General features: G+C 62.2%; 50 protein-coding genes and 1 riboswitch (1 of these 51 only partly in view). Of the genes, 15 read left to right on the top strand and 35 right to left on the bottom strand.

All coding sequences use genetic code 11. The annotated features are described in order from the left end of the window. Both WH87_RS17715 and WH87_RS17710 read right to left on the bottom strand, forming a co-directional pair. The coding region (locus WH87_RS17715) for a nucleoside deaminase (RefSeq protein ID WP_046173287.1) at window positions 1–369 on the bottom strand (369 nt) is incomplete at its 3' end. 32 nt (window positions 370–401) lie between these two features. Continuing rightward, window positions 402–1292 (bottom strand): LysR family transcriptional regulator, encoded by an 891-nt coding sequence (locus tag WH87_RS17710; protein ID WP_046138845.1) that lies wholly within the window; start codon window positions 1290–1292, stop codon window positions 402–404. A 105-nt stretch (window positions 1293–1397) separates the two neighbouring features. On the opposite strand from WH87_RS17710, the gene WH87_RS17705 reads away from it, so the two are divergent. From WH87_RS17705 to WH87_RS17695, 3 genes are all read left to right on the top strand, one after another. After that, window positions 1398–2528, top strand: a complete 1131-nt coding sequence (locus tag WH87_RS17705) for a TDT family transporter (RefSeq protein WP_046139681.1) — start codon at window positions 1398–1400, stop codon at window positions 2526–2528. Between the two features lie 75 nt (window positions 2529–2603). Then, complete coding sequence (gene mutL, locus WH87_RS17700; protein ID WP_046138846.1) at window positions 2604–4451, top strand: DNA mismatch repair endonuclease MutL; 1848 nt, start codon at window positions 2604–2606, stop codon at window positions 4449–4451. Window position 4452: 1 nt separating this feature from the next. Beyond that, window positions 4453–5994 (top strand): VOC family protein, encoded by a 1542-nt coding sequence (locus WH87_RS17695; RefSeq protein ID WP_046138847.1) that lies wholly within the window; start codon window positions 4453–4455, stop codon window positions 5992–5994. Window positions 5995–6000: 6 nt separating this feature from the next. On the opposite strand, the gene WH87_RS17690 is transcribed toward WH87_RS17695, so the two are convergent. The 5 genes from WH87_RS17690 to WH87_RS17670 all read right to left on the bottom strand — a co-directional run bounded on the left by WH87_RS17690 (window position 6001) and on the right by WH87_RS17670 (window position 11656). Further along, entirely contained in the window at window positions 6001–6417 is a 417-nt protein-coding gene (locus tag WH87_RS17690; protein ID WP_156458282.1) for a hypothetical protein, read from the bottom strand. Between the two features lie 35 nt (window positions 6418–6452). Then, the gene (gene edd / locus WH87_RS17685; protein WP_046138849.1) at window positions 6453–8267 is read right to left on the bottom strand and encodes a phosphogluconate dehydratase; all 1815 of its coding nucleotides are present in this window, start codon (window positions 8265–8267) and stop codon (window positions 6453–6455) included. 64 nt (window positions 8268–8331) lie between these two features. Continuing rightward, window positions 8332–9027, bottom strand: coding sequence for a 6-phosphogluconolactonase (gene pgl, locus WH87_RS17680; RefSeq protein WP_046138850.1), 696 nt, complete (start codon window positions 9025–9027; stop codon window positions 8332–8334). Between the two features lie 194 nt (window positions 9028–9221). After that, window positions 9222–10703, bottom strand: a complete 1482-nt coding sequence (gene zwf / locus WH87_RS17675) for a glucose-6-phosphate dehydrogenase (RefSeq protein ID WP_046138851.1) — start codon at window positions 10701–10703, stop codon at window positions 9222–9224. 11 nt (window positions 10704–10714) lie between these two features. Then, window positions 10715–11656, bottom strand: a complete 942-nt coding sequence (locus WH87_RS17670; protein WP_197410848.1) for a BadF/BadG/BcrA/BcrD ATPase family protein — start codon at window positions 11654–11656, stop codon at window positions 10715–10717. A 209-nt stretch (window positions 11657–11865) separates the two neighbouring features. Between WH87_RS17670 and cobU the strand changes: the two genes are divergently transcribed. Then, a complete protein-coding gene (gene cobU / locus WH87_RS17665; RefSeq protein ID WP_046138853.1) occupies window positions 11866–12393 on the top strand; it encodes a bifunctional adenosylcobinamide kinase/adenosylcobinamide-phosphate guanylyltransferase in 528 nt (175 codons plus the stop codon). A 100-nt stretch (window positions 12394–12493) separates the two neighbouring features. Here the strand turns inward: cobU and cbiB are convergent, their stop codons facing one another. The 4 genes from cbiB to cobA are packed head-to-tail and all read right to left on the bottom strand — an operon-like array spanning window position 12494 to window position 17072. After that, a complete protein-coding gene (cbiB, locus tag WH87_RS17660; RefSeq protein WP_046138854.1) occupies window positions 12494–13456 on the bottom strand; it encodes an adenosylcobinamide-phosphate synthase CbiB in 963 nt (320 codons plus the stop codon). Between the two features lie 41 nt (window positions 13457–13497). Beyond that, window positions 13498–14946, bottom strand: coding sequence for a cobyric acid synthase (locus tag WH87_RS17655; RefSeq protein ID WP_210165696.1), 1449 nt, complete (start codon window positions 14944–14946; stop codon window positions 13498–13500). Between the two features lie 7 nt (window positions 14947–14953). Continuing rightward, the gene (locus tag WH87_RS17650; protein WP_245622479.1) at window positions 14954–16243 is read right to left on the bottom strand and encodes a cobyrinate a,c-diamide synthase; all 1290 of its coding nucleotides are present in this window, start codon (window positions 16241–16243) and stop codon (window positions 14954–14956) included. Then, window positions 16236–17072: a uroporphyrinogen-III C-methyltransferase gene (gene cobA, locus WH87_RS17645; RefSeq protein WP_082092774.1), complete on the bottom strand. Its 837-nt coding sequence runs from the start codon at window positions 17070–17072 to the stop codon at window positions 16236–16238. The genes WH87_RS17650 and cobA overlap by 8 nt, the downstream gene beginning before the upstream one ends. A 68-nt stretch (window positions 17073–17140) precedes the next feature. Between cobA and WH87_RS17640 the strand changes: the two genes are divergently transcribed. Then, window positions 17141–17869: a cobalt-precorrin-6A reductase gene (locus WH87_RS17640; protein WP_046138857.1), complete on the top strand. Its 729-nt coding sequence runs from the start codon at window positions 17141–17143 to the stop codon at window positions 17867–17869. Here the strand turns inward: WH87_RS17640 and WH87_RS17635 are convergent. After that, window positions 17803–18228 carry a cobalamin biosynthesis protein gene (locus WH87_RS17635; protein WP_046173286.1) on the bottom strand — a complete coding sequence of 142 codons (426 nt, stop codon included), beginning with the start codon at window positions 18226–18228 and terminating at the stop codon, window positions 17803–17805. The genes WH87_RS17640 and WH87_RS17635 overlap by 67 nt on opposite strands. 334 nt (window positions 18229–18562) lie before the next feature. Between WH87_RS17635 and WH87_RS17630 the strand changes: the two genes are divergently transcribed. Together WH87_RS17630 and WH87_RS17625 are read left to right on the top strand one after the other, a co-directional pair. Next, the gene (locus WH87_RS17630; RefSeq protein WP_046138858.1) at window positions 18563–19462 is read left to right on the top strand and encodes a cation diffusion facilitator family transporter; all 900 of its coding nucleotides are present in this window, start codon (window positions 18563–18565) and stop codon (window positions 19460–19462) included. Between the two features lie 50 nt (window positions 19463–19512). Beyond that, complete coding sequence (locus tag WH87_RS17625) at window positions 19513–19986, top strand: hypothetical protein (protein WP_052726372.1); 474 nt, start codon at window positions 19513–19515, stop codon at window positions 19984–19986. Between the two features lie 162 nt (window positions 19987–20148). On the opposite strand, the gene cobO is transcribed toward WH87_RS17625, so the two are convergent. The 8 genes from cobO to WH87_RS17585 all read right to left on the bottom strand — a co-directional run bounded on the left by cobO (window position 20149) and on the right by WH87_RS17585 (window position 28381). Beyond that, entirely contained in the window at window positions 20149–20757 is a 609-nt protein-coding gene (gene cobO / locus WH87_RS17620; RefSeq protein ID WP_156458286.1) for a cob(I)yrinic acid a,c-diamide adenosyltransferase, read from the bottom strand. A 29-nt stretch (window positions 20758–20786) separates the two neighbouring features. After that, window positions 20787–24752: a cobaltochelatase subunit CobN gene (gene cobN / locus WH87_RS17615; RefSeq protein WP_046138860.1), complete on the bottom strand. Its 3966-nt coding sequence runs from the start codon at window positions 24750–24752 to the stop codon at window positions 20787–20789. Further along, on the bottom strand, window positions 24752–25174 hold the full coding sequence (locus WH87_RS17610) for a hypothetical protein (RefSeq protein WP_046138861.1): 423 nt from the start codon (window positions 25172–25174) through the stop codon (window positions 24752–24754). The genes cobN and WH87_RS17610 overlap by 1 nt, the downstream gene beginning before the upstream one ends. Next, window positions 25174–25392, bottom strand: coding sequence for an alkylphosphonate utilization protein (locus WH87_RS17605; RefSeq protein WP_046138862.1), 219 nt, complete (start codon window positions 25390–25392; stop codon window positions 25174–25176). The genes WH87_RS17610 and WH87_RS17605 overlap by 1 nt, the downstream gene beginning before the upstream one ends. Before the next feature lie 68 nt (window positions 25393–25460). Next, window positions 25461–26519 carry a cobalamin biosynthesis protein CobW gene (cobW, locus tag WH87_RS17600; protein ID WP_046138863.1) on the bottom strand — a complete coding sequence of 353 codons (1059 nt, stop codon included), beginning with the start codon at window positions 26517–26519 and terminating at the stop codon, window positions 25461–25463. After that, window positions 26516–27283 (bottom strand): CbtA family protein, encoded by a 768-nt coding sequence (locus tag WH87_RS17595; protein WP_052726373.1) that lies wholly within the window; start codon window positions 27281–27283, stop codon window positions 26516–26518. Before WH87_RS17595 ends, cobW begins: the two co-directional genes overlap by 4 nt. A 29-nt stretch (window positions 27284–27312) precedes the next feature. Further along, window positions 27313–27498, bottom strand: a complete 186-nt coding sequence (locus WH87_RS17590) for a CbtB domain-containing protein (RefSeq protein ID WP_046138865.1) — start codon at window positions 27496–27498, stop codon at window positions 27313–27315. Between the two features lie 33 nt (window positions 27499–27531). Beyond that, window positions 27532–27741, bottom strand: a riboswitch (cobalamin riboswitch). Window positions 27742–27769: 28 nt separating this feature from the next. Continuing rightward, window positions 27770–28381: a hypothetical protein gene (locus tag WH87_RS17585; RefSeq protein WP_156458281.1), complete on the bottom strand. Its 612-nt coding sequence runs from the start codon at window positions 28379–28381 to the stop codon at window positions 27770–27772. 93 nt (window positions 28382–28474) lie between these two features. On the opposite strand from WH87_RS17585, the gene WH87_RS17580 reads away from it, so the two are divergent. Together WH87_RS17580 and WH87_RS17575 are read left to right on the top strand one after the other, a co-directional pair. Next, window positions 28475–28729 carry a DUF2164 domain-containing protein gene (locus WH87_RS17580; RefSeq protein WP_046138867.1) on the top strand — a complete coding sequence of 85 codons (255 nt, stop codon included), beginning with the start codon at window positions 28475–28477 and terminating at the stop codon, window positions 28727–28729. A 91-nt stretch (window positions 28730–28820) separates the two neighbouring features. Further along, window positions 28821–29177: a DMT family protein gene (locus WH87_RS17575; RefSeq protein WP_156458280.1), complete on the top strand. Its 357-nt coding sequence runs from the start codon at window positions 28821–28823 to the stop codon at window positions 29175–29177. Between the two features lie 49 nt (window positions 29178–29226). Here the strand turns inward: WH87_RS17575 and aztD are convergent, their stop codons facing one another. Both aztD and WH87_RS17560 read right to left on the bottom strand, forming a co-directional pair. After that, the gene (gene aztD / locus WH87_RS17570; protein ID WP_046138868.1) at window positions 29227–30411 is read right to left on the bottom strand and encodes a zinc metallochaperone AztD; all 1185 of its coding nucleotides are present in this window, start codon (window positions 30409–30411) and stop codon (window positions 29227–29229) included. A gap of 227 nt (window positions 30412–30638) precedes the next feature. Next, window positions 30639–31580 carry a zinc ABC transporter substrate-binding protein gene (locus tag WH87_RS17560; protein ID WP_046138870.1) on the bottom strand — a complete coding sequence of 314 codons (942 nt, stop codon included), beginning with the start codon at window positions 31578–31580 and terminating at the stop codon, window positions 30639–30641. A 171-nt stretch (window positions 31581–31751) separates the two neighbouring features. Here WH87_RS17560 and WH87_RS17555 point away from each other — a divergent pair, with 171 nt between their 5' ends. Genes WH87_RS17555 through WH87_RS17545 form a run of 3 tightly spaced genes read left to right on the top strand, consistent with a single transcriptional unit; the run spans window position 31752 to window position 33760 of the window. After that, complete coding sequence (locus tag WH87_RS17555) at window positions 31752–32549, top strand: ATP-binding cassette domain-containing protein (protein ID WP_082092772.1); 798 nt, start codon at window positions 31752–31754, stop codon at window positions 32547–32549. Further along, a complete protein-coding gene (locus WH87_RS17550) occupies window positions 32539–33357 on the top strand; it encodes a metal ABC transporter permease (protein WP_046138871.1) in 819 nt (272 codons plus the stop codon). The genes WH87_RS17555 and WH87_RS17550 overlap by 11 nt, the downstream gene beginning before the upstream one ends. Then, window positions 33347–33760, top strand: a complete 414-nt coding sequence (locus WH87_RS17545; protein WP_046138872.1) for a Fur family transcriptional regulator — start codon at window positions 33347–33349, stop codon at window positions 33758–33760. Before WH87_RS17550 ends, WH87_RS17545 begins: the two co-directional genes overlap by 11 nt. Window positions 33761–33867: 107 nt before the next feature. Here the strand turns inward: WH87_RS17545 and rsmD are convergent, their stop codons facing one another. The 9 genes from rsmD to WH87_RS17500 all read right to left on the bottom strand — a co-directional run bounded on the left by rsmD (window position 33868) and on the right by WH87_RS17500 (window position 44661). Beyond that, a complete protein-coding gene (gene rsmD / locus WH87_RS17540; protein WP_046138873.1) occupies window positions 33868–34425 on the bottom strand; it encodes a 16S rRNA (guanine(966)-N(2))-methyltransferase RsmD in 558 nt (185 codons plus the stop codon). A gap of 56 nt (window positions 34426–34481) precedes the next feature. Continuing rightward, entirely contained in the window at window positions 34482–36392 is a 1911-nt protein-coding gene (locus WH87_RS17535; protein WP_046138874.1) for a pseudouridine synthase, read from the bottom strand. A gap of 110 nt (window positions 36393–36502) precedes the next feature. Then, the gene (locus WH87_RS17530) at window positions 36503–37210 is read right to left on the bottom strand and encodes a hypothetical protein (RefSeq protein WP_156458279.1); all 708 of its coding nucleotides are present in this window, start codon (window positions 37208–37210) and stop codon (window positions 36503–36505) included. A gap of 75 nt (window positions 37211–37285) precedes the next feature. Next, window positions 37286–37858, bottom strand: coding sequence for a signal peptidase II (gene lspA, locus WH87_RS17525; RefSeq protein ID WP_052726374.1), 573 nt, complete (start codon window positions 37856–37858; stop codon window positions 37286–37288). Between the two features lie 68 nt (window positions 37859–37926). Then, window positions 37927–40866: an isoleucine--tRNA ligase gene (ileS, locus tag WH87_RS17520; protein ID WP_046138876.1), complete on the bottom strand. Its 2940-nt coding sequence runs from the start codon at window positions 40864–40866 to the stop codon at window positions 37927–37929. A gap of 130 nt (window positions 40867–40996) precedes the next feature. Further along, complete coding sequence (locus tag WH87_RS17515; protein WP_342667192.1) at window positions 40997–41980, bottom strand: bifunctional riboflavin kinase/FAD synthetase; 984 nt, start codon at window positions 41978–41980, stop codon at window positions 40997–40999. Then, on the bottom strand, window positions 41977–42843 hold the full coding sequence (locus WH87_RS17510; RefSeq protein WP_046138878.1) for a TIGR01459 family HAD-type hydrolase: 867 nt from the start codon (window positions 42841–42843) through the stop codon (window positions 41977–41979). The genes WH87_RS17515 and WH87_RS17510 overlap by 4 nt, the downstream gene beginning before the upstream one ends. Before the next feature lie 86 nt (window positions 42844–42929). Beyond that, a complete protein-coding gene (locus tag WH87_RS17505; RefSeq protein WP_156458278.1) occupies window positions 42930–43418 on the bottom strand; it encodes a nucleoside/nucleotide kinase family protein in 489 nt (162 codons plus the stop codon). 4 nt (window positions 43419–43422) lie between these two features. Continuing rightward, window positions 43423–44661: an EAL domain-containing protein gene (locus WH87_RS17500; protein ID WP_046138880.1), complete on the bottom strand. Its 1239-nt coding sequence runs from the start codon at window positions 44659–44661 to the stop codon at window positions 43423–43425. Window positions 44662–44945: 284 nt separating this feature from the next. Here WH87_RS17500 and WH87_RS17495 point away from each other — a divergent pair, with 284 nt between their 5' ends. After that, on the top strand, window positions 44946–46370 hold the full coding sequence (locus tag WH87_RS17495; protein ID WP_245622476.1) for a sigma-54-dependent transcriptional regulator: 1425 nt from the start codon (window positions 44946–44948) through the stop codon (window positions 46368–46370). On the opposite strand, the gene WH87_RS17490 is transcribed toward WH87_RS17495, so the two are convergent. The 4 genes from WH87_RS17490 to WH87_RS17475 form a co-directional block, all read right to left on the bottom strand. Continuing rightward, the gene (locus WH87_RS17490) at window positions 46367–46741 is read right to left on the bottom strand and encodes a hypothetical protein (RefSeq protein WP_197410847.1); all 375 of its coding nucleotides are present in this window, start codon (window positions 46739–46741) and stop codon (window positions 46367–46369) included. The two genes, WH87_RS17495 and WH87_RS17490, sit on opposite strands and share 4 nt — an antisense overlap. Window positions 46742–46774: 33 nt before the next feature. Further along, window positions 46775–47740 carry a DMT family transporter gene (locus tag WH87_RS17485; protein ID WP_046138882.1) on the bottom strand — a complete coding sequence of 322 codons (966 nt, stop codon included), beginning with the start codon at window positions 47738–47740 and terminating at the stop codon, window positions 46775–46777. A gap of 24 nt (window positions 47741–47764) precedes the next feature. Further along, on the bottom strand, window positions 47765–47959 hold the full coding sequence (locus tag WH87_RS17480; RefSeq protein WP_046138883.1) for a hypothetical protein: 195 nt from the start codon (window positions 47957–47959) through the stop codon (window positions 47765–47767). Window positions 47960–48021: 62 nt separating this feature from the next. After that, entirely contained in the window at window positions 48022–48384 is a 363-nt protein-coding gene (locus tag WH87_RS17475; protein WP_046138884.1) for a DUF427 domain-containing protein, read from the bottom strand. A 181-nt stretch (window positions 48385–48565) separates the two neighbouring features. Between WH87_RS17475 and WH87_RS17470 the strand changes: the two genes are divergently transcribed. Both WH87_RS17470 and groL read left to right on the top strand, forming a co-directional pair. Further along, entirely contained in the window at window positions 48566–48856 is a 291-nt protein-coding gene (locus WH87_RS17470; protein WP_046138885.1) for a co-chaperone GroES, read from the top strand. Window positions 48857–48905: 49 nt separating this feature from the next. Then, window positions 48906–49344, top strand: the 5' portion of a protein-coding gene (gene groL / locus WH87_RS17465) for a chaperonin GroEL (RefSeq protein ID WP_046138886.1). It continues 1202 nt past the right edge of the window; the window shows 439 of its 1641 coding nt (coding positions 1–439); the start codon lies at window positions 48906–48908; its stop codon lies off the right edge, out of view.

Below are 49344 nucleotides of genomic sequence, written 5' to 3'. Positions count from 1 at the left end.
ACGACACGTTGGCTGCATGAACAGCCGCACCCCATTCTCCACCGCACCGGCCTTGGTGTCCTCAGCCGCGAAATACACCCGCCGCAGCCGCACATGGGCAATCGCCCCGGCACACATGGCGCAGGGCTCGAGCGTCACATAGAGATCGCAGCCATCCAGCCGCCCGGTGCCGCGCTTGGCCAGCGCTGCGCGAATGGCCAGCATTTCGGCATGGGCCGTCGGATCGTTCAGCGCCTTCATGCGGTTGCGCTCGGCTGATAGCACCACATCGCCTTCCATCACCACGGCGGCAACCGGCGCTTCGCCATGGGCCGCAGCCTCCTCGGCAAGCGCAAGAGCATGGTCCATCGGTGAGCGGTACTGGTTCATGCCAATCCTCTAGCCTTTCGGGATGCCCCCGCTCAAGCCTTGTTGATGCCAGCGGCAATAGCGAGAAAGCTCTCGGCCGCCCGCGTGCGATAGCGCTCTTTGTGTCGCAACAGATAGAACGAGCGCTTCACCGGCGGCGCATTCACCACCGCCAACAGGCCCGCCGCGATATGGGGCCGCGCCACATCGCGCGATACCAGCGTCGCGCCAAACCCGGCCTCCAGCACGCCCAGCAGCGCCTCATTGCCCGGCAACACCAGCGCGATATTCACCGCGCCCGCAACAATCCCCGCCTTGGCGATCATCCCGTCAAATGCCGCCCGTGTGCCCGAGCCAAGCTCGCGCAGCACCCATTCGGCCTCGGTGAAATTCGCGGGGCCCACAGGTCGACCATCCGCCCAGGGATGGCTTTGCCCCACCACGACAACCATTTCATCCTCGTCCAGCAGCTCCGTGCTCAGCGCCGGGCGATCCACCCACCACTCGACCAGCCCCAGTTCCGCCCGACCGCTTTCAACGCCGTCAGCCACCCGGTCGGTATTGATGAAATCCATGTCGATGGCGATTTGCGGATAGGCCCGCCGATAGGCCACCAGCCTCTGCGGCAGCCAATAGCTGGCGACGGTCTGGCTCGCCATGATCGACAACTGCCCCCGCCGCAGGCTCGACAGATCATCGAGCGCCCCCTCTGCGGCCTTGGCCCGGTCCAGCACAGCCCTGGCCTCGTCGAGAAACACCTGCCCCGCTTCGTTGAGCACAATCGAGCGCCCCACCCGGTCGAACAGCGTCACCTTGTGGCGGCTTTCCAGCGCCGAGATGGCTGAACTCACGGCCGATTGCGTCATGTTCAGCGTTTCGGCGGCCCGGGTGATGTGCTGACGCTCAGCCACCGCCACAAAGATCCGCAACTGCTCAAGGGTCATCGCAGCCCTCCAGAGAAATCATTCTATTTTTTCGAACGATATCACAAAAACCTTTCATTGGATCGTTTGATTGCAGCGCCCTATAGGCTCTCGCAGGAGCCTTTCATGACCATCGATTTTCCCGCCCTGCGCCCGCTTACCAGCCTTTCCAGTCCGCGCGATCTGGTGCGCCTGTTCACGCCGAACTGGTTTGCCGTCAGCATGGGCACCGGCATTGTCGCGGTGGCGCTGGGCCAGTTCCCGCAGGTGCCGCTGCTGTTCAAAACAGGCATGGGCATCTGGGTCTTCACCATGGTGCTGTTTGCCCTGTCGGTGGTGATGTACGGCGCGCGCTGGGTGATTTTCTTTGAGGGCGCCAAGCGCATTCTCAGCCATTCCAGCATGTCGATGTTTCTCGGCTGCATTCCCATGGCGCTGGCCACGGTGGGCAATGGCATGGTGATCTACGGCGTCCCCGCTCTGGGTGATGTGGCCATCGACATTGCCTTTGGCATGTGGTGGTTCGATGCGAGCCTGGCCTTTGCCTGCGGTATTGGCGTGCCCTTCTTCATGTTCACGCGCCAGCATCATACCCATGACCAGATGACCGCCATCTGGCTGCTGCCTGTGGTCGCCTGCGGCGTTGCCGCCAGCAGTGGCGCATTGCTGCTGCCCGATCTGGCGGCCGACACCCATCTTGCCGTGCTGTTCGTCTGCTTTGCGCTCTGGGCCTGCTCGGTGCCGCTGGCCATGGGGCTCATCGTCATGCTGGTGGTGCGGATGATCGTCCACAAACTGCCCCATGTCAGCATGGCAGCGTCAAGCTGGCTGGCCCTGGGCCCGATTGCCAGCGGTGCGCTCGGCCTGCTCCTGCTGTCGCAATCGGCCCCGGCCGTTCTGGCGGCCAATGGCCTTGCCCCCTTTGCCGATGCCCTCGGCGGCGCAAGCCTTCTGGCGGGCATTCTGCTCTGGGGTTTTGGCTTCTGGTGGCTGTTTCTCGCCACGCTCATCACCATTCGCTATTTCACCGAGCCGGTGCCGTTCAATCTGGGCTGGTGGGCCTATACGTTCCCACTCGGCGTCTATGCCGTGGCGACGCTCAAGCTGGCTCACATCATCCCGCTCTCGCCCATCGCCTGGTTCGGCGCAGTGCTGGTGGTGGCGCTGATTATCGCCTGGCTCATCGTAGCCCTGCGGACCGTATCAGGCGGGTGGCGGGGCGACCTGTTCAACTCGCCCTGCATCGCCGACGACTGATCGGGTGAAAACGGCGTAACCGGGTCGGAATGGCGTCCCCTATGCCCTATATTCCGGGGCCTAGGAGAATCGACCTTGCCCATTCGCCAGCTTCCCGAAGTGCTCATCAATCGCATAGCTGCTGGCGAGGTGGTGGAGCGGCCTGCCAGCGTGGTCAAGGAGCTGGTCGAGAACGCCATCGACGCGGGCGCCTCGCGCATCACCGTCACCACGGCAGCGGGCGGCAAGGGCCTGATCCGCATCGAAGATGATGGGCATGGCATGGACCAGCCCGACCTCGTGCTGTCGGTCGAGCGTCACGCCACCTCCAAGCTCAGCGAAGATGATCTCGATGACATCCGCACCCTGGGTTTTCGCGGTGAAGCGCTCGCCTCCATCGGCTCTGTTGCCGAGCTGTCGATTTCCTCGCGCACGGTTGATGCCGATAGCGGCCTGCGTATCGATGTGCGCAATGGCGTCCGCTCCGGGCCCGTCCCGCTGGCGATGAACCGCGGCACGATCGTCGAGGTCAAAAACCTCTTCGCCAATGTTCCCGCCCGCCTCAAATTCCTCAAGACCGACCGCGCCGAGGCCGGGGCCATCACCGACGCCATCAAGCGCTTGGCCATGGCCAATCCATCCGTGCATTTTGTGCTCACGGGCACAGACCGCTCCATATCCAACTGGCCCGCTGTCAGCGGTCCGGGCGCGCTTGAGGCGCGGTTGGCGCAGGTGATGGGCGATGATTTCGCGCAGAACGCCGTGCGTCTCGCCACGGCCCGCCATGGCGTTGTGGTAGCCGGTCTGGCGGGCCTGCCCACCTTCACCCGCGCCAATTCGCTCAGCCAATTCTACTTCGTCAATGGCCGCTCGGTGCGCGACAAGGTGCTGGTCGGGGCCGTCCGCGCCGCCTATGCCGATTATACCTTCCGCGACCGTTTCCCTGTCGTCGCGCTCTATATCGCCATCGACCCCGGTGAAGTCGACGTCAACGTCCACCCCGCCAAGGCCGAGCTGCGCTTCCGCGATGCCGGGGCCGTGCGCAGCGCGGTCATCCGCGCCGTAGGCGAGGCATTGGCCGCTGCCGGGTTCAAGGCCTCCACCAGCGTCGCCGACGACATTCTGGGCGCCTTCACCTCCCCGTCCTACGAGGCGGCTCCGCCTGCCCCCGCGCTTAATGCGCCGCGCTATGAGAGCCTGCCCTTTGCCGGTTACGACCGCCCCATGGGCTATGGCAGCGCCAATCCCTATTCGCCGTCCTATGGCTCGGACCTCGCCAACCAGTCGGCGCTCGACGGCCTCAACGAACCCAGCGCCCGTGTCGAGCGCTATGTCGAGCCCGCACCTGCTGAACTGGCCGAGTTTCCCCTCGGCACGGCCCGCGCGCAGATGTTCGACAATTTCATCATCGCCCAGAATGGCGAGGGCCTGTTGCTGGTCGATCAACACGCCGCCCACGAGCGGCTGGTCTATGAGCGGTTCAAGGCCCAGCTGGCCTCCGGTCCCGTCGCCAGTCAGGCGCAGCTGATCCCGTTGGTCATCGAGCTGCCCGAGGAAGATTGCGCGCGCCTCGAAGACGCTGCGCCCGATCTCGAACGTTTCGGGCTCTACCTCGAGCGCTTCGGCCCCCGCGCCATCGCCGTGCGCGAAACCCCTGCCCTGCTCGGCAATTCCGATATCGATGGCCTTGTCCGCGACGTCGCCGATGGCCTTGCAGAATGGGACACGTCCACCGCCGTCGCCGACCGCATGGACGAGATCATCGCCCGCATGGCCTGCCACGGCTCAGTCCGGTCCGGTCGCCGTCTGCGAGTCGACGAGATGAATGCCCTCCTCCGCGACATGGAGGCCACGCCCCATTCCGGCCAATGCATCCACGGCCGCCCGACCTATGTCGAACTGAAGAAAAAAGACATCGAACGCCTGTTTGGCCGGAGCCGATAACATGACCAGCGGTATTCATCACGTCACCCTGATTACCGCCGAGGTTCAGGCCAATGTTGATTTCTATGTCGGCTTTCTCGGCCTGCGACTGGTCAAGCGCACGGGCGGCTATGAAGATGCGCGTCAGCTCCATCTGTTCTATGGCGACTATGCCGCCACGCCCGGCTCGCTCATTACCTTTCTGGTCTGGCAGGGCGGCTCGGCTGGGCAGCCCGGGGCCGGACAGGTGAGCGAACTAGCCCTCGCTATCGCCCCCGCCTCCATCGGCTATTGGGTCGAACGCGCCCTGCGCCATCAGGTCAAGGTTGAGGGCACCGGCCAGGAGTTTGGTGAGACGGTCCTTCGCCTGCGCGATCCCGACGGGGTGGCCATCAAACTGGTGGGCGTCGACCTCCCCGCGCTCGAGATGCCGCAAAACGACATCGAACCCGAGCACCAGATCCGGCGCATCAGGGGCGTCACCCTGCTCTCGGACGTGCAGGAAGAAACCGTTGGCTTCCTCACCACCCATTTCGGCTTCCGCGCCGGCAAGACCGAAGGCACCACGCAGCGCCTGATCTCGGACATGGGCGACAGCCTCGACATTCGCGATGCCGCCGGCTTCTGGCCCGGCGCACCGGGCGCCGGCACCGCCGACCATGTCGCCGTGCGCGCCTTTGACGCCGAGGAGGTCCACGCCGTCGAACATGTGCTGCGCCAGCGCAATTCCAGCCCCACCAATCTGCACGACCGAAATTACTTCACCTCGCTCTATGTGCGCGAACCGGGTGGCACGCTGATCGAAATGGCCAGCGATGGGCCGGGCTTCACCTTGGATGAGCCGCTTGAAACCTTGGGGACCGACCTGTTCGTGCCGCCCGATGCGCCCGAGCCCGAGGACATCAAGGCCATGCTGCCCCAGTTCGGCCTGCCGGGGCTGGAGCGCGTCGTTTATCGCGACCTCATCTACGATCACCGCTTCTTCACGCCAGACGCGCACAATGGCACGACCATTGTGCTGTTTCACGGCACAGGCGGCGACGAAACCGATCTGTTGCCCCTTGCCCACCGCGCGGCGCCTCACGCAACCCTGCTCGGCCTGCGCGGTCGCAGTATCGAGGACGGCACCCGCCGCTGGTTCCGTGGCTTTGGTCCCATGCTGTTCGACCAAAAGGACGTGCGCTTCGAGGCCGGTGCGCTCGATGCCTTCGTGGCAGAGGCACGATCCGCCTATGGGCTCGATCCCAGCAAGTTGATCGGCCTCGGCTATTCTAACGGCGCCAATTTCCTCGCCGCATCCATGCTGTTGCAGCCTGACCTCGCGATCCGCAAAGCGGTGCTGCTGCGGCCAGTGCCGGTGCTGGACGAAGACGTCGCTGCCGATCTCGTTGGCGTCGATGTGCTGATTGTCATTGGCGAAACCGACGTCTACCGCGCCAAGGGCGAGGCACTCGCCAAGCTGCTGACCGCAGCGGGCGCAAATGTCGCCCTAAAAGCGGTTTCTGGCGGCCACGTCCTGACACCGCAGGACGCCAGCATCATTGCCGATTGGCTGGCGAACTAGAAAGTCTCAAAGGCAGGCGCCGCCTTGACTCAGGGTTGCCGAGGTCAGCAGATCATTCTCGTCGTATCCAACAAGAACGAACAGTTCGCTGCCGCACACTATGCTGCGGCCACCCGCCCAGAGATGAAACTTCTCGACGCTCTCGGCACCGGGCGGCATCGTCGTGTAAGAGGTATTCCAAGCGTCCAAGCCAGCGCCTAGAAGTTCTGCGCCAACCTGCACCTTAGACTCCCCACCGCTGAACAGACCTGGGATCAGGTTGACCTCGTTGTTCCGGCCAACCACCTCCCGATACTGATACAAGTGCCGAGTGGTGGCGTTGAACAGCAAGTTCAACGCGAAGTAGTGGTAGGCAACGTAAGACGCGAAGAAACCGACGGCGATCAAGCACGCAATGCCGACACCGCGGCCGATGCCCTTCATGCTGATTGGAGCGCCGAAGGTTTGCTTTCGCTGCACTACTGAAACACGCTCGCGCCGCGATCGGCCACACCCACTAGGCTCCGGAACCCGGCGAAGAGTTCGCGGCCCATGCCGAAGTGCTGGCTGCGGAGGTCTTCGGTGGCCGGGGTGCGCGAGAAAAACTCCTTCTCGTCGCCGAGGAAGGTCAGCGTGCCTTCATTGGCGTCGAGGCGGATCATGTCTCCGTCGCGGATCTTGGAGATCGGGCCGCCGTCGACGGCTTCCGGCGTCATGTGGATGGCGGCGGGCACCTTGCCCGATGCACCCGACATGCGGCCATCGGTCAGCAGCGCCACCTTGAAGCCGCGATCCTGCAGAATGCCCAGCGATGGGGTCAACTTGTGCAGCTCTGGCATGCCGAGGGCCTTGGGGCCGGAGAAGCGCACCACGGCGATCATGTCGCCATTGAGCTCGCCTGCCTTGAACGCGGCCTGCAGGCCTTCCTGGCCGTGGAACACGCGGGCTGGAGCCTCGATCACACGATGCTCGGGCTTGACCGCCGAGACCTTGATCACCGAACGGCCAAGATTGCCCGTCAGCAACTTGAGGCCGCCCGTTGGCGAGAAGGCCGTGGCCACCTTGGTCAGCACCTTTGGCAGCGCCGATTCCTTGGGCGACTGCTCGAAAGTCAGCTTGTCTTCGATCAGCTTGGCTTCGACGGTATAGCCCGACAGGCCATTGCCCCAGACGGTCTTGACGTCTTCGTGCAGGTGCCCGCTTTCCAGCAGTTCCTGAATGAGGAAGCCCATGCCGCCCGCAGCGTGGAAGTGGTTCACGTCGGCAACGCCGTTCGGGTAAACGCGCGCCAGCAGCGGCGTTGCGTCCGAGAGGTCGCTCATATCGTCCCAGGTCACCTGCAGGCCCGCAGCCGCCGCAATGGCGATCAGGTGCATGGTGTGGTTGGTCGAGCCGCCCGTGGCGTGCAGGCCCACCAGCCCGTTGACGATGGCCTTCTCATCGATGATGTGGCCGACCGGGGTGTAGTTGTTGCCCTGCGCGCTCAGCGACAGCGCGCGGATGGTGGCTTCCTTGGTCAACGCATCGCGCAGCGGGGTGCCCGGATTGACAAAGCTCGCGCCCGGCAGGTGCAGGCCCATGATTTCCATGAGCATCTGGTTGGAGTTTGCCGTGCCATAGAAGGTACAGGTGCCGGCCGAGTGATAGGACTTGCTCTCGGCCTCGAGCAGTTCGGCGCGGCCGACCTTGCCCTCCATATAGAGCTGGCGGACCTTGCTCTTTTCGTCGTTCGGAATGCCCGATGGCATGGGACCGGCGGGCACGAACACGGCTGGCAGGTGACCAAAGGTCAGCGCGCCGATCAACAGGCCGGGGACGATCTTGTCGCAAATGCCGAGATAGACAGCGGCATCGAACATGTTGTGGCTGAGCGAGATCGCCGTCGCCATGGCGATCACGTCGCGGCTGAACAGGCTGAGGTCCATGCCGGGCTGGCCCTGGGTCACGCCATCGCACATCGCGGGCACGCCGCCGGCCACCTGGGCGGTCGCGCCGATGGAGCGGGCCGCTTCCTTGATGATGTCGGGATAGAATTGATAGGGCTGATGGGCACTCAGCATGTCGTTATAGCTGTTGATGATGCCCAGGTTCAGTACCTTGTCGCCCGCAAGAGCCGCCTTTTCAGACGGGGTGCAGGCGGCAAAGGCATGCGCAAGGTTGCCGCAGGAGAGCACGGCGCGATTAACGCCGGCTTCGCGCGCAGCCTCAACGCGGTTGAGATAGTCCCGGCGCGTATCGTGGCTGCGGGCCGCGATACGATCGGTGACATCCTGGATGGCCTGACGGACAGACATTGGCGAGCTCCTTTTTATGGAGCCCTTCGTGGCCAGAGCGGTCGATTGGGGATCGCTAAGGGGACTATGGGCACCAGTAGACAGTTACAGTGTGGTCGGAGCGCAGCACAGCGCGGATGGGCATGTCCTCAGTTGGACCATCGCCCAGCGCCTTATCGAGCACTTCGGCCTTTTCCTCGCCTTCGATATGCAGGTAGAGCCCATCCGTGCGGAGGAGACGCGGAAGGGTAAATGTGATGCGCGGTTCGCCCGCGCCCGGTGCGTGAATGGCCAGAGTTGGCCCTTCAGTATGCAGCGCAGCGTCCAGTGTATCGCCGCCGGGGAAGAACGAGGCCGTGTGCCCGTCATTGCCCATGCCCAGCACCACCGCTGCGAACTGCTCTGGCAGATCGGCGAGCAGGGCATTGGTGCGGCCGACAGCGTCGGCATCCGGCTCATCGCCGCCCGAATAGAGCGGGAAGAACCGCGCCGTTGCAGCAGGACCCTGCAACATGCGTTCGTTGACCAGAAGCGCATTGGAGCGATCGCTGGTCTCATCGACCCAGCGCTCGTCCACCAGCGTTACGATGACCTTGGACCAATCGATATCCTTGGTCTTGCCCAGCGCCTGGAAGAAGCGCGATGGGGTCGATCCGCCGCTCACCGCAATTGCCGCCATGCCACGCTCGGTAATCGCCGCCCGGATACGGTCGGCAACGGCTTCGGCCAGTTCGGCAGCCAAAGTCGGCTTGTCGGCAAAAGTGCGGCGATCGATCGTCATAGGTGTCGTCCTTATCTTGGCAGAGGCGGCGGCGTGAACCGCGCCTCCACTCTATCGTCCCCTCGCCCCGCAGGGGAGTGGGTCAGGGGTGCGATCTTGACGCATCACACCACCCGTCAGCATTACACGCCCACACGTCGCTATCGCGACAACCTCGGCCAAACGGACAAGGTCAGGCAGCGAGCCCTGAAGCCTTAGATATCGTCCTCATACCAGGTGCGACCGTCGCGCTCGATCAGGGCGATCGCGCCGCTTGGGCCCCAGGTCCCCGCCACATAAGATTGTGGTGGCTCGCTAGAGCGATCCCATGCTTCGCGGATCGGGTCCACCCATGTCCAGGCTTCTTCCAATTCGTCGCGGCGCATGAACAGCGTCTGGCTGCCACGGATCACGTCGAGCAACAGGCGCTCATAGGCTTCTGGCGTCCGCTCGCTAAACGTCTGGGCAAAGGAGAGGTTCAACGGCACTTCGCGCAGGCGCATGCCACCGGGACCTGGATCCTTGATCATCATCATCAGCTTGACGCCTTCGTCGGGCTGCAGGCGGATGATCAGCTTGTTGGCCTTTGGCGCGCCCTCGGCATGGTCGAACATGGAGTGCGGGATTGGCTTGAACTGGATGCAGATTTCCGAAACGCGGTTGGCCATGCGCTTGCCGGTGCGGAAGTAGAACGGCACACCAGCCCAGCGCCAGTTTTCAACTTCGGCCTTCAAGGCCACAAAAGTCTCAGTGCGGCTGCCCTTCTTGTCTTCGGGCAACTCGTCCTGATACCCGGCCACAGCCGTGGTTTCCGACTTAACGCCCTTATACTGGCCACGCACGGTGTTCTTGGCCACATCGCCGTTGACGATGGGCTTGAGCGCGCGCAGCACTTTGAGCTTTTCGTCGCGCAGCGCATTGGCGTCGTCCGATGCTGGTGGCTCCATGGCCACAAGGCACAGCAGCTGCAGCATATGGTTCTGGATCATGTCGCGCAGGGCGCCAGATTCATCGTAATAGCCGCGTGTACCAGCGCCAACGCTCTCGGCCACGGTCAGCTGCACGTGGTCGATATGGGCCGAGTTCCAGATGGGCTCGAACAGCGTGTTGGCAAAGCGCAGCGCCAGCAGGTTCTGCACCGTCTCTTTGCCGAGATAGTGATCGATGCGATAGACCTGATCTTCCTTGAAGATCTTGGCCACGCCGTCATTGATTTCCATCGAGGACAGCAGATCGTGGCCCAATGGCTTTTCGATCACGACGCGGGCGTCGCGGCGATAATACTTCTTTTTGGCGAGGTATTCGGCGATGGGCTCGAACAGGTCGGGCGCCACGGCCAGATAGAAGGCGCGCACAACCTTGGGGTCTTCGCGCAGCTTCTTGCCGAGATCGCCAGCCTCTTCAGGCTTGCTGACGTCGACAGCCACATAGCTGAAAATCTTGACGAAGCGGTCGATGACCTTCTCGTCCTGATAATCCTTTTCCACGAACTGGATGACCGCATCACGAGCGGCGGCCTGGAAATCGGCGTCGCTCAGCTTGGAGCGGGACACACCGATAATGCGGCACTCATCATCGAACTGACCATCGAGGAAACGATGGTAAAGCGCAGGGATCAGCTTGCGTTTGGTCAGGTCGCCCGTGGCGCCGAACACCACGTAGTCGAAAGTCGGGACGGGAATGATACGGCTGGACACGGGGCAAGTCCTCAGTTTGACGTAGAATTCTGCTTGGCGAGAATGATCGCACCATGCAGGGGTTCAAATTTCGGCAGGGCAACAAAGTCGCCGTACTGCTGCTGCAGGCGCGGGAACAGGCGTTCGCCGAAGCCGCCGACAATGGCCATGACCTTGGCATTGTGCGCCTTGAACCAGCGCACATAGGTCTCGATGTAGCCGAACTCGATGTCGATCATCTTCTGGGCAACAGGGTCGCCCTTTTCGAGGTATTCGAAGAACAGCGGCATCAGCTTGCCATATTCGCCCGGCGCGCGGCCGATCAGGGCGTCATCGCACCCTTCGGAGCCATCATTGCTGATGATCTTGACGTCGAGTTCGATGGCAAAGGCCCAGGTCATGATCGACTGATTGCTGCCGCCGAGCTGATCCCTGACGGCCTTGGTCAGAGGCGAGCCCTCGACCAGGCCATCTTCCGCCTCAACCGTATAGCGCACGAGTTCGCGCCCGAGAATCGCGCCCGACATCTGATCGCCAATGGGGAAGCCCCAGCCACCAGCCTGATGGCGCTTGCCATCGACGATGGACATGGCGGCCGAACCCGTGCCGACAATGATCACACCGCCCTCGTCGCCGCCAAGGGCACCGGCATGGGCAATGTCGATATCATCGTAAACCGTGACGCTGGCGAAGGGCCATTCGCGCGCTGTAAACTCTGCGCGGGCGCTGTCCATGCGACCACCGGCCATGCCGAAGCAGGCGTGCGTATTGGCGGTTTCGGCATAATCAATGCCCGCGGCCTTAAAGGCATCACGCGTGCCATCCAGAATTGCCTTGTACGCTGGGTCACCGCCATCAATCTGTAGATTGGAGCGGCCGTTCTTGACTTCGGCGAGCGTCACGAGATTTTCGTCGGTCAGGCGAACACGGCAGTTGGTGCCGCCACCATCAACACCAAGATAATACCTGGGCACGCGGGGAGTCTCCATAACTTGGAGGGATTCTAAAGGTCTGTTTCGGCGCGGACCATAGTGCGAAAGATGCTAAGACGAAAGTAGAATAGGCACAAAACCGTCCACTTTGGTGCAACTTGCGCAGGTCGAGCCCTGCCGCACCACAGCTATCGCTGCACGGCACTTTCTGCCACTGGGATGTGGCGAGCCAAACACGGGAAGGATCGAACATGACACGACATGTATTGGTGCTGGGCGGCGCGCGCTCGGGCAAGACGGCCTTTGCCGAGCGGCTGGCCATCCGGTCCGGCGTCAAACCAGCCTATCTGGCCACGGCGGAAGCCCTGGACGGCGAAATGCGCGAGCGCGTCGCCAGCCACAGGACCAGCCGCGCCGACCGCTTCGCCACCATCGAGGAGCCGGTCGCGCTTTCCCGAGCCATTCGCGCCGCAGCGCGGGATCATGACGTGATCCTCGTCGATTGCCTCACGCTCTGGATCACGAATTTGCTGATGGCCAATCTCGACGTTGCCGAAGCCGTCACCGAGTTGGGCGCGACATTGGCGCAGATCGAAGACACGCAGGTGATTCTGGTGAGCAACGAGGTTGGACTGGGCATCGTGCCCGACAACGCCATGGCCCGCACCTTCCGCGATCTCGCCGGTTCGGCCCATCAGCAACTGGCCGAGATTTGCGACGAGGCCTATTTCATCGTCGCCGGCCTACCGATCACCCTCAAAGGCGAAAGCGCAAACTAGCGCTGCTCCCCTCTTCACCTCTCCCTTTGGGGGAGAGGTCGACCCTCTTGGGTCGGGTGAGGGGGCCTTCCCCACTCGCAGCTGAAAACCACCGCCGTTTTCAGCTGATTGCGACGAGTAATGCTAACAGTGTGCTGGCAATCAGCAGCACAGTGAGAGTGGCGCGATACAACAGTATTGCGCTGGCGATATCGGCTGGGCCGAGCGCCTTCTTCCCGTTGCCCATGGTGGCCAGGTCAATCACCTCGCCATCATAAGCCCTTGGTCCACCAAGCGAAAATCCGAGCGCTCCGGCAAAGGCCGCCTCCGGCCAGCCCGAATTGGGCGACTTATGCCCCTTGGCATCGCGCAAAGCAGCCTGCCAGGCCTTGCTGGGGCTCGCGCCGGGAGTAAAGAAGCACCCGACCACGATCAGCACGGCCGACAAACGCGCGGGGATAAGATTGACGAAATCGTCCAGCCGCGCCGCCGACCAGCCATAATAGCGGTAGCGATCGTTGAGGTGCCCGATCATGGAATCCGCTGTATTTACAGCCTTGTAGAGCGCAATGCCGGGCAGCCCGAACAGCACCAGCCAGAACCACGGCGCCACCACGCCGTCTGACGTGCTCTCCGCCAGTGTCTCAATCGCCGCCCGCGCCACCCCGGCCTCATCGAGCGCCTGCGGATCACGCCCCACAATATGGCTCACCGCCTCACGCCCCGCCGTCAGCGAGGACCGCAGCGCATCGCCCACCGCCGCCACCGCGCGACCGAGTTCCTTTTGCGCCAGGAAGGGCGTTGCCAGCAGCATTTCGATGATCCAGCCACCCGGCACCAGCCGCAAAACCTGCTGAATTGCCAAGGTGATAACCAGCACCAGCGCCAGCAATGCCACCAACGCCACCACGCCCGCCAGCTTTTGCTGCTCGGGCGTCCGCCGCGCCGTGTTCAGGCGCTTTTCAAAGAAGCTGATGACCCGACCGAACCACATCACCGGATGCCCGATGGTCTCGACCAATCTTTGCGAATAGCCAAAACGGCGTTCAACGATCAGGGCAAGCGGGGCGATAAAGCTGTGCATGGCGAGGTCCAGATTGGCCAGCCCTTCTACTCAGCGCCGGTTTACTCCGCCAGCGCCAACAGCGCATCAATATCAAGATGCGCCTCAAGGTGGGCCGCCAACGCGTCCAGCGTTGCCTCAATTCCGGCCTCATAGGCCAGGTCGGGGCCCGCCGCGTCGCCCAGCATGAAGCCGCGGAAATCATCAGCTGTAAACAGCCCGTGCAGATACGTCCCCGCGACCCGCCCATTAGCGCTGACAGCCCCTTCGGCCTTGTCGCCAACCTGCGCAAACGCCCGCGCCGTATCGGGCCCAGACGTCACGCCCATATGCATGTGATAGCCAGCAATCGGCAGTCCGCTCTGGCGATGGATCGCGTTTTCGACCCGCAATTGTTTGGCCGGGCTCAGCACCGTCTCGACATCGAGCAGCCCCAGCCCCTCGCTCGTCCCCGGCGCGCCCTCAATGCCATCAGGATCGGCAATCGTTCGCCCTAACATCTGGTAGCCACCGCAGATTCCGAGAACTTGTCCCCCTGCCCTGTGATGGGCCTTAATATCGGTGTCCCAGCCGTTGGCCCGCAAAGCATCGAGATCGCTGCGTGTCGCCTTCGAGCCGGGGAGGATCACCAGGTCCGCATCCCGCGGAATTGGGGTGCCGGGAGTAACGAGGATAAGTCGAACACCGGGCTCGGCCCGCAGCGGGTCTAGATCATCAAAATTGGCAATCCTCGGCAGGCGCGGAACGCCAATGGTGTAACTGCCTTTCCCGTTTGCCGTGTAATCCTCCAGCGCCAACACGTCCTCGGCGGGCAGTCGCCCGGCATCAGCAAACCACGGTACCGGGCCGAAACACGGCACGTCCGTCCGCTCGCGGATGAACGCCACACCCGAGGCAAACAGGCTCGGATCGCCTTGAAATTTGTTGATCATCGTCGCCTTGATGCGGGCAGCATCCTCGGGCGCGATCACCGCAAACGTGCCAACAACCGAGGCAATCACCCCACCGCGATGAATATCGCCAACCAGCACTACCGGCACCTTGGCCGCCTCGGCAAAGCCGAAATTGGCGAGGTCATTGCCCCGCAGATTGACCTCCGAAGCGCTCCCCGCGCCTTCGACAAGCACTATGTCGACATCAGCCGCCAGCTCATGAAACGCTGCGACCACCTCAGGCATCAGCTTGCCGCGCTCGGCCCAATAGCTGCGCGCCGACATGCTGGCCCGCCGCTGTCCGCGCACCACCACCTGCGCCCCGGTCTCCTGCTCAGGCTTGAGCAAAACCGGGTTCATCGCCGTAACCGGCTCGCGCCGCGATGCCCGCGCCTGCAGCGCCTGCGCCCGCCCGATCTCGCCGCCATCAGCGGTGACCGCAGCGTTATTGCTCATGTTCTGCGGCTTGAACGGCGCCACCCGCAGCCCGCGATTAGCCAGCGCCCGGCACAGCCCTGCCACAATCAGCGACTTGCCCACATCGGACCCAGTGCCCATGAACATCAAGGATTTAGCCATGGCAGTCTTATGCCGCATCGATGACGTGGGCGTAAGACCCCATCACCTTGCCAATCACCGCGCCCATGGGCGGCATGGCCTGCCCCACGGCATCGGTCGCCGCAAACAGGGGCGTCAGGCGTGATTGCTTGGCCGACGAATAATGAAACTCATGCCCATTCAAATGCCCCGGCCAGGGCAGCGCTCCCCCATGCACCAGACGGCGATAGCCGAGAATGCGCTTGGGCCGGTCAATCCGCGTAACCACCGGTAACAGTCCCGCCATGGCGTGAGACACCCCAGCCTTGTCGACCAGCGCCTCGCCCAGCACCATGAAGCCCCCGCACTCGCCGTAGATCAGCGCATCGCGATCCCGCGCCCCCGCCAACCCCGCCTTGAACCCGTCCGCTGCCGCCAGCGTCGCGCCGTGCAATTCCGGATACCCACCCGGCAGGTAAATCGCATCGGCATCTTCCCACGGCGCCTCATTGGCCAGCGGCGAGAAAAAGCTCAGCTCCGCCCCCATTGACCGCCACCCATCCAGCAGATGCGGATAAAGAAACACAAAGGCATCGTCGCGAGCGATGGCCATGCGCTGTCCCAGCGGCGCCAGCGGCGCAACGACCTGCTCGGCAGCGGCTAAAGGCGCTGCCAGCGCCTGCAATTGCTCGAGATCGACATAGTCGCCAATGGCCTCGGCGGCCACATCGAGGAAGTTTTCAAAGCTAGCCATCTCGCCCGGCAGCACCAGCCCCAGATGGCGCTCGGGAATGACCAAAGCGGGATTGCGCGGGATCGCCCCAAGGCATGGAATGCCCGTCGCCAATAGGGCATCGGTCAACATCCGCTCGTGCTTGGCCGACGCCACACGGTTGAGGATCACCCCCGCCACCCGCACGCCCGGTCGCCAATTGGCAAAGCCCGCCACCAGTGGCGCGACCGACTGGCTCTGCCGATCCGCATCGACGACCAGCACCACGGGCAGGTCCAGCAATTCGGCCAAGTCGCCGGTCGAGCCGAAGCCATCCGCCGCGCCGTCAAACATCCCCATCACGCCTTCAACCACCAGCAGATCGGCTCCAGTCGACTGCATATCGGCCAAGGCCTTCAGCCGCGCCGGGCTCATCGACCATGGATCAAGGTTGACCGCATCGCGCATCGCCGCACGACCCAGAAACGCTGGATCGATATAGTCCGGCCCGGCCTTGGCCGGGGCCACGATCACACCGCGTCGCCGCAATGCCGCAAGAATGCCCAACGTGATGACGGTTTTACCCGAACCCGAGCGCGGTGCGGCTATCACAAATCCCTTAGCCAAAGACATGGCTCCGCACGGTGCCAACATACCAGTCAAGCGTTTCGCGATAGGCGCTCACCGGGCCAAGCACCACAATAGCGGGCGTCGGCACATCGGTCAGGCTCCCCGCCTCGGCCAGCGTGGTTTCAATCATGGACTGCTCGGGCGTCGCGGCATGGGAGACGATCGCCACGCGATCGGCACCATCCCGCCCCGCCGCCAGCAGCCGCTCACAGATAGAGCCAAGATGCTTGACCGCCATGAACATGACGATCACCGGCGCGGCATGGGCCACGGCGGGCCAGTCAACGCCATGCGGCACTGCGCCCGACTCGTCGTGCCCCGTGAGGAACAGCACGGACTGGTTGGTGTCGCGATGGGTAATGGGAATGCCAGCATAGGCCAGTCCACCCAGCCCAGAGGAAATCCCCGGCACGATGCGGAACGGCACGCCGGCTCGCGCCAATGCCCCCGCCTCTTCGCCGCCCCGTCCAAACATGAACGGGTCGCCACCCTTGAGCCGCAGCACGCGCTTGCCTACCTGCGCCAGTTCGATCAGCTGCAATGAAATATCGGCCTGCTTGGGCGATGGCTTGCCGCCACGCTTGCCCGCATAAAGACGTTTGACCCCGCGCGGCGCCAGATCCAGCAAATCCTGCGAAACCAGCGCGTCATGCACGATCACATCGGCCTGCCCCAGTGCGTGATAGGCCAAAAGCGACACCAGCCCCGGCCCGCCGGGCCCAGCACCAACCAGCCAGACGCTGCCCGGCTCCATGGCGGGAAAGTCGGCGCCGTCCAGTGCTGCAAAGTGGCCGCGCGGGCGGGGTTTTCTGATCCAGCCGAACATCAGTATGCGTGCCCTTGAGCCTTGGCGCCCGAATGGGCAAAGTGAATTTGAGGAGTGTATAGCACGCGATGAAGATTCTGATCCTTGGCGGCACGGGCGAAGCGCGCGAACTGGCCAATCGGCTCGTGGCGCTGGGCCATGACGTCACCTCCTCGCTGGCTGGACGCACCCAGACCCCCAAGCTCCCCGAAGGCGGCCTGCGCATGGGCAAGTTTGGCGGTATTCCGGGCCTGTCGGCCTATCTGCGCGCTGCCCATATCGACCGGTTGGTCGATGCCACCCATCCCTATGCTGGCCAGATTTCGATCAATGCGAGCGCTGCTGCGCAAGCCGCCGGTGTGCCACTGGTGCGCTACATGCGTCCGCAATGGACCCAGCAGGTTGGCGATGATTGGATCACGGTTGAGACGACAGCCGAGGCCGCCGCGGCGCTGCCGCCCAGTGCCGATGTGTTGCTGACCACAGGCCATGCTTGGATTGAGCAGTTCCTTGAACGGGACGACTGCCACTTTGTGGTGCGGTTGATCGAAACGCCGACCATGCCCATGCCGCGTTATGCGACGCTGCTGCAGACGCGACCGCCCTACAGTCTCAGCGACGAAATCGCCCTGATGGAGCGCGAGGAGATCACTCATCTCGTCACCAAGAATTCAGGCGGCGCGCAAACCTCGGCAAAGCTCGAAGCAGCACGGCGACTGGGCGTAAAAGTCATCATGATCGCGCGGCCTGCCTATGGACCAGCGCTGGAAGTGGCAAGCCTCGACGAAGCTATCGCCGCATTGAAGCTCGACGCCTGAGCCGAGCCAAGCAAAACGCCCGCGCCGAGGGCACAGGTGACGTTTGTCGACTTGTGTTTACCCGCCAGCAGGGGCCCCGCAGCCAATGCAACCGCCTCGGCAATACCGGGCAGGCCTACAGTCCGCGCAACGAACGCCGATGGATTGGGCAAATCTCCTGCCAACTCATCCAGAAAATGCAACGGCACATCGAAATGCTGCGCTGCCTGATGCAGTGGGACAAAGCCTTGCTTGCGGCTGTGCGAGCCCAGCGCTGCGAGTTGGGAAACGTTGAGGCCAGACGCGGCCAACGTGGATAGAACCAGAGCGATGATATCGTCGGCAGTGGCACCGGACGTGCAACCGATGCCGGCGGTCACGGGACCTCTATAGACCGCAAGTCTGGGGGCGGACCGCCCTGCCGTCATCGTCATGTATCGCCTCTCAAAAACAAGAGGCAGGTTCGCAAAAGACCGGAGCAGCTTCGGACTTGGTCCCCGATTTGGGTCGACCGCACCGAACTCTGTTTCAGTTCCTTGGTGGGAACGCTGCGCTATACCCGGTTCTAGGGCGGCAGAAGCGCGTGGTCAATCAATGGCTTGGCGGGGATCGCGCCACATCAGAATGCTTCTGAAAATGATTTGCAAAAACAATGACTTGCGAGGATCAACCAAGAGAGCTATGGCCGTTTGACATCAGGCATGCGGGGCGGAAATGGCAATCACGGCAAATCGGACGATGGCCATTGCAGGGGCCAGCCTATTGGTGGGCCTGCTGGTGCTCGGCCTCAAACTGCTCGCCTGGTACCTTACCGGCTCGATCGCGCTGTACTCGGATGCGCTGGAATCCATCGTCAACGTGGTCACGGCCATTGTCGCACTGATCGCCGTGCGGCTGGCACAGAAGCCGGCCGATGCGACCCTGCCCTATGGCTATCACAAGGCCGAATACTTCTCGGCCGTTATCGTCGGCGTGATGATTATCGTCGCTGCGATCCTCATCATGCGCGAGGCTGTGCTCGGTTTTCTCTCGCCATCGCTGCCCGAAGCACCGATGCAGGGCCTGCTCATCAGTGCCGGCGCAACGATCATCAATGTGATCTGGGCGCAGGTTCTGATCCGCCATGGCCGCGCCGTGCGCTCTCCAGCGCTCGAGGCCGACGGCAAGCATTTGATGACCGACGTCATGTCCACCATTGGCGTTCTGGTGGGCCTTGGCCTCGTGTTCCTCACCGGCTGGGCACAGCTCGATTCGGTGCTGGCAGGCCTTGTTGCGCTCAACATCCTGTGGTCGGGCTGGGGCGTCATTCGCGACAGCGTGGGCGGGTTGATGGACGTGGCTGTCGCGCCTGAAACCGGCAAGCTGATCCGCGAGGTCATCGCCAGCAATGCCGATGGCGCCATCGAAGCCCATGATATCCGCACCCGGCAGGCCGGCAAGATGACCTTCATCGACTTCCATCTCGTGGTCCCTGGCCTCATGAGTGTCGAGCTGGCACACAACATTTGCGACAAAATCGAAGCCAAGCTGCGCGAGGCGGTCAAAGACGCGCAGATCACCATCCATGTCGAGCCCGAAGAAAAGGCCAAGCACTCCGGTATTGTCGTCGTTTGACAGGCGAATGTGACTTGCCGGGGCAATGCGACGCGGGCAGATTTGCGCCCATGCGTATTGTTCTGGCCCTCGTCCTCGCCCTTTTTGCCACCCCCGGTTTCGCCCAAGGCTGGGAGCCCTATGGCAATGCCCGCTTCGGCTACATCATTGATGTGCCGCCCGGCTTTGTCGGCAGTGGCGAGAGCGACAATGGCGACGGGCAAAGCTTTTACAATGCCAAGGGCGCGCAGGGCCTGCTGGTCTGGGGCGGCAATCTGCTTGAGGATTTCGACACCGCGGTCACCTCAGCCATGGACTACGCTGTCGCCGAAAACGGCTACAACGTCACCTATCAGGCCACCACGCCCCGCTGGGCCAGCTTCTCAGGCCTCAACGGCTCGCGCATCCTCTATCAGCGCATGATCCTGCTCTGCGACGGCACGAGCTACGCGGCGTTTCGAGTGGAGTATTCCACCATCAACGCCGCGGACATGAAGCCGGTCGTGGAGCAACTGGTGACGTCGCTGAGGGATGCTGGGTGCTGAGGGGATAGGTCGGACCGCGAGTGCTCACACCCAAACCGCCTCGCGTTTCCCACAATCATCCTCCCCACAGCGTCATTCCCGCGAAAGCGGGAATCTCCCTCTAAGGGGAGCGCAACACTAAGGGGGATTCCCGCTTTCGCGGGAATGACGTCGGTGCTTCCCCTAGAACTCGATCCCGGCCTGAGCCTTCACGCCTGAGCGGAAGTGGTGCTTGATCTCAGTCATTTCGGTGACGAGGTCGGCGATCTCAATCAGTTCGTCCTTGGCATTGCGGCCGGTGACGATGACGTGCTTGTCCGCGGGCTTGTTCTTGAGCACCTCGACCACTTCATCGATCGGCAGATAGTCGTAGCGCAGGCAGATGTTCAGCTCATCGAGCAGGACGAGTTTGTAGCTCGGGTCCGCGATCAAGACCTTCGCCTGTTCCCAGGCCGCGCGGGCCGCGGCAAGGTCGCGCTGACGATCGGCGACGTCCCAGGTGAAACCTTCGCCCATGGCGTTGATGGTCACCAACTCCGGGAATTTCAGCAACACGTCGCGCTCCCCGGTGTCCCACACGCCCTTGACGAACTGGACCACACCGACCTTGAAGCCGTGGCCCAGCGCACGAAACACCATGCCGAAGGCCGCCGTGGACTTGCCCTTGCCCTTGCCGGTATGAACAATCAGCAGGCCCTTTTCCTGGGTCTTGGTGGCGAGGATCTTGTTCCGCGCCTCCTTCTTCTTCTTCATCTTTTCGGCGTGATAGGCGTCGCGCTCGGCCTCGCTCATCAGGTCAGTCTTTTTGACGGGCTTGTCGGTCATGATGTTTCCTCGAGCAAAGCATAAGCAGAATTGGAGCGCGGAACCCAGAGGCCGCGCTGGCGGGCGTCGTTGAACTTGGCGATCAACTCGTCATAGCCATGGCGATTGTTGTCGCGAATGAAGTCGCGCGTTGCGTCGTCCTCGACAAAAGCCTCGAAGGCCAGATCGAAATGATGCGTTTTGACCGCGCCGGTGGTGGCGGCAAAGGCGAACATGAAATCGACCGTGGCGATGATCTCAAACGCCCCGCGATACCCATGCCGTTTGACGCCATTGAGCCATTTCGGATTGACCACGCGCGAGCGCATGACGTGGCTGATTTCTTCTTCCAGCGTCTTGATCACAGGCCGTTCGGGCCGAGAATGGTCATTGTGATAGAGGGTCGGCTGTGCGCCGCTCAGGCTTTCGGCTGCAGCTGAAAGACCACCCTCGAACTGGTAGTAATTGTCGCTGTCGAGCAGGTCGTGTTCGCGATTGTCCTGGTTGTGGATCACCGCATCGATGGATGACAGGCGTGCTGCAAAGCGGGCGCGCTCGGGCGTGCCGCTGGCCTGTGCGCCATAGGCATATTGGCCCCAGTCGAGCACGCGTTTGCCGAGGTCCGCCTTGTTCTTCCATGTGCCGGAATCGATCATGGCGTTGAGGCCCACACCGTAAGTGCCGGGCTTGGAGCCAAAAATGCGATGCCCCGCCGAAAGCGCCGCCTCACGCTCGGAGGCACCTTCGGCCATCATGCCCAGCGCGTCGGTCCGCATGCGGGCGGCGATGGGGTTTTCTTCGGTTGGCTCGTCCAATGCCCCGATTGCGCGGATGGCGCGGTCGAACAGGGCGATTTGGGCGGGGAAGGCGTCGCGGAAAAAGCCCGAGACTCGCAGCGTCACGTCGACGCGCGGGCGGCCGAGCTTGGCCAGCGGGATGATCTCGTAACCCGAGACGCGGAGCGAACCGGGATCCCAGACGGGCTTGGCGCCGATCAGCGCCATTGCCTGCGCAATGTCGTCCCCGCCGGTGCGCATATTGGCGGTGCCCCAGACTGACAAGGCGGCAGACTGCAGGTAGACGCCGTGATCCTGAAAGTGCCGCAGAACAAGGCTTTCGGCCGATTTCTTGCCGAGTTCCCAAGCGGTTGGCGTGGGCACAGCGCGGCTATCGACCGAGTAAAAATTGCGTCCGGTCGGCAGCACGTCGAGCCGACCGCGCGAGGGGGCGCCGGAGGGGCCGGGGCGGATGAATTTGCCGTCAAGGCCATCCAGCAACGCCGCCATTTCAGCCGGGCCGGAAGCGGCGAGACGGGGGCGGATGATGTTTTCGACGGTGGTGAGAACGGCCTTGGTTGCCGCCCACTCAGGCGCAGGAGCAGATTCTCCAGACACCAGCGTTGCGGCCAGGTTCTCCAAATACTCGACCACATCGCCCAGAGTCCGTGGCCCCACCCCACCCTTGATCCCTCCCCATCCAGGGGAGGGAGTCGACTGATAGTTCAGCGAAGCCGGATCTGCCTTCCCTCCCCCCTGTGGGGAGGGATCGAGGGTGGGGGTGGGCCCCGTCCACGGTATTCCCAATTTGGCCGTCAACGGGTCAAAGCCGAGTTTGAGGTCGTCCGCCAAAGCGCGGATCAGCGAGTTATCGCCGGGCGCATCGCCGCGTGGGACTCTGGCCAGTGCAACGATCAGATCGCGTTGCAGATTGCTTTCGGGCGAGCGTCCGAAAATATGCAGTCCGTCGCGGATCTGGGCTTCCTTGAGATCGCAGAGGAAGTTGTCGATCTTGATCAGCGCTTCGGTTTCATCGCTGGGCAGGCCGATATCGCGATCGAGGCGGCTGTCACGCGTAAAATCGAGAATGCGGCGTTTGAGGTCGGCGAGGCGGCGGCGGTCCATGCCGGACGCGGCGTAATACTCGTCGAGCAACGACTCGAGGTCCTTGAGCGGGCCATAGGTCTCGGCGCGGGTCAGCGGCGGCACCAGATGATCGATGATGACAGCGCCGGTGCGGCGCTTGGCCTGTGTACCCTCGCCGGGGTCGTTGACGATGAACGGGTAGAGATGCGGCAATTGCCCCCAGAGCGCATCAGGGTAGCAATCGGCATCCAGCGCCGTCGCCTTGCCCGGCAGCCATTCCAGCGTGCCATGCTTGCCATTGTGGATCAGCGCATGGGCGCCAAAGTCTTGCTTCAGCCAGAGATAGGCCGCGATATAGGCATGGGGCGGCGGCAGCGCGGGATCGTGATAGCTGGCCGTGTCATCGAGATGATAGCCACGCGCCGGTTGCAGCAGGATGGCGACATTGCCCAACATGAGGCCGGGCAGATGGAACACGCCGTCGCGCACAAAAGGGTCGCTCGCAGGCGCGCCCCAACGCTCGGTAACAGCCTCGCGCGTTTCGGCGGGAAGCGCGGCAAAGAGGGCCTCGTAGTCGGCCAGCGCCAGCTTCACTGCCGATGTCCCGCGCAACGGATCTGCGTTCGTCGGACCAGACTGCAAAGCGGCGATGAGATCGGCGCTGCTGGAAGGCAGGGCCCCCTCACCCGGCGGCTGTGCCGCCGACCTCTCCCCCGAAGGGAGAGATGACAGAGTGTATCCGGCACCCTCGAGCGTTTTCAGTATCTCGATCGTCGACTCGGGAGCGTCGTAGCCGACGCCGTTGGCGATGCGGCCATCGCGGATGGGGTAGTTGGCGAGCACTAAAGCGATTTTGCGCTCGGCGCGTGGCGTTGCGCGCAGGCGGGCCCATTTGGCGGCCAGTGTCACGGCGCGCGAAATACCCGAGGCATCCGGGGTGTAGGCGGTGAGCGGCACCTGGCAGCGCTCGTGCCACACGGCGTCGGCCTTGTGGCCAACGATGAGGCCGCCAAGGCGTCCGTCAACTTCGGGCATGACGAGAAACATCGCCATATCCCTGGAACTCAGACCCTGATTGTCGGCCTGCCATTGCGCTTCCGAGCGGCCTGACTGGATCAGCTGGATCACCGGCGCGTCGCAACCAGAGAAGGGATTGGCCTTATCGTCCAGCCCATCAATGCCGAGCGAAAAGCCGGTGAGATTGAAGATCGCCGCGGGTGGGAATGCCGCTAGGGCATTTTGCACGAAGCGGACACAGGGGCCCTCTTTGAGGGAGGACACCAGCAGCGGCACGGGCGACAGACCCTGCGCTTGCAGTTCTGCGATGAGGGCCTCGATCGTCGCTGTGCCCGCACCTTCCAGCGCTGCGCGATAGAACAGGATGGGCACGAATGCGCCTGCAGACCTCATCCTGAGCGTGTCGAAGGTCGAGGTCGTGTCGCTAAGCTCTCCACTCGCGCGGCCTCGTGGTTCGACGGGCTCACCATCAGGTCTTTGGTGGAGCTGTGACAGACCCTCAACATCTGACATCCCGGTTTGCGGGTGCCAGAGGCCGAAGCGGGCGAAGGGGGATGGGGCTAGGTCTGATAAGGCCCCCTCACCCGCCCGCGATGCGGCCGGCCTCTCTCCCAAAGGGAGAGGTGAAGCGAGCAGATTGAAGGCGCGCAGGATGGTGTCGGCATTGTCCGGGCCGCCGGCGATGAACAGGCTGTGCAGGCGCGTCCAATCGTCAGGATGGATCGTCGAGCGCGACTGCAGGATGGGATCGGGATTGGCATCGCCGGGCAGCAGCACCAGCGGGATCTTGCGGTTGGCGCACATGGCGGTCAGCTCATCGACGCCATATTGGAAATAGGCAGCGCCGCCGATCAGGCGCAACACCACAAGTTTGGCATGGGCGATGGTCTGCTCCACCCACATATCAACCGAGAGGTTGTTGGACAGGCGCAGCGTATTGGCGAGCCGAAGTTGGTCCTCTCCTGCCCGGTCGGCCGCGCCAGCCAGCATGGCCAGTTCGCTATCGGCGGAGGAGGCAAACACCAGCGCACCGGGGCGCTGATTGAGGTCTATGGCCTCGCCTTCCTGCTGGATGGCACCGGCCTGAGCGGACAACAGATGCATCAGGCTCTCCCGCTAAAAGGCAGGGCAATAACGGCAAGCGCTACGGCACCGCAGAGGCCGGCCTGAACGGCGAATACAAGATCGCCGCTGATGCGGCCTGAGAAGATCCAGACAGCCGGCCAGATGGCCAAGGCGCCGCAGACAAATCCGATCAACACGCAGGCCAGCACGCGCTGCCAGAGACCATCGATCCGGGGCGCGGTCCTGCGATACAGAAAGGCGCTCAAGCTGGATGGCACCAGCCCAAACAGCCAGCCGAACACCACAAATATCGGCAGGTAATGCAGCAGATCGGGCAGTGCTGGCGGCGATGCATCCAATGTCATCATCATCGCCAGGAGAACGAGCGTACCGACGAGGGGGCCAAGGATGGCAATGGCCAGCACGCGCGCCAGAGAAACCGGCTTGGGAGCGTCCGCCATCAGGCCTTCTTGAGGAACTCGGTGCGCAGAACGAGTCCCTTCACCTTTTCGGCGTTGCATTCAATCTCAGCGGGATCATCGGTCAGTCGGATATTCTTGACCAGCGTACCACGCTTGAGCGTCACCGAGGTGCCTTTGACCTTGAGATCCTTGATCAAGGTCACGGCGTCGCCATCGTTGAGCTGGGTGCCGTTGGAATCCTTGGTGATCACAGTCATGGGGCAGGCCTTCAAGTTGGGGTTCCTCTCCCTAACGGGGAGAGGAACAGATCGAGGGTTGGGAGGGCTTAGGCGGCGACGGGCGCGGCCTGGTTGAGGCTCGCCGTGATCGCCGCGTGGTCGAGCGGGCTTTCACCGATGACGACCAGTGCAGTCTCGCGGACTTCGCCGTCCTTCCATGGGCGGTCGAAATAGGCGGTGACGCGAGGGCCCACGGCCTGAATGGCCAGACGTGCATTGGCACCCGGCACGGCAGCAAAGCCCTTGAGGCGCAGCACGTCGTGGTCACGGATGGTCGCTTCGATCACCGAAAGGAGTTCGTCCTTGCCGGCAATGGCTGGCAGGCGGACCGAGAAGCTGTCGAAATCATCGTGCTCGTGCGTTTCGCCACCATGCTCCAGCTCGTGATGGCTGGGGCGGTTGGCAATGTCATCTTCCGAAGACATGCCCATGCCGAGGAGTGCCGCGATATCAACATGGCCGTTGCGGGCATGGATGATGCCGACGCCCGGCCGCAGCTCGGCGCGGACATTGGCTTCAACCTTGGCGAGCATGTCTGCATCCACCAGATCAGCCTTGTTGATGATGACCAGATCGGCCACCGAGAGCTGGTCTTCGAACAGTTCGCCCAATGGGGTTTCGTGATCGAGCATTTCGTCCTGACGGCGCTGCGCATCCACGGCAGCTTCGTCCGAGGCGAAACGGCCTTCGGCAAGGGCAGCGGCGTCGGCCACCGTGACGATGCCGTCGATGGTGACCTGCGCCTTGATCTCGGGCCAGTTGAAGGCGCGGATCAGCGGCTGGGGCAGCGCCAGACCCGAAGTTTCGATGACGATGTGATCGAACTTGTCGGGACGGGCGAGCAGCGCCTGCATGGTGGGGATGAATTCATCGGCCACGGTGCAGCAAATGCAGCCATTGGAGAGCTCGACCATGTCCTCTTCGCGGCAGGTCTCGTCGCCGCAACCGGCGAGGATGTCCTTGTCGACGCCGAGATCACCGAACTCGTTGATGATCAGCGCGATGCGTTTGCCCTTGGGGGCGTGTGCCAGAAGGTGGCGCACAAGGGTCGTCTTGCCGGCACCAAGAAAGCCGGTGATGACGGTGGTCGGAATCTTTTGGGTCATGCTGTAGCTCCAGCCGGGACGGCGACGCGATTGCGCGCGAAGACGTCATTGAGTTTTCCGAACAGGGTGCCGAGCACCAGCCAGAACACCAGGGACGTGCCCAGGGTGATCGCGGCAAATTCGGTTGCGAGATGGGCGGGGACGGCGCTTGGCTCGTCGGGCGCCCCGGGCGCGCCAATGATGTGCGGAATCACCACCAGCGCGGCGGCGACGGCGAAGGCCCAGCCAGCGCGCGTCTTGGCCAGCAGGAGCCATGCAGCGCCGGTAGCGAGGGCCGTACCAACCCACCAGATCTGGCGCGGTAAGACATCTGCCGCTGGCATGCCGGGCAACTCTGGCGCAAGGCCATAGGCGGGCGCCAGCGAGAAGGCCACAAAGCCGGCAATGCCCCAGAGAAAGCCATTGGCGAAGGTGATCGGAATGCCCGAGAACATAGAGACGGCGCCGATGACGAGAGCAAAGCCCGCAGCAGCAAGGACCGTGGCGAGCGTCGTGTAAGCGGTGCGTTCGAAGCCATCAGCCGGGGCCCATTCTTCGGCCTCGTCTTCGGCGGTCAGGGCGACAGCGTCGTGGCTGTGATCAGCCGTGCCAGCGGCATCGACGTGGTCGGCGGCTGCTTCGCCGTGGCTATGGCCGCCGCCTTCACCCTCAAAGGTCTCGGCGTGCAGAATGAGCGGGGTGACGCGGAAGTGCTGGATGGCGGCGGTCAATAGGCCAGCCGCAAGCGCTGCGAAAATCGCAGCGGCAAACAAATTACGGATCATGATGATGTCTCTCGGTTTGATCCGCTGCCTTAGTGGCAGGGAAAGCCCATGGCGTGGCGGGTGTCGTGCGCGCCGTTATGCAGGCGGAAATCGCCAGCAAAACCGGTCCCGACCAAAAGGGTCAGACCGAGCAGCAGCGCCAGCGAACCGGCGATCATGCGTTGGGAAATCGAGAGCGACTGCGTGGCAGTCGAGACATTGGTCGTTGCATTCATGGCAGCACCCTCCGTGCGGAATCCTTGGGCCTGAGCCCGGCAAGTGTATCGGCAGGTCTCCTGGCTCACGGTGAGTACAGCGCCCTCGCCTTCCCGGCCTTGGCCAGTGGCATGAGAGGGCGCGCACCGCTTACAGTTGCGGGGGCAGCCACGGATTTGCGCCCTGATGGGTACGTCGCACCGTGTTCCCTTTTGATCCCGCCGGCACAACGGCCTTTGGGAACCAATACAGCCCCAGACCTACGCCGTGAAAGGGGGTGTGGTCAATCGGTCAGTCGTCGCCCTCCGGCCCGGGGTAACTGATCGAAAGCACCTGCAGGCGGGTATCGATCTTGGCCAGGAGCGGCGTGTCAGAGGGAATGCTGACCTCGCCGGTGACAGGCCCGGTGTCGAGATCACCGAAGTCTTCGTCAGCGGGCGCAAAGCGCAGCGAAAGGTAGCAACCGTCATCGCCATTGGCGAGGGTGCCCTTTTCGATGTTGGCGTAGCCGCCATAGTCCCACCAGAAGCCGCCAATGGTGAAGGGCGCGCCGTTGATCGCCTGGACCTCCGCAACGGTCATGCCCACCCGCACGCCATGCGGGCCCGCCATGGTGGGTGGCAGGTCGACATAGTTGGGGCCGGTGTGTTCGTCCTCATCCCACCAGGTGAAGGCGATGGTTCTGTCGGGATCGTTGGGAAAGACGCGCGTGGTCAGAATGGTCATGCCATCCGTGCCGTCTTCTTCCTGGGTGACGACATTGTCCTTGCCGAAGGTCTTTATCACCAGCGCTTCGGAACTATCAGCGCCAAACACGCCCGAGCACGACGCCTCCTCGGCGGCAACCACAGGACCAGTTGCAAGCACAACAATCATCGCAAGCGCAGATCGAAGTTTGAGCATTTTGGCAATCTCCCCTGATGCCATTTTGTCGAAGCCAACATCGAAGCGCAATGGGCGACTCGGGGTATGAACGGCGCCTGAAGGAGACATTGCATGAAGCCCATCAAGTTCAGCCGCGAGGAAACCAAGGCCATCGTCGGCGAAATCCAGGATTACTTCCGCGAGGAGCTCGATCAGCAGATCGGCGCGATTCCCGCCGAAATGCTGATGATGTTCTTCGTCGATAAGATGGGTGCCTATTTCTACAATCGCGGCATCTATGATGCGCAGGCCCTGATCCGCGAGCGGATGGATAGTTTGACCGACGACATCTTTGGCCTGGAACAGCCAACCAAGCATCTGCGCTAGGCTGACCGCAGCGTCGTTCCCACTTCCAAGGAATTGACGCTGCTTGTATCTGTCATGCGCCGGGCATCCTCCGGTCTTTCAGGAGGAAGCCTTGGGCTTCAACGTTCCCACCCTTGCCCCTATCGGGCTGCTGCTCGCGTCCAACATTTTCATGACCTTTGCCTGGTACGGCCATCTCAAATGGCCCACCTCGGCGCTCTGGATAGCGGTGCTGATCAGCTGGGGTATCGCGTTCTTTGAATACTGGCTCGCCGTGCCGGCCAATCGCATCGGCGAGGCGGTCTATTCGCCGTCCGAGCTCAAGACCATTCAGGAGGTCATCTCCCTCTCGGTCTTTGCGGTTTTCACCGTGTTCTATTTCGGCGAAAAACTGACGCTCAACCACGGCGTCGGCTTCGCCCTGATCGGGCTGGGCGCATTCTTCATCTTCAAAGGGCCGCTGAAGTAGGCCCCTTGAACCTCCCCCTTTTGCAGGGGGAGGCCAGAGCTGGGCGCGTCTAGTGCTTGGTGCCCGAGCCACCGACAGCGACGATCGTATAGGGTGCGCCTTCAACGGGCAGCGACTTCACCTGCGTAAAGCTGGCGATGTCGATCAGATGCACCTCACCGGCATTTGGGTCGGTGACCGCCACCACATCACCCGCCACCGCGATGCGCGGACGCGGCAGGTTCCATTCGCCATCCATGGAATAAGGCTCGGTCACGGCCAGAGATTGGGCAATCTTGCCCGAAACAATGTCGAGCTGATTGAGCTTGCCATCTTCCGTGAAGATATAGGCGAACTTTGGCCGGATCGGATCGGTGGCGAAATGCACGCGGCGGGTCGACAAGTCGACCAGGCGATAGGGTGAAGCGTCAATCGGGTCGATAATCACGACCTTGTCGGGTCCATAATTGCCGAGAAAATACTGAAAGCCGATTCCGCCCACCAGAGTGGTCGATTTGCCCGTGGGCAGGTCGCCATAGGGCAGAAGGGTAATGTCGGGCGCCCCGGAACCGGTGACAATCAGCAGCCCCTGCGCGCAGGCAATCGCCAGCATATTACCCGATGATGCCTCGCCATGCAGGTCAGCACAGGCGTGAATATCGCCGACAACGGCGCCGGAAGCGTCGAGCACGTTGACGCCGATGGGTAGCTTGGTCGGGTCTTCCGGATTGGGCACCGAGACAATGGTGTACTCACCCCATGGCACTGCCACGCCATGGTGCGGTGCGCCGCTGTCAAACTCGGCGGCAGAGGGAGCACCGTCATCGACCCAACTATTTTCGCTGACCACGCTGGTCTTGCCCGAGCCGTCAAAAAACAGAGCGATCTTGCCGCCATGTTCGACGAAATGAACCGGCTTTTCGCCCGGGACAACGGCATCGATCAAGGCAGGATCGGAGACAGCGATATCGCCGTGATCACCATGATCCTCCACAGCAATGCCACTGGAGATGGCCGAAACCTGATCGCCCGCGCCTTGCACCGCATAGACGGCGTGGCCGGAGCGCGTGGTGTAAAGAGTTGCCGGGCTGGACAGCGAGAAGGTGCCCAGCGTGTCACCGGAGAGCGCGTCCAACGCAGTCACTTTGGGCGCGGCGTGGTCGCCCACGAACAGCCGCCAGGCGGAAACATGATCATCGGCAAGGGCTGGAGCAACGAGAGAGCTTGTGAGGGCGAGAGACATAAGAAAACGCATTGACTATCCGATATGTTAGCACGTTACATTTCGATGTGGATTGGGGACTTGATTTCGTCGGTTTCCCTTGGGGGGATGCGCCCGCAGGGTCACCCCGGCCTTGAGCCGGGGTCCATCTCGAGATGGTGTCACGACCGCAAGGTGGCTCAACCGATCATCTCAGGATGGATCCCGCTCAAGGCCGGGATGACACCGAGATTGGGAAGTGGGCTGTGCCTCGTAACCTTCTAGCGCAGACAGTCCACTAGCCCGTTTGCCAGGCCACGCAGCAGCTCGGGGTAGAGATCGACGCCTTCTGGCAATGCGCCGCCTTCGGGGTCAAGCACGCCGGCCTTGGCCTCCGTGCCTTCGGTGATGGCGCTGATAATCGTTGGCTGGAAATTGGGTTCGGCAAACACGCAGGTTGCGCCGAGTTCGGCCACTTTGGCCTTGAGTTCATCGATACGCGCTGCGCCGGGCATCACGTCGGGCGTGACGGTCACCGAACCGGCCACATCGAGGCCAAAGCGTTTCTCGAAGTACTGATAGGCGTCGTGGAAGACGATAAACGGCTTGGATTTGATCGGGGCGAGCGTCGCGTTGAGCTCGGTTTCCAGCGCGTCGAGCGCGATGATTTCCTTGGCGGCATTGGCCTCATAGGCTGGAGCGTTTTCCGGATCAGCCTCAGACAGGGTCGTGGCGATCTGGGTGACCATCAGCTTGGCGTTTTCCGGATCGAGCCAGAAATGCATGTCGCCGCCCTCTTCCTCATGGGCGTGTTCGTCGTGGTCATGGTCGTGCTCTTCGCCTTCACCTTCATGGGAGTGGTGCTCGAACGCGCCGCCTTCGCGGACAGGCAGCAGGGTGATGCCGGGCGACTCGGCTAGCTCCACGACTTGTGCCTTCGACGCCAGAGTGCCCAGCGCATCAGCGAGGAACATCTCCATGCCATGGCCGGTCCAGAACACGACATCAGCGGATTCCAGCGCGCCGGCATCGGATGGGCGCAGCGAATAGGTGTGCGGGGAAGCGGAGCCTTTGACGATCAGAGTGGGTTCGCCAACGCCAGCCATGACGGCAGAGACCAGCGAATGCACGGGCTTGATCGACGCCACGACATTTGGCGCGGCCATGGCCGTGGTGGTCAACAGGGCCGTGGCCAGCAAGGCGAGGGACGTAAGAATCTTCATGGGGCAGCCTCTTGATGAGCAGGAAACGTAATGTGATATGTTATGTTATTACGCTTGCGGCGATGTTATGCTATAACGTATTGAGAGACGTCAAGGGGTGGTCGCAGATGTTTTGTTTGGTGAAAGCCGACGCACGACGTCCCTGCCCCAGCGAGTTATGCGGATAACAAGATGAACGCGCAAATTCCAAGAGAGACGCTGATCACGCTCAGCAATGCCGGCGTCAGCCGGGGCGGACGCACGCTAGTCAGCGGGGTGGATCTGTCCATCGCACGCGGCGAGATCGTGACGCTGATCGGCCCAAACGGCTCGGGCAAATCCACCACCGCCAAGATGGCGACGGGCGTGCTCAAGCCATCGACCGGCACTGTCGTGCGCAAGCCGGGGCTCAAGATCGGCTATGTGCCGCAAAAGCTGACCATCGACTGGACACTGCCGCTGACCGTCGAGCGCTTGATGACGCTGACCGGACGTTTCAGCCCCAGCGAGATCAATGCGGCGCTTGCAGCGGTGGGCGCCGAGCGCTTGCTCAAGGCCGCCGTGCAGGAACTCTCGGGCGGGGAATTCCAGCGCGTGCTGTTTGCCCGCGCCATGATCCGCAAGCCGGACCTGCTGGTGCTCGATGAGCCCGTACAGGGCGTCGATTTCTCGGGCGAGGTCGCGCTCTACGAGCTGGTGCGCAATATCCGCGACACCACCCAGAGCGGCATTCTGATGATCAGCCATGACCTGCATGTGGTGATGGCCGAGACCGACACCGTGATCTGCCTCAATGGCCATGTCTGCTGCCGGGGCACGCCCGCTGCGGTCAAACGCAGCCCGGAATATCTCAAGCTGTTCGGGGAGCGCGCCGCCGGGTCGCTCGCCATCTATCAGCACCACCACGATCATGAGCATGGCGAGGATGGGCACATCCATCACGACCATGACCATGCACACGACCACGCGGAGCACGACCATGTTCGGTGATTATTTTACCCGGGCGCTGATCGCCGGCGCCGGTCTTGCTCTGGTCGCGGGGCCGCTCGGCTGTTTCGTCGTCTGGCGCCGCATGGCCTATTTCGGCGACACCATGGCTCACTCCGCTTTGCTCGGCGTGGCGCTGTCGATCATCCTGTCAATGAACATGACCTTGGGCGTGTTCGCGGTCGCCGCTTTGGTCGCCGGGGCGCTGCTGATCCTGCAAAGACAGGCCACGCTGTCGACAGACGCATTATTGGGGATATTGAGTCACTCGACACTCGCAGTTGGGTTAGTCCTTGTGGGCTTCCTGACAACGGTTCGGATAGACCTGATGGGCTTCCTGTTCGGTGACATCCTCGCCGTTTCCGTTGATGATATCGCCATCATTTACGGCGGCGGCATCGCCATTCTGGCCATTCTGATCTTCGCCTGGCGGCCCCTTCTGGCCTCCACCGTCAGCCCGGAACTGGCCGAAGCCGAGGGCCTGCGCCCCGAAGTCAGCCGTTTGATTCTAATGATCCTGATGGCAAGCGTGATCGCTATCGCTATGAAACTAGTGGGTGTTTTGCTCATCACCTCGCTGCTGATCATCCCCGCCGCCACCGCGCGCCGCCTCAGCTCGACCCCTGAAATGATGGCCGTCGTTGCCGCCGTGCTCGGCGCCATCGCTGTCGTGGGCGGGCTGTTCGGATCAAGAACGTGGGATACCGCGTCCGGCCCTTCGATTGTGGTGATGGCTTTGATAGTGTTCCTAGTGTCGCTGGCGGTCCCCGTCACCCGACTGTTTGGCAGGAGACCCGTCCATGGCGCATAGTCACGAAGTTCCCAGCGATCTGACGCGCAATCAGGGACTGGTTCTGGGCGCCCTCAACCACTCAGAAGGCCCGCTCAGCGCCTATGATATTCTCGACAAACTGCGCGGCGACGGCCTGCGCGCGCCGCTGCAGGTCTATCGGGCGCTGGACAAGCTGGTGGAGCGCGGACTGGCGCATCGCCTGGAATCGCTCAACGCATTCGTCGCCTGCGCAGACGAGCACTGTCACCGTAAGGGTCTGATCGCTTTCGCGATTTGCGAGGGATGCGGCAAGGTGGATGAGTTCGCCGATGCGGTGATCGAAGAGCGCCTGGGCGACTGGGCCAAGGCTAAGGGCTTCAAGGTCGAGCGCACGACGATGGAAATTCGCGGGAAATGCGAGACCTGCGCGCTGGCGGCTTAGGGGACGCCTTCGTCCTTCGACAGGCTCAGGATGAGGGCTACTGCTGTTTGGTGCTATTGAAGTAGACCTCATGGTGAGCTTGTCGAACCACGAGGTCTTGGCACGCGTTACCCGGCAAAACTCAGGAAATGCACCGCTGCCGAACCATATTCGCGGCGATCCTCCAGCATGAACGCGGACGGGAGATCTACCGCCGCATCAACGCTTTCTTCGAACACGATTGTTGCCTCGGGGGCCAGCCAGCCATTGGCGGCGATATGGGCTAGCGCAAGTTCGCCCAGACCCTTGCCATAGGGCGGGTCAAGGAACACCAGATTGAACTGGCCGAAGGTGCCGGGCGTGCCGAGGTCGGTTGCGTCGCGGCGCAGCAGCTTGGTGATGCCACCGGCCCCGAATTCCTCGATGTGATCGCGGATAATGCCGCGCGCTTCGGCGCCCGTATCAACAAACGTCACATGCGCAGCCCCACGCGATAGGGCCTCAAAACCGAGCGCGCCGGTACCAGCGAAGAGATCGAGCACGCGGACACCGTCAAAGACCGGACCAAGGCGCGAGGCGAGAATGTTGAACATGCTCTCGCGGACGCGGTCGGCAGTGGGGCGGATGGAATCGTCGGAAGGCGACTGCAACTGCTTGCCACGGAATTTGCCGGCGACGATACGCATGGTTCAGCTCACTTCAGTCTGAGAAAAAGTGCCCGGGGGTGTGTTTGTCAAAGGGATCAGGCCTTTGGGCGACGTGGGCCACTTGGACGGCCTGCGCCACCGCTTGGGCGACCACCGCCCGAAGGACGGCCTGCGCCGCCTGACGGACGACCGGCGCCACCAGCTGGGCGACCGCCGGGCTTGCCACCAAAACCACCGGGCTTTCCGAAGCCGCCGGGACGTGGGCCACGGGCGGGCGCAGCACCATCACGTTTGGGCATTGGCTTGCCATCGGCACGCATGCGCGGCTTGCCATAGGTCTTGGCCTCGGAGCCGAACTCATCGCGGCCCGGACGGGTCGGACGATCGGCGCGTGGTGGACGCGCGCCACCTTCAGGGCGCGGCGAGCGGCCGCTGTCAGGACGGAAGCTCTTTGGCTTGTCGCTGAAGTTACGGCCGGGACGCTTGGCTTCGCCCTTGAAGGCTGCGCCTTCGCCGCGCTCGCTATCTGGACGCAGGCGCGGCGCGAACACGCGTGGCGCCTCCGCTGCCGCATCGCCACGACGGGGACCGCGCGGCGTGCCGGTGAATTCGCGATCGCGTGGTGGACGGCTGCCGCCTTCTGGACGAGCCGGACGGCTGCGATCGCCGAAGGGCTTGCCAGCGCCAGCATTGCGGTCGGCAAACGGACGCTTGCCGGCGTCGGCAGGACGATCACCGTAGGGGCGCTTTGGACGATCACCGTCTTCGCGACGCGGGCCGCCTGGCTTGTCAAAGGCTGGCTTGTCGCCAAAGGCCTTCTTTTCGAAAGGCTTCTTGTCGCCGAACTTCTTGCCGCCAGCAGGACGCGGAGCGCCCTTGCCGTAGGAGAGAGCGGACTGGTCATCGCGGTCAGGGCGCTTAACGATACGGGTATTGCGCTTAGCCACGAATTCCTCCGGTGCGCGGCCGTCTTCATCATCAAAATGGATGTGACGGGGTGGCGCCATTTCTTCTTCAGTCGGCTCAAAGCGCTGCGGCGCGGGGCGGCGGCTGTCATTGCGGCCGGGGCGATCCTGGCGCGGACGCTCTTCGCGGATCTGCGCTTCGGTCTTTTCAGCACCATCGGTGAAGCGGAAGCGCTGACGCGCGATCTCGACCGTGTTGGTGCCACGACCGGTCAGACGGTCGCGCGTGGGCTTGCCTTCAAGCGCATTGGCTTCGGGCATCTCGCTGTCGAAATCGACGTCGGCGGCATCGGCCAGCTTCTTGCCGAGCTGATCGCGCAGCATCTTCGCCTTGATGGTTTCGACGGCGCCGACGGGCAGTTCGCCGAGCTGGAACGGGCCATAGCTGACGCGGATCAGGCGGTTCACTTCGAGGCCGAGCGCGCCGAGGACGTTCTTGACCTCGCGGTTTTTGCCTTCGCGCAGGGCCAGGACCAGCCAGACATTGGCGCCCTGCTCGCGCTCAAGCGTGGCTTCGATGGAGCCGTACTTGATGCCATCAATCTCGATGCCGTCCTTGAGACGGTCGAGCGCGGCCTGGGTCACGGTGCCATGGGCGCGCACGCGGTAGCGCCGCAGCCAGCCAGTGGCAGGCAGCTCGAGCACACGCTTGAGGCCGCCATCATTGGTCAGCAGCAGCAGACCTTCGGTGTTGATGTCGAGACGACCAACGGTGACGACGCGCGGCAGGCCGTGGGTTTCGAGGTGTTCGAAAATGGTCTCGCGGCCTTCGGGGTCCTTCTCGGTGACAACCAGGCCAGCGGGCTTGTGGTAGAGCCAGACCCGGGTGCCCTGACGGGCAGCAAGCGGGGCGCCATCAACGATGATCTTGTCACGCGAGGTGACGTTGAAGGCGGGCGTGAGCACCTTCTTGCCGTTGACCACAACGCGGCCCTCGGTGATCCAAACTTCGGCGTCGCGACGCGAGCACAGGCCCGAGCGGGCGATGACTTTGGCGAGGCGATCGCCGGTGTCGGGCGTGTTTGGGGGAGTGTCGCTCATAGGCGGTATCTTTCATGTCATGCGGGACCCAAATGGGCGGCGCGGAAAAGGAGAACGCCCCGCTCATTCAGCGGGGCGCTATTCGTCGTCGTTGAGCGGACCTTATGCGACTATCGCTTGGGGCGGCCCATCGTATTGTTGATATCGTCGCCGATCATCGTCGCTGGGCCGGCACTGTTGCTCTGACCGCGAATGGTCTGCTGCAATGCCTTGCGGACGCTTTCCGGGCACTTCGGATCGTTGAGCGAAACCACCTGGCCGTTTCCGATGGAACAGACCAGATCGGCATTGCCGACGCGGGTGAAGTATTCTTCGGGTGGCAGATAAAGTGGACGCTTACCGTTGACGGTGATCGCGACGTTGGCGGCCTGCATACGTGCGGTCAGCGCACGCGCTTCGGCTTCTGTCAGCGGGCGACCAGCGAGCGAGCGCATATCGACGACCTTGGCATTGCGCAGACGCGTAATGTCAGCCTCGGAGAGATTTGATGTGTCGATGCGGACGGTGTCGCTATTGGCTGGAAGCTGCGCGAGAGCCGTTTCTGGCGCGGGAGCTGGCAAAGCATTGCCCTTTGGCAGCACAAGCGGTGCGCGAGCTGTCGTGATACCCGCCTTGGGCGCTTCACCGGGGATAAGACCAAAGCCGCGAGCCGTGCTGCTCATCACTTCGCGCTCGAAAGTGCCCACATCGGTCAGGGCATTGCCGCCTTCAACCGTGGTGCAGGCGCTGAGCGCGATTGCGAATACCAGACCCAGCGAAGCCAAGCCAATGCGGGTGACGCCGCCAAGTGCAAACTGCCCGGTCAAACCAATACGCATGAAACGTCCTTCAACTTGTCGGCGGCGCTTATAGCGCATTTAGGCGCCTAAGGCCAGATTCTGGCAGCATCGTGTTTACTGGCCTTGGGACGCCATTTTGTTGGATCGGCCCAGACCCAGCAAGTCGGCAATCAGCAGGATGACACCCACCGTTATCGCAATATCGGCCAGATTGAAAATGTAGAACGACCAAGCGCCCCAGTGGAAGTGGAAGAAGTCCGCAACCGCACCATAAAGCAGGCGATCAAGCGCATTGGACAATGCTCCGCCAATACAGAATGCAAGGCCAAGCCGGATCAGGGCCGAATCGGCGCGGACCCACCAGATGGCCAGCGCGATAATGGCGATGATCATGACCACACCGAGCGCCCAGGCCGGCAGGCCGTCCAGCAGTCCATAAGAAATGCCGGTGTTCCAGACGAGAACGTAGTCGAAGAAGTCGGTGACCCGAACCACTTCGCCGCCGCGCCAATCGGTCATCAGCGACGGAATGTAGCTGGTGAAGATCAGCACGCAGGGCGAAATGCCGGGTGCGATGCAATCGGCCGACACCTGAATGGCCTTGTGGATGCGATCCACGCCAAAGGCGAGAACGGCCGCCAGAAGCGACAGGTAGACGGATGGGTTGGAAAGGAACCTACGTGTCATTGTGTCTGCCGCTTCCTCTCACAGCCTTCCCCAAAGCGGGGAAGGAACAGTTTGTCTTGGGACCGAGCCTAGAGCCCGAGTGCTGCACGTTCACGCAGGGCCTGAGCATCGCGTGGGGAGACGTCCGGATATTCGGCATCGGAACCGACTTCGGGGAGGATCTTCCACGAGCGGGCGCAACGATTGCCCACGGCGAGTTCGGGAACCACGGCCACGCCGGGGACGTCGTCGAGGGTGAAGCCCTCGCCCGTGCCGGACACAATCTCAATCGCCGAGGTGATGGCGATCTCAGCAAGATCCTGGCCCTCGAGCGCGGTCAGATAGCGCTCATCGGCGATGAACACCTTGGGTGCCGCTTCAAGCGAGGAGCCGATGCGCTTTTCGCGACGCTCGACTTCGAGCGCGCCGGTAACGACGCGACGAACCGCTCGGATGAGCTGCCACTTGTTGGCCAGATCATCATTGAGCCATTCGCCGGGCACGTCAGGGAACTGGCGCAGGTGAACGGACGAGCCGTCCTCCGGATACCGCTCCAGCCAGACTTCTTCCATGGTGAACACCAAGATGGGCGCGAGCCAAGCCGTCAGGCATTCAAACAGATGATTGAGGACCGTGAGCGAGGCCTTGCGCTGCACCGACGAGATCGGATCGCAATAGAGCGTGTCCTTGCGGATATCGAAGTAGAACGCGCTCAGTTCGATATTCATGAAGTTGGTCAGCAGGCTGACGACCTTGCGATAGTCATATTCCTTGTACGCGCCACGCACCTGCTCATCGAGCTGGGCGAGACGGTGCAGGATCAGCTGCTCCAGCTCCGGCATTGCCTGGAACGACACGGCGTCGGACGCCTTGTAGTGCGCGAGGTTGCCCAAGAGCCAACGCAGCGTATTGCGCAGCTTGCGATAACTGTCGACCGTGGTCTGGATGATCTCCTTACCAAGGCGCAGGTCTTCGGTGTAGTCGGACGACGCCACCCACAGACGCAGAATATCGGCGCCGTACTGCTTGATGATGTCCTGCGGGGCAACGGTATTGCCCAGCGACTTGCTCATCTTCTTGCCTTCACCATCCATGGTGAAGCCGTGGGTCAGAACGCTCTCGTAGGGCGCATGACCATTAGTGGCGCAGCTTTCGAGCAAGGACGAATGGAACCAGCCGCGGTGCTGATCCGAGCCTTCCAGATACATCGAGGCCGGGAACTTCAGGTGCGGCCATTTCTGCTTGTTGCGCAGCACGAAGGAGTGGGTCGAACCAGAATCGAACCACACGTCGAGCACGTCGGTGACCATCTCGTAGTCTTCGACAGCATAGGCGGCGCCGAGGTAACGCGCAGCGGCCCCTGGCTTGTACCAGGCGTCCGCACCCTCTTCCTCAAAGCTCTGGGCGATACGGTGATTGACCGTTTCGTCCTTGAGGATTTCGTTGGTGGCCTTGTTGACGAACACCGTGATCGGAACGCCCCAGGCGCGCTGGCGCGACAGCACCCAATCGGGGCGATCGGCGATCATCGAGCGCAGGCGGTTTTGCCCGGCGGCTGGGAAGAAGCGGGTCGCGTCGATAGCATTAAGCGCGCGATGACGCAGGGTATCGCCGGGTTTGCCGACGATGTCGCGGTCCATATAGACGAACCATTGCGGCGTATTGCGGTAAATCACCGGCTTCTTGGAGCGCCAGGAATGCGGATACTGATGCTTGACACGGCCACGGGCAACCATGGCGTTGCGCTCGGCGAGAGCGGCGATGACGCGGTTATTGGCGTCGCCTTTCTTGCCGTTGTCGTCGATGACGCGCGCGCCTTCAAAGCCCGGTGCTTCCTTGGTGTAGAAACCATCATCACCCACAATGTAAGGGATCTCACTGGAGATGCCCTTTTCGGCGAGAAGACGGCCCGAGTTCATCCAGATCTCAAAGTCGTCGAGGCCGTGGCCGGGTGCGGTGTGCACAAAGCCGGTACCCGCATCGTCGGTGACGTGATCGCCATCGAGCAGCGGCACTTCGAAATTGTAGCCGCCGTCGAGCCCGCGCAACGGGTGGAAGCACGAGGTGATGTGGGCGGGATTGACGTCGCCAATGCGCGCAAAGTCTTCAACCTTGGCCTTGGCAAAAACTTCGGCGGCCAGCTTGTCGGCGAGAATGTACTTCTCGCCTGTCGACGCCCAATTGCCTTCCGGAGCCTTGGTGACTTCGTAGAGGCCATAGCTAATCTTGGAGGAGAAGCTGATGGCGCGGTTGGCCGGGATGGTCCAGGGCGTGGTGGTCCAGATCACGACAGATGCGTTGAGATCGTGGAACGCAGCCGAAGTGATTTCACCGCCGCCCGAACGGACGGGGAACTTCACCCAGATGGTGTCGCTCTCGTAATCGGCATATTCGATTTCGGCCTCGGCCAGAGCGGTGCGCTCGACGACCGACCACATGACGGGCTTGGAGCCGCGATAGAGCTGCCCGGTGGTCGACACCTTCATCAGCTCGCGCGCGATCTGGGCTTCGGCGTCAAAGCTCATGGTGAGGTAGGGATTGTCCCACTCACCCAGGATGCCGAGGCGCTTGAATTCATCGCGCTGCACATCAACCCATTGCTCGGCAAAGGTGCGGCATTCCTGGCGGAATTCGACGATTGGGACTTCGTTCTTGTCCTTGCCCTTGGCGCGATACTGCTCTTCGATCTTCCACTCGATGGGCAGGCCGTGGCAGTCCCAGCCCGGCACGTAGGCCGAGTTGAAGCCCAGCATCTGCATGGAGCGCGAGACCATATCCTTGAGCGTCTTGTTCAGCGCATGGCCGATATGGATGTTGCCGTTGGCATAGGGAGGGCCATCATGGATGGTGAACAGCGGCCGATCGGCGGCCTGCTCCCGCTGCAGCTTGTAAATGTCCATGTCTTCCCAACGCTTGAGCCAGCCTGGCTCGCGATCGGGCAAGCCCGCGCGCATTGGGAAATTGGTTTCCGGCAGAAAGAGCGTGGCCGAATAGTCGGTTTCGGCGGCGCCCGTGGCGGTATCGGTCATGGGAACGGCAATCGGAAAAAGGAAGGATTTGGCCGCCTTTTAGCAAGGCAGCGGCGATGGGGCAAAGTGTTTTAGCCCCGCAACGCGTCACGGAACGTCAACACACTGCTAACATTTGAGCAAAGGCTGGTTAGCCGAAGAAGCCCAAACGATGATCAAGTTCGCTAATCGGCTTGGCGGCGGCGAGTTGAGCGCGGGCCTTGTTACTGTCGCGATCCATGGCAGCGATCAGCTCGTCGAGCCCGGAGAACACTTCCTGACCCCGAATATGAGCCACCAGCGCGACCGTAATGGTCTGGCCGTAAATGTCCTCGTCGAAATCGAAAAGGTGCGTTTCAAACGGCGGACGCTGATTGTTGAACATGGGCTTGCCGAAAGCCGCGACGCCATCAAAGAGGCGATCGCCAAGGCGGGCGCGGACGGCGTAGACGCCTTGGGCCAGCTGGAAATTGGCATGGGTCATGGTGTTGGCGGTTGGATAGCCAAGCTCCCTGCCCCGCTGGTCGCCTTTTACTACGCAGCCATCGAAGAACCAGTGGTAGCCGAGCAGGCGGTTGGCGGCGACGACGGCGCCTTCCGACAGCGCAGCACGAATGCGCGAGGAGGAAATGACCTCCTGACCTTCATCCATGAGGCCGAGCACTTCGACGGCGAAGCCCTGCGCATCGCCAGCGGCCTTGAGAAAGGTCGGTGTACCGCGACGCTGGCGACCGAAGTGGAAATCGGCACCGACAATCACCCCGGTGACGCCCAAGGCATCGACGAGGAAGCGGGAGACGAAGTCTTCGGCCTCGATCTGGGAAAAGTCGCGGTCGAAATTGAGGATGGTGATCGCATCGAGCCCAAAGGCCTCGACCAGCCGCGCCTTGGCGTTGCCATCGGTGAGCCGGAACAGGAAGGGCGCGGGCGCGAAGACGTCGCGCGGATGCGGCTCGAAGGTCAGCACCACGGCGGGCACACCCGCTTCGGCAGCACGCGCCTTGAGCGTCGACAGCACCGATTGGTGACCACGGTGGACACCATCGAAATTTCCGATGGCGACATAGGCGCCCCGCAGGCTTTCGGGCACGGCATCAAGGCTTGAAAGGCGGACGAACTGGCTCAAAGGGCTCACCAGGAAAGACGGGGCAGGAAACCGGCCAGACGGGCGCGGCTGGGGGCAACCAGATCAACAATGGTCTGGGGATCGGGCTTGCCGAAAGCATCGAGCTCGGCGGCGTGGATCGAGCCGGTGATGAACAACAGATCGATCCCAAACTGCGCAGCGCCGGTGGCGTCGGTGCGCACGCTATCGCCAATGGCCAGGACGCGCGACTTGTCCAGCGGGCGACCGGCAGCGACCTCGGCGAGGCGAAAGGCCTCCTCGTAGATCGGCTGATAGGGTTTGCCGGCCATCAGCACGATACCGCCCATGGCGGCGTAGAGATCACCCAGTGCGCCACCGCAATAGATGATCTTGTCGCCATGCTCGACCACCCGGTCGGGATTGGCGCAGATCATGGGCAGCTTGCGCGAGAGCCAGTACTTGGCGCGCTCGCGATACATTTCGGGGGTAGCGTCGTCGGTTTCGAGATCGGTCACCACGACGACTTCAGCTTCGTCGGCAGTGGTGCGATGGACGTTGAGCCCCTCATAGAGTGCGTCATCGTAGGTGGCGGGGCCAACGTGATGGATCGGACGGCCGCTATATTTGGCGATCATCGCGCGGGTCGCGTCGCCTGATGACACGATGGAATCATAAGCTTCGCGCACCACGCCAAGGTCATCGAGCATGTCGATGAGCGGCGCAGATGGGCGTGGCGCATTGGTGATGAACACCACTTTGCCACCAGCCTTGCGGAACTCGGAGAGTGCGTCGACGGCGCTGGGAAATGCCGCGACACCATTGTGCACCACACCCCAGACATCGCTGAGAACGGCATCATAGCGGCTGGCAAGGTCGGACAGGCCGGAAATGGAAGGCAGGGACGCGTTCATCACGATATCCGATGCGAAATAGATTGGGCGTTGTATGTGGCACCTTGCCCCTTGGGATCAAGGGGAAACGGACATTCGGCTCGGCATCACTGCCTTGCGCTGAGGTGGAGGCGATCCACAATCTCACGCGCCGTTTGAGACGGCGACGTCATTTCGGTGATGGTGAGATCACTGAAAGCACGGGCATTGTAGCCCTCGGCATACATTTCGCGCGACCGCTCGATTTCCCATGTCTCAAGCACGCGATTGCCCCGATTGGTAAGAGCAATTTCAACGGGCGGCGAGAGCGTCACCACGCGCAAATCAGCAGATCGCGCTTCGACGGCCTGCAACAGCACCTGATAATCCTCTTGGCGCAGAGGATTGGCGATGACCAGGACATCGGCAGTGGTTGAGCCAATTATGGTGGTGAGACGCCTGAGCGACGTGGCGATAATGACATCGAGCGAGGCGTCCTCTGGCGCATCATGATCATCGCCTTCGACGAATTGCGCATTGGCCAGAATGGAGGCGAGCGCCCTTCCCGTGGTGGATTTTCCGGAGTTGATCGGCCCGTTGAGGACGATAACCAGCACTGCGCTAGAACTCGGCGCGGCGGAGCTGGGCGACCTGGCGGGGTTGTTCAACCATCAGATCGGGGCGGATCGGGCCAGGAGCAGCAATGTGTGGGCCCTGCACCAGCGTAATCCCGTTCTCGATGAGCTCGACAATCTGGCGCTCATTGGCAATGCCCGTACCGAGCAGCGTGACACCAAAGCGAGCGATGTAGTTGGCGATGTCGGAAACATGGAAGTCGGTGAAGACTTCGGGCTCATCGATGAAACGGGCTGCATCAATGCGCAGTGAACGCACGCCCTGAGCGGCTATTTCGGCAATGTCGATGCGCAGCGATTTGACATTGGAAATCGAGTAGCCCGCGCCCTTTTTAGCCAATGCGTCGGCGATCGCGCGTTCGCCGGTCGTTAGACCCTGCCAATCGGCTTCACTAATGACGAAGGTCAGCCCCGAGGCAATAGCGCGGTTGGCCTCGATAGAGGCAATCAACTGCTCGGACGACACCGAATCGCCCAGCGTAGCGCGCGACAGCGGCATGTAGAGATTGACCGGCTGACCAGCTGTGCGAGCGCGGCGACCAAGGGTAACCGCTTCGACCAGAGCGATGCCCTCGATGTGGCGCTGCACATCTTCGCCGCCCTTGCGCGGCATGAAATCGGCGCGGTCGGCCAGATCGCCATTGTCGAGCATCAGGCGGGGCACGAGATCAAAGCCGTGCGAACGGCGCTGGGGTAGCGTGACGATGGGCTGGATGTGATAGATCAGCCGATTTTCGGCGAGAGCCTGACGAACGGCATTGACCGAGATAACCGGCTCTGGCTCGCGCACAACATAAGGCGGCGGCGACGCAGGGGCTTCGATCATGCGGTCACGACCGGCAGGTTGGGGCTTTGCGACGCGCTCTTCGATATCAGCAACGGCTTCGGCAACCTGACGGATCACCGTTCCGAGCACGGAAATGTCGGCTTCGACGCCTTCAAGCCGCCCATCAGCGTCAATGTCGGCAAGCGCATTGATGCGCTGCCCAAGTACGGCACCGGCCTGTGCATCGGTGGCGAGCAGGCGGGACAGGTCCTGAATGGCCCGCTCCAGCCGATCTTCAGCACGTTGTCGCAAGGTACGCTCGAGCAAGACGATGCAGACGCACCCAAAGACGATGGCGGCGAGAAGCGCTTCGGCGGGTGTAAATGTCAGCGCAAAATAAGCCGTTCCGGCGACGCCAGCGGCTGCAAGGGCAATGAAAGTATAGACCAGTGCCTGCACTGTGGACCTGGAACCCTTCTGATGCGCCGGGATTCGGCTCCAAACTCATAGCATTGCGTTCAAAGCGGCAAAAGCGGCGTACCGGGCGTCTTCCAATGGTTAATTGCAGATTAACGACAGCAAAATGCAGTTTTGCCGGAAAATTCGATACCGACATAAGTCGTGCAAATTGCGACGGTCGGAACGGAATATTTACCCTGTTGGCGAACAATCGGGCCAAGACCTGAAATGTGCGGCGCGAGCCAGACATGGCAGACGACGACTTTTGTGGGGGACTAGGCCGTATGGCTATGCACAATCGAAGCGATGGCCAGCCAAATGGGCGGCTTTTGCTGATCGACCGGGACGATGCCTGCGCGCAGCTCGTTGCGGAAACACTGACGCAGAGCCTCGCATCGGCACCGCGCATTACTGTTGTGGCCAGCGGACGGCAGGCGGCCGACCTGCTGCGCGACACCTCGTTTGACATTGTCCTCGCCGACCTTTCGAGCCTGTCCGACCTGTGTGAGCGCAGCGATGACGCTGTGATCCGCCTGGTGCGGCTGGCCGAAGGCTCACTGGTGATCGCGCTGGCAGACGGCGCGTCGGTTTCTGCTGCGGTTGGCGCGATGCGCGCGGGCGCACATGATTATGTTGCCAAGCCCATCAATGGTCCGGCCATGGCTGCGCGTATTGGCGAGCTGGCGCAGCGACACGGCAAGGGCCGCACGCTCAGCATCGAGACACGTCCCGGTGGTCTGTCGGATTTCGCCGGCTTTATCGGCTCGTCCAGCGCCATGCAGTTTGTGTATGAGCAGATCGGGCGCATTTCGACCTCGTCAGCGCCCGTGTTCATCACCGGCGAAAGCGGCACGGGCAAGGATGTGTGCGCCGAAGCACTGCATGCCAAAGGCCCCCGCAGCGGCAAGCGCATCGTTGCCATCAACTGCGCGGCGATCCCGCGCGACCTGATGGAAAGCGAATTGTTTGGGGTGGCGCGCGGCGCCTTCACCGGCGCGCATGAAGATCGCAAGGGCGCGGCAGAACTGGCTGATGGCGGCACGCTGTTCCTCGACGAAATCGGCGAAATGGACTTGTCGCTGCAGAGCAAACTGTTGCGGTTCCTGCAGACCGGCACGCTAAGCCGCGTCGGCGAGTCTGGCGTGCGGCATGTTGATGTGCGGGTGATCTGCGCGACCAATCGCAATCCGATGCAGTTGATCACCGAAAAGAAGTTCCGCGAGGATCTGTTCTATCGGCTGCATGTGCTGCCCATTCACCTGCCCCCGCTGCGGCAGCGGCCGACCGATATCATGGTGTTGGCGCGCCATTTCCTTGATCGCTATGCGGCAGAGGAACACAAGCGCTTCAGCGGCTTTACCCCGGAAGTGGCAAACCTGCTGAGCTCGGCCGATTGGCCGGGCAATGTGCGCCAGTTGCAGAACCTGGTGCGGCGCCTGGTGGTGATGTTTGATGGCGGCGATATCACCCCGCAAATGCTGGCAGCTGCCGATATCGAGTCGCGCGGCGTTGTGGCAGCGGAGCCTGTGGCCCGCGCGGATCGTCGTCCGGCCATTCTGCCAATGTGGCAGCAGGAGCAGCGCATTATCGAGGATGCGATTGCCAGCTTTGGTGGCAATGTGTCCCTCGCAGCGGCGGCGTTGGAAATCAGCCCGTCAACGATCTATCGCAAACGGCAGGGCTGGGCCGACATGGCGGCGGCGAGCTAGGCAGACCAAGCCACCACCAGCGACAGCACGAACAGCACGGCCACAAGGGGTGTCATTACCAGACGCTCCTTGCGGCTCCGCGAGATGGCGTTAAGCGGAATTCCGAGAGCGCAGTAGCCGACCACGAACCAGCACGCGACGCCAAGCCAGTCCCCACCCGGCAGCAGGGACACGATATCGGCGCGCTGCATGATGATCGCAGCGAACACGCCGTAGAGCAGAATGGCGACGACGCTACCGCCCCTGAGGCGTGGGGGTAGAACACGCGATTGCCCACCCCATGCGAACTCGCCCAAAGGCGCACCTGAGGCGAGCGCGGCCTGAAAGACAGCCAGACCCACCAGGATTGTAACGAACGCTGTTGCGGCCATGGCCCCCATCTGATCCCCCGCTTCAGGTTGCCCTTAAGGCGTATTGGCTTCGCGCGCTTTGAGGCGATCGAGGCCAAGATAGTGCTCGCGCAGAATGACCGCGATGCCGGAGCCGACGATGATAACAGCGCCGGCGATCATGGTCAGCGTCGGCACGTCGGAGAACACCAGAAAGCCAATGGCAATGGTGAGGATCAGCGAGACATATTCGAATGGCGCGATGACCGACATGTCGGCGTAGCGATAGCAGGACGTCAGCAGCAGCTGGCCGATGCCGCCAGCAAAGCCTGCCCCGATCAGCAAGGCAGCCTGCTGCGGGGTGGGCATGACCCAGCCAAACGGAATGGTCAGGAGCGAGAGCAGGCTGGCGCAGATAAAGAAGTAAACCACGATGGCTTCGGTGCGCTCGGTCTGCACCAGGCGGCGGACCTGCATCATGGCGAAGGCGCTGAGAATGGCCGCGCCGAACGCGGCAGCTGCCCCAATGGCCTCCCCATCACCCACGACGCCACCGCCCGAGAACAGAGTAAGCCGTGGCCAGAGGATGATGATGACCCCGAACAGGCCGACCAGAACGGCGGTCCAGCGGAAGATATGTACCCGCTCCTTGAGCAGGAGCGCGCTGAACACGACGATCAGCAGCGGCGCGGCATAGCCGATCGCGGTTGATTCAGGCAGCGGCAGCCGGGTGAGCGCGAAAAAACCAAGGCTCATCGAGCCAACGCCGACAAAGGCGCGCACGACATGGCCGAGCGGGTTTTTGGTGTAAAGCGCAGAGCGCAATTGCCGCTTCCACAACAGGTAGGCAACCACCGGCAGAATGGCAAAAAAACAGCGGAAGAACACAAGTTCTCCCGCCGGGATGGTTTCGGTTGCCTTGAGCAGGGTCGCCATGACGACGAAGAAGCAGACCGAGACCACTTTGAGCACGATGCCGCGCAGAGGCCCACCCACATGTTGGCTGGGGCTTGATGCGACGGCATTCGCGGAAGTGGTCACTGCAGTCTCGTCGATAGCGCCGCGTTAGCGGCTAGCGGATTGCTCCAGCTTTTCCTTGGCGATACGCGCGGTGGCGAATGCCTTATGCTCAGGCCCAACGGCAGAACCGGTCTTGAGGACCTTGCCGGTGGAATCGAGGACTTCCCAGTGCCAGTTGGCGGTGGGACCATTGCCGCTCTTAAGGCGCAGCTTGATCTGAAGAGTGTTATCTTGGGTCATATCTGCCTTATGGCGCAGGACGCGTCGGGGTGGAAGGGGGTTGGCGAAAAAGATCGGGAACCTCAGACCTCGGAGCGGCGATATTCGATGCGCTCGCCCCAGAAGGCGAGATAATCGCGGATGGGTTCGACCAGTGGACAAGGATCGGGATAGTACCAGACCTGATCGACGCCGGTCGCGGTCAGCGTCTTGATGGTATAATACGACGCCTCTCCCTTATAGGGGCAGGTGGTGTGCGTCTCGGTCGCCTCCAGAATACCCGGCTGCACATCGTCGCGCGGAATATAGATGCGCAGGGGATGACCGGGCTCGTCGAGCTCAAGCGCATTGATGGAGCTGGCGATCTCGGCGTCGTCAAAGATGACGTGAACGCGGCCTTTGGCTGGAGAAATCTTGATATCTTTGTCGAGACATTGACCCGTCATGATGCTGTGCCACCAAGCTGTTGGAACGTTCACAACATAACGCGCGAAGCCAAATCGGGTTCACTCGACCTTGACTCTTCAAGACCCAACCACATATATCCCGGGACCCTGTTAGCACTCTACGATTGTGAGTGCTAATGGTCCGAAATTGCATTTCAGATTGATGCCAATAGGAGCAAACATGAGCTTCCGTCCTCTGCACGACCGCGTGGTCGTTCGTCGTCTCGACAGCGAAGAAAAGACCAAAGGCGGGATCATCATCCCTGACACCGCCAAGGAAAAGCCAAGCGAAGGCGTTATCGTTTCGGTCGGCCCTGGCGCCCGTGACGAAGCTGGTGCCCGCGTCGCTCCAGACGTGAAGGCCGGCGACCGCGTGCTGTTCGGCAAGTGGAGCGGCACCGAAGTCAAGGTCGACGGTGAAGACCTGCTGATCATGAAAGAATCCGACATCATGGGCATCATCGAAGGCTAATCGCCTTTCGATCCCATTCGTCCCCACCCCTTTCTAAGGAGCGCCTCACATGGCAGCTAAAGAAGTAAAGTTCTCCACCGACGCACGCGACAAGATGCTCCGCGGCGTCAACATCCTGGCTAACGCAGTCAAGGTGACCCTCGGTCCAAAGGGCCGCAACGTTGTGATCGAAAAGTCGTTTGGTGCTCCACGCATCACCAAGGACGGCGTGTCGGTTGCCAAGGAAATCGAACTGGAAGACAAGTTCGAAAACCTCGGCGCACAGCTGCTGCGCTCGGTTGCTTCCAAGACCAATGATGTTGCTGGCGACGGCACCACCACCGCGACCGTTCTGGGTCAGGCCATCGTTGTTGAAGGCGTGAAGGCAGTTGCTGCCGGCTTCAACCCAATGGATCTCAAGCGCGGTATCGACCTGGCTGTTGAAGAAGTTGTGGCTTCGCTGAAGGCTTCGGCCAAGAAGATCACTTCGTCCTCCGAAGTTGCTCAGG

The organism is Devosia epidermidihirudinis, from assembly GCF_000971295.1.
GTDB classification, from domain to species: Bacteria; Pseudomonadota; Alphaproteobacteria; order Rhizobiales; family Devosiaceae; genus Devosia; species Devosia epidermidihirudinis.
The sequence above is the reverse complement of the archived record's forward strand: the minus strand, read 5'-3'. Positions and strand labels throughout refer to the sequence as shown.

Excerpts from the sequence above, each read along its gene's own strand:
- WH87_RS17550 (WP_046138871.1), top strand. The coding sequence starts at position 32,539 with ATGTTCGGTGATTATTTTACCCGGGCGCTGATCGCCGGCGCCGGTCTT.
- WH87_RS17610 (WP_046138861.1), bottom strand. The coding sequence starts at position 25,174 with ATGGCGGACGCTCCCAAGCCGGTTTCTCTGGCGCGCGTGCTGGCCATT.
- WH87_RS17490 (WP_197410847.1), bottom strand. The coding sequence starts at position 46,741 with ATGGCCGCAACAGCGTTCGTTACAATCCTGGTGGGTCTGGCTGTCTTT.
- WH87_RS17705 (WP_046139681.1), top strand. The coding sequence starts at position 1,398 with ATGACCATCGATTTTCCCGCCCTGCGCCCGCTTACCAGCCTTTCCAGT.
- WH87_RS17695 (WP_046138847.1), top strand. The coding sequence starts at position 4,453 with ATGACCAGCGGTATTCATCACGTCACCCTGATTACCGCCGAGGTTCAG.
- WH87_RS17545 (WP_046138872.1), top strand. The coding sequence starts at position 33,347 with ATGGCGCATAGTCACGAAGTTCCCAGCGATCTGACGCGCAATCAGGGA.
- WH87_RS17630 (WP_046138858.1), top strand. The coding sequence starts at position 18,563 with ATGGCAATCACGGCAAATCGGACGATGGCCATTGCAGGGGCCAGCCTA.
- WH87_RS17535 (WP_046138874.1), bottom strand. The coding sequence starts at position 36,392 with ATGAGCGACACTCCCCCAAACACGCCCGACACCGGCGATCGCCTCGCC.
- WH87_RS17475 (WP_046138884.1), bottom strand. The coding sequence starts at position 48,384 with ATGACGGGTCAATGTCTCGACAAAGATATCAAGATTTCTCCAGCCAAA.
- WH87_RS17555 (WP_082092772.1), top strand. The coding sequence starts at position 31,752 with ATGAACGCGCAAATTCCAAGAGAGACGCTGATCACGCTCAGCAATGCC.
- rsmD (WP_046138873.1), bottom strand. The coding sequence starts at position 34,425 with ATGCGTATCGTCGCCGGCAAATTCCGTGGCAAGCAGTTGCAGTCGCCT.
- cbiB (WP_046138854.1), bottom strand. The coding sequence starts at position 13,456 with ATGCACAGCTTTATCGCCCCGCTTGCCCTGATCGTTGAACGCCGTTTT.
- pgl (WP_046138850.1), bottom strand. The coding sequence starts at position 9,027 with ATGACGATCGATCGCCGCACTTTTGCCGACAAGCCGACTTTGGCTGCC.
- edd (WP_046138849.1), bottom strand. The coding sequence starts at position 8,267 with ATGTCTGTCCGTCAGGCCATCCAGGATGTCACCGATCGTATCGCGGCC.
- WH87_RS17690 (WP_156458282.1), bottom strand. The coding sequence starts at position 6,417 with ATGAAGGGCATCGGCCGCGGTGTCGGCATTGCGTGCTTGATCGCCGTC.
- lspA (WP_052726374.1), bottom strand. The coding sequence starts at position 37,858 with ATGACACGTAGGTTCCTTTCCAACCCATCCGTCTACCTGTCGCTTCTG.
- WH87_RS17585 (WP_156458281.1), bottom strand. The coding sequence starts at position 28,381 with ATGCTCAAACTTCGATCTGCGCTTGCGATGATTGTTGTGCTTGCAACT.
- WH87_RS17470 (WP_046138885.1), top strand. The coding sequence starts at position 48,566 with ATGAGCTTCCGTCCTCTGCACGACCGCGTGGTCGTTCGTCGTCTCGAC.
- aztD (WP_046138868.1), bottom strand. The coding sequence starts at position 30,411 with ATGCGTTTTCTTATGTCTCTCGCCCTCACAAGCTCTCTCGTTGCTCCA.
- WH87_RS17495 (WP_245622476.1), top strand. The coding sequence starts at position 44,946 with ATGGCTATGCACAATCGAAGCGATGGCCAGCCAAATGGGCGGCTTTTG.
- WH87_RS17640 (WP_046138857.1), top strand. The coding sequence starts at position 17,141 with ATGAAGATTCTGATCCTTGGCGGCACGGGCGAAGCGCGCGAACTGGCC.
- cobN (WP_046138860.1), bottom strand. The coding sequence starts at position 24,752 with ATGCATCTGTTGTCCGCTCAGGCCGGTGCCATCCAGCAGGAAGGCGAG.
- cobO (WP_156458286.1), bottom strand. The coding sequence starts at position 20,757 with ATGAGCGAGGCCGAGCGCGACGCCTATCACGCCGAAAAGATGAAGAAG.
- WH87_RS17510 (WP_046138878.1), bottom strand. The coding sequence starts at position 42,843 with ATGAACGCGTCCCTGCCTTCCATTTCCGGCCTGTCCGACCTTGCCAGC.
- WH87_RS17625 (WP_052726372.1), top strand. The coding sequence starts at position 19,513 with ATGCGTATTGTTCTGGCCCTCGTCCTCGCCCTTTTTGCCACCCCCGGT.
- WH87_RS17605 (WP_046138862.1), bottom strand. The coding sequence starts at position 25,392 with ATGACTGTGATCACCAAGGATTCCAACGGCACCCAGCTCAACGATGGC.
- WH87_RS17530 (WP_156458279.1), bottom strand. The coding sequence starts at position 37,210 with ATGCGTATTGGTTTGACCGGGCAGTTTGCACTTGGCGGCGTCACCCGC.
- cobW (WP_046138863.1), bottom strand. The coding sequence starts at position 26,519 with ATGACCCAAAAGATTCCGACCACCGTCATCACCGGCTTTCTTGGTGCC.
- WH87_RS17560 (WP_046138870.1), bottom strand. The coding sequence starts at position 31,580 with ATGAAGATTCTTACGTCCCTCGCCTTGCTGGCCACGGCCCTGTTGACC.
- cobA (WP_082092774.1), bottom strand. The coding sequence starts at position 17,072 with ATGTTCGGCTGGATCAGAAAACCCCGCCCGCGCGGCCACTTTGCAGCA.
- WH87_RS17595 (WP_052726373.1), bottom strand. The coding sequence starts at position 27,283 with ATGATCCGTAATTTGTTTGCCGCTGCGATTTTCGCAGCGCTTGCGGCT.
- cobU (WP_046138853.1), top strand. The coding sequence starts at position 11,866 with ATGACACGACATGTATTGGTGCTGGGCGGCGCGCGCTCGGGCAAGACG.
- ileS (WP_046138876.1), bottom strand. The coding sequence starts at position 40,866 with ATGACCGATACCGCCACGGGCGCCGCCGAAACCGACTATTCGGCCACG.
- WH87_RS17710 (WP_046138845.1), bottom strand. The coding sequence starts at position 1,292 with ATGACCCTTGAGCAGTTGCGGATCTTTGTGGCGGTGGCTGAGCGTCAG.
- WH87_RS17580 (WP_046138867.1), top strand. The coding sequence starts at position 28,475 with ATGAAGCCCATCAAGTTCAGCCGCGAGGAAACCAAGGCCATCGTCGGC.
- WH87_RS17480 (WP_046138883.1), bottom strand. The coding sequence starts at position 47,959 with ATGACCCAAGATAACACTCTTCAGATCAAGCTGCGCCTTAAGAGCGGC.
- WH87_RS17655 (WP_210165696.1), bottom strand. The coding sequence starts at position 14,946 with ATGGCTAAATCCTTGATGTTCATGGGCACTGGGTCCGATGTGGGCAAG.
- WH87_RS17590 (WP_046138865.1), bottom strand. The coding sequence starts at position 27,498 with ATGAATGCAACGACCAATGTCTCGACTGCCACGCAGTCGCTCTCGATT.